The organism is Cupriavidus campinensis (assembly GCF_905397395.1).
In the GTDB taxonomy this organism is placed as follows: domain Bacteria; phylum Pseudomonadota; class Gammaproteobacteria; order Burkholderiales; family Burkholderiaceae; genus Cupriavidus; species Cupriavidus campinensis.
This window is the reverse complement of record NZ_CAJPVH010000014.1, coordinates 56,151-107,142: the sequence shown is the minus strand read 5'-3', so window position 1 is coordinate 107,142 and position 50,992 is coordinate 56,151. Positions and strand designations below refer to the sequence as shown.

General features: G+C 68.1%; 46 protein-coding genes (1 of these 46 running past the window's edge). 11 read left to right on the top strand and 35 right to left on the bottom strand.

Annotated elements, in window-relative coordinates; all coding sequences use genetic code 11:
- From KHO18_RS11215 to KHO18_RS11205, 3 genes are all read right to left on the bottom strand, one after another.
- Positions 1–1,272: MFS transporter (locus tag KHO18_RS11215; protein ID WP_211943188.1), on the bottom strand; the 1,272-nt coding region annotated here is incomplete at its 3' end.
- 149 nt (positions 1,273–1,421) lie between these two features.
- Positions 1,422–4,868: an ATP-binding protein gene (locus KHO18_RS11210; RefSeq protein ID WP_211943187.1), complete on the bottom strand. Its 3,447-nt coding sequence runs from the start codon at positions 4,866–4,868 to the stop codon at positions 1,422–1,424.
- Positions 4,869–4,874: 6 nt separating this feature from the next.
- Positions 4,875–5,519, bottom strand: a complete 645-nt coding sequence (locus KHO18_RS11205; protein WP_211943186.1) for a response regulator transcription factor — start codon at positions 5,517–5,519, stop codon at positions 4,875–4,877.
- Positions 5,520–6,074: 555 nt separating this feature from the next.
- Here KHO18_RS11205 and KHO18_RS11200 point away from each other — a divergent pair.
- Positions 6,075–6,326 (top strand): hypothetical protein, encoded by a 252-nt coding sequence (locus tag KHO18_RS11200; protein ID WP_144196401.1) that lies wholly within the window; start codon positions 6,075–6,077, stop codon positions 6,324–6,326.
- Positions 6,327–6,388: 62 nt separating this feature from the next.
- Here KHO18_RS11200 and KHO18_RS11195 read toward each other — a convergent pair whose 3' ends face one another.
- The 5 genes from KHO18_RS11195 to KHO18_RS11175 all read right to left on the bottom strand — a co-directional run bounded on the left by KHO18_RS11195 (position 6,389) and on the right by KHO18_RS11175 (position 11,994).
- On the bottom strand, positions 6,389–6,838 hold the full coding sequence (locus KHO18_RS11195) for a BLUF domain-containing protein (RefSeq protein ID WP_144196402.1): 450 nt from the start codon (positions 6,836–6,838) through the stop codon (positions 6,389–6,391).
- 10 nt (positions 6,839–6,848) lie between these two features.
- Entirely contained in the window at positions 6,849–7,574 is a 726-nt protein-coding gene (folE, locus tag KHO18_RS11190; protein ID WP_144196403.1) for a GTP cyclohydrolase I, read from the bottom strand.
- 99 nt (positions 7,575–7,673) lie between these two features.
- Positions 7,674–8,942 carry an arsenic transporter gene (locus KHO18_RS11185; RefSeq protein ID WP_211943185.1) on the bottom strand — a complete coding sequence of 423 codons (1,269 nt, stop codon included), beginning with the start codon at positions 8,940–8,942 and terminating at the stop codon, positions 7,674–7,676.
- Between the two features lie 21 nt (positions 8,943–8,963).
- Positions 8,964–11,057 carry a penicillin-binding protein 1A gene (locus tag KHO18_RS11180; protein WP_211943184.1) on the bottom strand — a complete coding sequence of 698 codons (2,094 nt, stop codon included), beginning with the start codon at positions 11,055–11,057 and terminating at the stop codon, positions 8,964–8,966.
- A 10-nt stretch (positions 11,058–11,067) separates the two neighbouring features.
- Positions 11,068–11,994 (bottom strand): alpha/beta hydrolase, encoded by a 927-nt coding sequence (locus KHO18_RS11175; RefSeq protein WP_144196406.1) that lies wholly within the window; start codon positions 11,992–11,994, stop codon positions 11,068–11,070.
- Between the two features lie 132 nt (positions 11,995–12,126).
- Here KHO18_RS11175 and KHO18_RS11170 point away from each other — a divergent pair, with 132 nt between their 5' ends.
- The gene (locus KHO18_RS11170; RefSeq protein WP_144196407.1) at positions 12,127–12,360 is read left to right on the top strand and encodes a hypothetical protein; all 234 of its coding nucleotides are present in this window, start codon (positions 12,127–12,129) and stop codon (positions 12,358–12,360) included.
- Between the two features lie 15 nt (positions 12,361–12,375).
- Here KHO18_RS11170 and bglX read toward each other — a convergent pair whose 3' ends face one another.
- Complete coding sequence (gene bglX / locus KHO18_RS11165) at positions 12,376–14,673, bottom strand: beta-glucosidase BglX (RefSeq protein ID WP_211943183.1); 2,298 nt, start codon at positions 14,671–14,673, stop codon at positions 12,376–12,378.
- Between the two features lie 274 nt (positions 14,674–14,947).
- On the opposite strand from bglX, the gene KHO18_RS11160 reads away from it, so the two are divergent.
- The gene (locus tag KHO18_RS11160) at positions 14,948–16,495 is read left to right on the top strand and encodes a glucan biosynthesis protein G (protein WP_186296770.1); all 1,548 of its coding nucleotides are present in this window, start codon (positions 14,948–14,950) and stop codon (positions 16,493–16,495) included.
- 53 nt (positions 16,496–16,548) lie between these two features.
- Here the strand turns inward: KHO18_RS11160 and KHO18_RS11155 are convergent, their stop codons facing one another.
- Positions 16,549–16,806, bottom strand: a complete 258-nt coding sequence (locus KHO18_RS11155) for a DUF3820 family protein (protein WP_144196409.1) — start codon at positions 16,804–16,806, stop codon at positions 16,549–16,551.
- 53 nt (positions 16,807–16,859) lie between these two features.
- Positions 16,860–17,597: a 2OG-Fe(II) oxygenase gene (locus tag KHO18_RS11150; RefSeq protein WP_144196410.1), complete on the bottom strand. Its 738-nt coding sequence runs from the start codon at positions 17,595–17,597 to the stop codon at positions 16,860–16,862.
- Positions 17,598–17,760: 163 nt separating this feature from the next.
- Here KHO18_RS11150 and KHO18_RS11145 point away from each other — a divergent pair, with 163 nt between their 5' ends.
- Positions 17,761–18,336, top strand: coding sequence for a cupin domain-containing protein (locus KHO18_RS11145; protein ID WP_244844705.1), 576 nt, complete (start codon positions 17,761–17,763; stop codon positions 18,334–18,336).
- On the opposite strand, the gene KHO18_RS11140 is transcribed toward KHO18_RS11145, so the two are convergent.
- The 13 genes from KHO18_RS11140 to KHO18_RS11080 form a co-directional block, all read right to left on the bottom strand.
- A complete protein-coding gene (locus KHO18_RS11140; protein WP_144196411.1) occupies positions 18,333–18,887 on the bottom strand; it encodes a MarR family winged helix-turn-helix transcriptional regulator in 555 nt (184 codons plus the stop codon). The two genes, KHO18_RS11145 and KHO18_RS11140, sit on opposite strands and share 4 nt — an antisense overlap.
- Before the next feature lie 2 nt (positions 18,888–18,889).
- Positions 18,890–19,375: a DUF3237 domain-containing protein gene (locus tag KHO18_RS11135; protein WP_211943182.1), complete on the bottom strand. Its 486-nt coding sequence runs from the start codon at positions 19,373–19,375 to the stop codon at positions 18,890–18,892.
- A complete protein-coding gene (locus KHO18_RS11130; protein WP_211943181.1) occupies positions 19,372–20,508 on the bottom strand; it encodes an ABC transporter substrate-binding protein in 1,137 nt (378 codons plus the stop codon). The genes KHO18_RS11135 and KHO18_RS11130 overlap by 4 nt, the downstream gene beginning before the upstream one ends.
- A 31-nt stretch (positions 20,509–20,539) precedes the next feature.
- Complete coding sequence (locus tag KHO18_RS11125; protein ID WP_144196414.1) at positions 20,540–21,820, bottom strand: flavin-dependent oxidoreductase; 1,281 nt, start codon at positions 21,818–21,820, stop codon at positions 20,540–20,542.
- Between the two features lie 131 nt (positions 21,821–21,951).
- Positions 21,952–22,998, bottom strand: coding sequence for a DUF2955 domain-containing protein (locus KHO18_RS11120; protein WP_211943180.1), 1,047 nt, complete (start codon positions 22,996–22,998; stop codon positions 21,952–21,954).
- Between the two features lie 16 nt (positions 22,999–23,014).
- Positions 23,015–24,166 carry an HlyD family secretion protein gene (locus KHO18_RS11115; protein ID WP_144196416.1) on the bottom strand — a complete coding sequence of 384 codons (1,152 nt, stop codon included), beginning with the start codon at positions 24,164–24,166 and terminating at the stop codon, positions 23,015–23,017.
- Complete coding sequence (locus KHO18_RS11110) at positions 24,163–25,692, bottom strand: efflux transporter outer membrane subunit (RefSeq protein ID WP_144196417.1); 1,530 nt, start codon at positions 25,690–25,692, stop codon at positions 24,163–24,165. The genes KHO18_RS11115 and KHO18_RS11110 overlap by 4 nt, the downstream gene beginning before the upstream one ends.
- Before the next feature lie 17 nt (positions 25,693–25,709).
- Positions 25,710–26,879: an AI-2E family transporter gene (locus tag KHO18_RS11105; RefSeq protein WP_144196418.1), complete on the bottom strand. Its 1,170-nt coding sequence runs from the start codon at positions 26,877–26,879 to the stop codon at positions 25,710–25,712.
- Between the two features lie 176 nt (positions 26,880–27,055).
- A complete protein-coding gene (locus tag KHO18_RS11100; protein WP_211943179.1) occupies positions 27,056–27,397 on the bottom strand; it encodes a hypothetical protein in 342 nt (113 codons plus the stop codon).
- A 201-nt stretch (positions 27,398–27,598) separates the two neighbouring features.
- Positions 27,599–28,555, bottom strand: coding sequence for a prolyl aminopeptidase (pip, locus tag KHO18_RS11095; RefSeq protein WP_144196420.1), 957 nt, complete (start codon positions 28,553–28,555; stop codon positions 27,599–27,601).
- A gap of 73 nt (positions 28,556–28,628) precedes the next feature.
- Positions 28,629–29,300 carry a DUF2076 family protein gene (locus tag KHO18_RS11090; RefSeq protein ID WP_211943178.1) on the bottom strand — a complete coding sequence of 224 codons (672 nt, stop codon included), beginning with the start codon at positions 29,298–29,300 and terminating at the stop codon, positions 28,629–28,631.
- A gap of 85 nt (positions 29,301–29,385) precedes the next feature.
- Positions 29,386–29,796 carry a VOC family protein gene (locus tag KHO18_RS11085; RefSeq protein ID WP_144196422.1) on the bottom strand — a complete coding sequence of 137 codons (411 nt, stop codon included), beginning with the start codon at positions 29,794–29,796 and terminating at the stop codon, positions 29,386–29,388.
- Positions 29,797–29,888: 92 nt separating this feature from the next.
- A complete protein-coding gene (locus KHO18_RS11080; protein ID WP_211943177.1) occupies positions 29,889–32,321 on the bottom strand; it encodes a DUF3772 domain-containing protein in 2,433 nt (810 codons plus the stop codon).
- A gap of 275 nt (positions 32,322–32,596) precedes the next feature.
- Here KHO18_RS11080 and KHO18_RS11075 point away from each other — a divergent pair, with 275 nt between their 5' ends.
- Positions 32,597–33,664, top strand: coding sequence for a zinc-binding metallopeptidase family protein (locus KHO18_RS11075; RefSeq protein WP_144196424.1), 1,068 nt, complete (start codon positions 32,597–32,599; stop codon positions 33,662–33,664).
- Here the strand turns inward: KHO18_RS11075 and KHO18_RS11070 are convergent.
- The 4 genes from KHO18_RS11070 to KHO18_RS11055 all read right to left on the bottom strand — a co-directional run bounded on the left by KHO18_RS11070 (position 33,648) and on the right by KHO18_RS11055 (position 38,458).
- Entirely contained in the window at positions 33,648–34,886 is a 1,239-nt protein-coding gene (locus KHO18_RS11070) for an MFS transporter (RefSeq protein WP_144196425.1), read from the bottom strand. The genes KHO18_RS11075 and KHO18_RS11070 overlap by 17 nt on opposite strands.
- Positions 34,887–35,027: 141 nt before the next feature.
- Positions 35,028–36,110: a tRNA 2-selenouridine(34) synthase MnmH gene (gene mnmH, locus KHO18_RS11065; protein ID WP_144196426.1), complete on the bottom strand. Its 1,083-nt coding sequence runs from the start codon at positions 36,108–36,110 to the stop codon at positions 35,028–35,030.
- Entirely contained in the window at positions 36,107–37,168 is a 1,062-nt protein-coding gene (gene selD, locus KHO18_RS11060; protein WP_144196427.1) for a selenide, water dikinase SelD, read from the bottom strand. Before selD ends, mnmH begins: the two co-directional genes overlap by 4 nt.
- Positions 37,169–37,237: 69 nt before the next feature.
- A complete protein-coding gene (locus KHO18_RS11055; protein WP_211943176.1) occupies positions 37,238–38,458 on the bottom strand; it encodes a cytochrome P450 in 1,221 nt (406 codons plus the stop codon).
- Between the two features lie 336 nt (positions 38,459–38,794).
- On the opposite strand from KHO18_RS11055, the gene KHO18_RS11050 reads away from it, so the two are divergent.
- Positions 38,795–40,069 (top strand): epoxide hydrolase family protein, encoded by a 1,275-nt coding sequence (locus KHO18_RS11050; RefSeq protein ID WP_144196429.1) that lies wholly within the window; start codon positions 38,795–38,797, stop codon positions 40,067–40,069.
- An 87-nt stretch (positions 40,070–40,156) separates the two neighbouring features.
- Here the strand turns inward: KHO18_RS11050 and KHO18_RS11045 are convergent, their stop codons facing one another.
- From KHO18_RS11045 to KHO18_RS11015, 7 genes are all read right to left on the bottom strand, one after another.
- A complete protein-coding gene (locus KHO18_RS11045) occupies positions 40,157–41,116 on the bottom strand; it encodes a quinone oxidoreductase family protein (RefSeq protein WP_144196430.1) in 960 nt (319 codons plus the stop codon).
- Between the two features lie 51 nt (positions 41,117–41,167).
- Positions 41,168–41,734 (bottom strand): TetR/AcrR family transcriptional regulator, encoded by a 567-nt coding sequence (locus tag KHO18_RS11040; protein WP_144196431.1) that lies wholly within the window; start codon positions 41,732–41,734, stop codon positions 41,168–41,170.
- Between the two features lie 51 nt (positions 41,735–41,785).
- Positions 41,786–43,522, bottom strand: coding sequence for a bifunctional protein-serine/threonine kinase/phosphatase (locus KHO18_RS11035; RefSeq protein WP_211943174.1), 1,737 nt, complete (start codon positions 43,520–43,522; stop codon positions 41,786–41,788).
- 29 nt (positions 43,523–43,551) lie between these two features.
- On the bottom strand, positions 43,552–44,364 hold the full coding sequence (locus tag KHO18_RS11030) for a formate/nitrite transporter family protein (protein ID WP_144196433.1): 813 nt from the start codon (positions 44,362–44,364) through the stop codon (positions 43,552–43,554).
- Positions 44,365–44,681: 317 nt separating this feature from the next.
- A complete protein-coding gene (locus KHO18_RS11025) occupies positions 44,682–46,010 on the bottom strand; it encodes a nitrate- and nitrite sensing domain-containing protein (RefSeq protein ID WP_211943173.1) in 1,329 nt (442 codons plus the stop codon).
- Positions 46,011–46,132: 122 nt separating this feature from the next.
- Entirely contained in the window at positions 46,133–47,605 is a 1,473-nt protein-coding gene (locus tag KHO18_RS11020) for a YncE family protein (RefSeq protein WP_211943172.1), read from the bottom strand.
- Positions 47,606–47,617: 12 nt separating this feature from the next.
- Positions 47,618–48,130 (bottom strand): DUF305 domain-containing protein, encoded by a 513-nt coding sequence (locus KHO18_RS11015; protein ID WP_211943171.1) that lies wholly within the window; start codon positions 48,128–48,130, stop codon positions 47,618–47,620.
- A gap of 122 nt (positions 48,131–48,252) precedes the next feature.
- On the opposite strand from KHO18_RS11015, the gene KHO18_RS11010 reads away from it, so the two are divergent.
- The 5 genes from KHO18_RS11010 to KHO18_RS10990 all read left to right on the top strand — a co-directional run.
- Positions 48,253–48,894, top strand: coding sequence for a DUF2239 family protein (locus tag KHO18_RS11010; RefSeq protein ID WP_144196437.1), 642 nt, complete (start codon positions 48,253–48,255; stop codon positions 48,892–48,894).
- A 91-nt stretch (positions 48,895–48,985) separates the two neighbouring features.
- Complete coding sequence (locus KHO18_RS11005; protein ID WP_144196438.1) at positions 48,986–49,288, top strand: ArsR/SmtB family transcription factor; 303 nt, start codon at positions 48,986–48,988, stop codon at positions 49,286–49,288.
- Between the two features lie 81 nt (positions 49,289–49,369).
- On the top strand, positions 49,370–50,359 hold the full coding sequence (locus KHO18_RS11000) for a zinc-dependent alcohol dehydrogenase family protein (protein WP_144196439.1): 990 nt from the start codon (positions 49,370–49,372) through the stop codon (positions 50,357–50,359).
- 17 nt (positions 50,360–50,376) lie between these two features.
- Positions 50,377–50,757, top strand: coding sequence for an antibiotic biosynthesis monooxygenase family protein (locus KHO18_RS10995; protein WP_211943170.1), 381 nt, complete (start codon positions 50,377–50,379; stop codon positions 50,755–50,757).
- Positions 50,744–50,992: the 5' portion of a RidA family protein gene (locus KHO18_RS10990; protein ID WP_144196441.1), read on the top strand. It continues 228 nt past the right edge of the window; 249 of the gene's 477 nt are visible here — the first part of the coding sequence; the start codon lies at positions 50,744–50,746; the stop codon falls past the right edge of the window. Before KHO18_RS10995 ends, KHO18_RS10990 begins: the two co-directional genes overlap by 14 nt.

Here is a 50,992-nt window from a genome sequence, read left to right as displayed (position 1 = left end):
CGCGGCGCCGGTCGGGTCGAGGCCGAACAGCAGCGCCACCACGGCCGTGCCGGTGGTCTGCCCCAGCAGGCGTGTCGTGGCCTGCGCCCCGCTGGCGCCGCCGCTGCGCTCGGGCGGCGTGGCGGTGATCATCGCGCGATTGTTTGGCGACTGGAAGAACCCGAAGCCGATGCCGCAGAGCGCCGTGCGCCAGGCGATGTCGAGGCTGGAGGCATCCTTGCCGAGCAGGGCCAGCCCGATCAGGCCGCCGGACAGGCAGATCAGGCCCGCGCCGGCCAGGATGGACGCCGGATACCGCTCGGAGAGGCGTCCCGACACCAGCGCCATTGCGGCCACCATCAGCGGCCAGGGCGTGATCAGCAGCCCGGTCTCCTGGAGACTGCGCGCAAGCTGGTATTCCAGATAGAAGGGCAGCGACACGAACGCCAGCATCTGGGTCATGAACGAGCAGAACGAGGTGCCCACCGCCAGCGTGAAGGCGCGGCTGGCGAACAGGTCTACCGGCACGAGCGGCGCGACGCGTCCGCGCTGGCGCCGCACCAGGAGCCAGCCGAGCCCGATCGCCGCCACCAGGCCCGCCGCGCCGGCCAGCCGCAGCGGGGCATGCCCGAGTGCGTCCACACCCAGCACGAACGACCCGAACACGATGGCCGACAGCACGGCGCTGGGATAGTCGAACTCGCGCGGTTGGGCGGGCGTCTCCGGCAGCGCGGTGCGCGAGATCGCCAGCGCGGCAAACGCCACGGGAATATTCACGGCGAACAGCCATGGCCAGCTACCCACGGCGAGGATCAGCGCGCCGAGCGACGGCCCGACCGCAATCGTCACCCCCACGACCAGCGCGTTGAGCCCGATGCCGCGCCCGAGCTTGGTCGGCGGGTAGATGAAGCGCACCAGCGCGGTGTTCACGCTCATGATGCCGGCGCCGCCGATGCCCTGCAGCACCCGCGCCGCCACCAGCATCGGCAGGTTGGTCGCCAGCGCGCAGAGCACCGAGCCGACCAGGAAGGTGGCCAGACCGACCCGGTACACGCGCTTGTAGCCGAGGATGTCGCCCAGCGACGACAGCGGCAGCAGGCAGACGGTGACCGTGAGCTGGTAGGCGTTTACGACCCAGATGGTCCGGGCGGGATCGGCGTCGAGCGCCCGCGAGATGGACGGCAGCGCGATATTGGCAATGGAGCCGTCCAGCACGGCCATGATCAGGCCGCAGAAAACCGTGAGGATGGCCCAGGTGCGCTGGGGCTGGGGAAGACCTTGATGGGGCGGCATGGAAGGGGACGGCTGGGGGCGGCTGGGGGCAGCTGGCATATTCTTGCCGCACCCCGGCTCCGGTGGAAGCCGGACCGGCGCGGCCGCGCCATTATCGTCCGGTGCCGCCGTCCCCGCAAATCTCGCTTTTGTGGTAGGCGCAGGTGGCCTCAGGCGTGCGGCGCCGTGTCGCCTTCGGCATAGTGCCGCACCACCGCATGGAGCTGGTCGGCGAGGCCGGCCATCTCGGGTGTCCACGCGGCAGTGGCATCGCACAGGTGTTCGACACCCCGGCACAGGCTGACGATATCGTAGGCCTGGACGATCTGGAACGCGCCCGCCGACCGGTGCGCCCAGTGCTGCAAGGCGGCCGGGTCGTGCGCGGCGATGGTCCGGGTGAGTTCGGGCAGATCGGTCTGCAGGTGTTCGCGCAGGAGCGACTGGTAGCGCGCGATGTCGGCGGCCTGCAGCACGGGCGGTGCCGGGGGGGCTGCCGGTGTCGAGGCAGGTGGCGCCGCCACTGTTCGCAGCACCTGTTCCAGCTCCCGCAGCGAGGCGGGTTTGCCGATATGGCCGGCAAAGCCCAGCGTTTCCCAATCCACGGCCTGGGCGGTCTGGGTCACGGCGCTGAAGGCGAGCACGGGCAGGTCGGGCCGGGTGCGTTGCAGGGCCTCGAGCAGCGCGTAGCCATCCATCACCGGCATGTGGATGTCGGTCAGCACGAGGTTGGGCGCGGCGGGCATCTGTTCCAGCATGGCCAGCGCCTGACGCCCGTCGCCGACGACCACCGGATGCCAGCCCAGCGTCTGCAGCTGTTCGGCAACCAGCGTCTGGTTCAGCGCGTTGTCCTCCACGACCAGGATCGTACGGCCCGGCGCGGTGTCCTCGTCGTTGGCGAGAGCGGCCGAGGCTTCGTCCTCGGGGCCGTCGGCATGGCCGATGTTTTCATCCTCATCCTCGCCGGAATCGCCCAGTGCCGCCTCGATGGCCGCGAAGATCGCGCCGTGGCTGTAAACCATCGCCTCATGCACGCCCGATGCGCGGCGTGCGGGACGATCGGGACCGTTGCGCGTAAGCCACGCCACGCCAGCGGGGCGGATCTCGCGCAGGGACGCGATTTCCGGCAGGCCATAGTCGCCAGTCGCCACCATCACATGGGGCCGGTTGCCACGGAGGTACGCCTGGGCGCCGCCCAGGGTGTGCACGACATGGGTCTGCCATCCCGCCGATTGCAGCCAGGCGTCGATGGCCTCGCCGGACTCGGCTTCCTGGCACAGGATCATGGCGCGGCCGCCCGGTGCGGGCGGGGACTGGGCAGCGGACGAACCGGCCGCCCGTTCGAGCGGAATCGCCACGGTGAACGCCGTACCAACGCCCTCCACGCTCTCCACGGTGATACGGCCGCCCATCAGTTCGCAAAGCCGGGCGCAGATGGAAAGCCCGAGGCCCGTCCCCCCATGCCGGCTGGTGGCCCCGGCGTCTCCTTGCACGAACGGCTGGAACACCCGCGCGACCAGTTCGGGCGGCATGCCGACGCCGGAATCCAGCACGCGGCACACCAGCGTGGTCTTGCCGCGCGGATCGGTGCTGACCTCGGCGGCCAGCGTGATCTTGCCGCAGGAGGTGAACTTGAACGCGTTGCTGAGCAGATTGTTGACGATCTGCGCCAGCCGGGTCCGGTCGCCCACCAGCAGGGTATCGAGCGACGGCATCAGGTTGGCATGGAAGCGGATCGGCCGGTCCGCCGCCAGCGGCGCGAAGGCCAGCGCCACGCTTTCCAGCTCGTCTATGGGCCGGAACGGCGCCGCGGCCAGCGTCATCTCGCCGGCGTCGATCTTGGAGAAATCCAGGATGTCGTTGACGATGCGCCGCAAGCCCTCCGACGCCGCGTTCAGCGCGCGCAGGCGCGGCGCGTGGGCCTCCAGGCCCTCGTCGCGCGCCAGCAGCTCCAGGTTGCCGAGCAGCGCATTCAGCGGCGTGCGGATCTCGTGGCTCATCGACGCAAAGAAGTTCGAACGGGCGCGCATCATCGCCTCGGAGGCGCGCTGCGCGGCGCGCAATTCGTGCTCGATCTGCTGCTGCGCCGTCACGTCCTGGATCGCGCAGAACAGCACGTCTTCCTCCTGATAGCGGGCGCGCGCATGCGTGATCTGGAGAAATTTCTGCGCTTCGTCGTGCGGCTGGGTGTCATCCTGCGGCTCCCGCGCGGGCACCACCACCTGCGCGACCGACACGATATCGCCCGGTGTGTCATGGCGTGCGTCTTGCCGCAGCGCCCGCACGACGTGCGCGGGCAGCCTGCCGCGCTTGCCGAGGCTCAAGAGGGAATCGGCGACCTGGTTCGATGTCAGTACCACGTCGTCCTGGAGCCGGACGATGCACAGCCCGATCGGCGTGGCGCTGACCAGGATATGGTTGATCGTCTCGCTCTCGAGCGCGCGGGTGGCTTCCGCGTGGCTGCGGCGTAGCAGGTGGACATCCCAGTATCGCGCCGTCAGGACAATGGCGGCGATCAGTAGCGCCCCGGTGAGGCCGATCAGCCCCAGTGCCTGCGCCACCGCGTTGAACAGGAGGCCGTACGAGAGCAGATAGACCAGCGCGCCGAAGCCGTGACCCAGCGGCTGGACGAGCACCATGCCGGCACGCGTGAAGCCAAAGGCGTCCGGGGAGCGATGACGGGCGTCTGTCACGATGCGCTGGACCAGTGCTGGCGGTGCAGGCTCGGATGGCGGCGATACATCGATCTGCGCCTGCGCCTGGTTCACCAGCATCACGGTGGCGGGGTCGCTGGGCCGTTGCAACTGGGCAAGGAAGGCATCTACCTGGACACTCGCGGCAACGAAGGCGATGGGCCGCTCGCCGTCGTGGACGGACATGAGGGCGGTCATCGCCGGCAACTGGAGCATCGGATCCACGGCCGGGCCGGTCCAGCGGGGCTCTCCCCTTGTGCCCGGCGCCGTGCCTGCGGGCAGCGCCCGCAGCGCCTGGGCAAAGCTGTCGCGCAAGGTCAACACAAGCCCCGGTTGCAGCGCGAGAGCCGTGGCCGAGGTGCTGCCCGGCGACAGGACGATCGCGTAGGCCGCGTCCGCATCGACGATATAGGCCGGGTGATGAAGATCGAGCGCCTGCTGGGTGGTCAGGGCGGCATTGGCCACCTGCTGAAGCTGCCAGAGACGATCGGGCAGCGCCGCGCCCCAGGCGGCGCGGGTATCCGGGGGAACCAGCAGGGTGTAGCGGCCATCGGGCGGCGAGGCAATCCCGCTGGCGTTGACTTGCTGGAGCAGCGTCCGGGGCAGGTCGGCATCGGCATGCCCGGGGTTGGGGGCCGGCCGGTAGCGCTGCACGTTCACCACGGTCAGGGCGGTCCGCCGCAGGAAGGTCGCCTCGCCCTGCAACTGCAGCGAAATCGCACCCACATACTGGGCCACATGCCCGCGACGGTAGTCAATCTCCCGTGCCGCCGCCAGCACGGCAAGCAGCACGGCGGAGACGACGACAATGGCAATCAGCAGGCCGATGGTGGCGTAGTAAAGATGCTGCTGCCGCCGGGCATTGCGCGCGAGCGAGGCGAAGGCCTGGGCGAGGGATTCCTGGGTACGGTCGAGAATCTGCTGCATGAAGGATCAGATCAACCCGTGCTCGTAGGCATACCGGATGAGGTCGGTGTTGGTCTGTATGCTCAGCTTGCGCATGGCCACGGTCTTCTGGCTCGAGACCGTGCTGACCGATCGACCGAGCTTGCCGGCAATCTCGTTGAGCTGCAGCCCCTGCGCATAGAGCCGCACGATCTCGAGTTCGCGCACGGTCAGTTCGGTGGACGGCGCGGCGGTGCTCGCGGCCTCCAGCACGGCGCGGATGGAGGGGGAGAAGAACTCGCCGCTGGTGGACGTGACCTGGATGCACGCGCGGATCACCTCGTGCGGATCGTCCTCCTTGCTCACGAAGGCACGCGCGCCGAGCTTCATCGAGCGATGGATGACGCCGGTATTGGTCTGGGCGCTGATCACGACCACCGGCGTCTTCGGGTGCAGGCGCACCAGCCGGCGCAGCAGGTTGAAGCCGTCCAGCGAGCGGTCGCCGTGGCCCATGCTGAAATCGGTCACGGCCACGTCCGCCGGGGTCTGGCTCAGGGCACTGGTCAGCTCGCTGCCGTTCGTGCATTCGCACGCGATGACAAAGCCAGGCGTGCGCTGGAAGCAGTCTCGCAGGGCTGCCACCACGAGTGGGTGATCATCGGCCAGTGCAACTCGAATGATTCTTCCGGACATGCCTCGATTTCCTCTCGCTGACTGGCAGCGCATTCGGTAATAAAACAGTGAAATGACGGCGCGTTGCGTGAAGTGTAGTGCTTTCGCAATGCTTAGGAAAATGCTTGCTGGATAGCAATGATGTCTATCTTGAATTTCCGACGAATTAGGACAAGTCTGAGATCGACGACGTATCTGCGAGGTCCGTGACAATTGCAACAGTGTTGTTGCAATTCGCTGTCATGGCAGCGACGATCGCCGCTTGGACCGCTCGTCAGCGGCGGCGATTGCAGATTCGGAAAGATAAGATATTTTCGCAATAAATTCGATACGAAGCGAATCGTAATTTGGCGAAAAATTGATTGCCATCATCGATTTCTTCTCGATGCTGTTCGAGGGGTGGCATGGAGCTGGGCTGATGCTGGCGCAGGACGCGCCGCGCGCTGGGGCCGGCCGGGAATACATCTACCGCCATTGGGGTCATTGGCCCGCCGTCACGTGTTGGCCAGATTGGTGGCATGCTGTGGCGGCGCTCGCGCAATCCTGGTGCGACGCTCTTCCACGGTGAGGTGTGCCATGGCAAACCGCCCATTCTCCGAGTTTCCCGCCCATGAACGGCAAGACGTCGAGGCCGTGTTCCGGCAAGTCGGTCTTGCATCACAAGAGTTCGAGATCTCAGACGTCAATGGCACGTCGGCCCGGCAGGTCACCGTGCGAAGGCAGCGCACCGGGGCCGAAAGCGTCTATGACGCCAGCCCCGGCAACGCGTGGGTCGAGGAGTTCGAGAGTGATCTCGAATGCGGCCTGTTCGGCCAGGTCTCGGTCTGACAGCGCAAACTGTGCGGGATCAGGCACCCAGGGGCGCCGGAACGCCAGCGGCCTGACCGACGCTAGGGCGTGTGCCGTCCGCGTTCCGGCGCGCGGCCGACGATGGCAGCGCCCGCGATCAACTCCTTCAGCAGCGCCAGCGAGGACGCGCCGGGCATCCGGCAGGGGTCCAGTTCGCCTTTCGCCGAGTAGCGCAGCAGCGTGGCGGCGTTGATCTTGCTCGCGTTGACGCGGCCCATCGACCACCCCGCGAACGCCCGTTCGGCGATTTCCTCGTAGTGCAGCAGCACCACGTCGCGGTGGCGCTTGTCCCGGCCGATGCTGAGGTACAGGCGCGAGACGGCCTCGCGGTCGCCTTCGAGCGCCTGCAGGAACACCCCATTGCCGTGGCAGAGCACGCCGGTAATGCCGTGGGACGGGTTCTGCGCGAGGCTGGTTTCGAGAATATCGTCCAGCATGGCCGGTTCCATCGGCGCGCTGGCGCGGCTGGCGTAGATCAGGCGAACTAGCATCGGCAAATCCTCAGCGGCGATTCAGGTTGAGCAGCGTCAGGAATTCACGGCGCAGCTTGTCGTCCTTGAGGAACGAGCCGCGCATGACGCTGTTGGTCATCTTGGCGTCGGTGTCGCGCACGCCGCGCCAGTGCATGCAGAAGTGCTCGGCCTCCATGACGATGGCCAGCCCGTCAGGGTTCATCTTCTCCTGGAGCAGGTCGGCGATCTGGGCCACCGCTTCCTCCTGGATCTGCGGACGGCACATGATCCATTCGGCCATGCGCGCGTACTTGGACAGGCCGATCAGGTTGGAATGGCGGTTCGGCATCACGCCGACCCAGAGACTGCCGATGATCGGGCACAGGTGGTGCGAGCACGCGCTGCGCACGCGGATCGGGCCCACGATCATCAGTTCATTGAGCTGCTCGACGTTGGGGAACTCGGTGACCTCCGGCGCCTTGGCGTAGCGGCCCGCGAAAATCTCCTTCAGGTACATCTTGGCCACCCGGCGCGCGGTTTCGCGCGTGTTGTGGTCCTGGTCCACGTCGATGACGAGCGTGCGCAGCACCTCTTCCATGCGCGCCTGGACTTCGGCCTGCAACGCCTCCAGCTCGCCGTGCTCGATGAAACGGGCGATGTTGTCGTTGGCATGGAACCGCTCGCCGGCGGCTTGCAGGCGCCCGCGGATGCGGTCCGAGACTGGGGTGGCGGCGGGAGCGGGGTGGGATTCCCCGGGATGATCCTTATGTGGCATGAGTGGTGCTGGCAGTGGTGCGGGCAGTGGTGCGCGGTGCCTCACTATATGGCAGATGGCAGGGCGCCACAACCGGCCCCGCCTGCGCCGCCAAACCGGCTAGCGCAGCACGGCCAGTGCCGGCAGCAGCGCCAGCGGCATGACCAGCGCGCCGGTCTTCAGGAACGTGCCGGCGCCCACGGCATGGCCCTCGCGCCGCAGCGCGGTCAGCCACAGCAGCGTGGCCAGCGAGCCGGTGACGGAGAGATTGGGGCCCAGGTCCACGCCGATCAGCACGGCGGCCGTCACGGTGTCCGAGGCGTGGCCAGCCGCCAGCGCCGAGGCCGACAGCAGCCCCGCCGGCAGGTTGTTCACGATATTGCTGACCACGCCCACCACCACCCCGGCCAGCCCGGCGCCGAGCAGGCCGGCCGGGCCACCCTGCGCGGACATCGCGGAAAGATCGCGCACCCAGTGCGCCAGCGTATCGACCAGCCCGGTGCGCTCGAGGCCCGCCACCAGCACGAACAGCCCCGCCACCAGCGGCAGCACACCCCAGGAGACTTCCTTGAGCGCCGGCGCCAGCAGGCGGGGCCGCGTGGCGCAGACGGCGGCCAGCGTGGCCAGCCCGCCGATGCAACTCGGCCAGCCCAGGTCCTGGCCGCGCAGCGAGGCCACCAGCAGCGCCACGCCGGTGCCGACGATGCCGAGCGTGGTTAGCCACGCCTGCGGCGTCAGCGGCGGTACGGGCACCTCCGGCTCGATGCGTTCGGCCAGCGCATGGCGCTGCGTCCAGTACAGGACCGCGAAGGTCATGACGATGGCGACTACGGACGGCAGCGTGAAGCGCGCCAGCCAGCCCGCCAGCGGCGGCATGCGTTCGCCGAACAGCACCAGATTGGCCGGATTCGAGATCGGCAGGACGAAGCTCGCCGCGTTGGCGATGAACGCGCAGGCGTAGAGGTGGGGCAGCGGATGCTTGACCCGCGCGGCGCGCGTGGCCGCCAGCACCGCCGGCGTCAGCACCACGGCGGTGGCGTCGTTGGACATGAAGACGGTGACAGCCGTGCCGAAGCCGTAGACCAACACGAACAGCCGGCGCGCCGAGCCCCGCGCGCCGCGTACGGCCAGCGCGGCCACATGGTCGAACAGGCCGGTCTTGCGGGCCAGTTCCGAGATCAGCATCATCCCGGCCAGGAACAGGTAGACGTCGTTGCCGCGCGCCACGGCGGCCAGCGCCTCGCGCCAGGGCAGCAGGCCCGCCACGCAGAGCAGCAGCGCACCCGCCATGGCCCAGAACGCCTCGGGCAGGCGGAACGGGCGCAGCAGCACGCCGGCGGTGGCCGCCGCGGCCACCGTCCAGATCATCGAAGCATGTTCAACGGGCATGGGAGGGTAGGGGTCGGCGGGTCAGAGCGGGGCGGGCGGGCTGGCCGGGCTGGCCGGGCCAGAGGGTGGCGCGTTGGTCGCGTTGGTCGCGTGGGTCGCGGCGGGCGTGGGGCCGGCCGGCCCCGGACTAACGGGCACACCGGCGTCGGCAGGCAGGTCCGCCACCGCCGGCGGGGGCGGGAAGCCCAGCGCGGCGATGCCGTGTGCACCATCGGCATTCTCGGCATAGGCCCAGTCGCCGTTGAACTTGGCGAGGTCGGCTGGCGGCGGGAACGCGGTCTCGGGCACGCCGGCCAGCCGGCCTTCCATATAGGCGGCCCAGATCGGCAGCGCCGTGGTGGCGCCGAATTCGTGCCGGCCCAGGCTGTGGTTGTCGTCGAAGCCCATCCACGTCACCGTGACCACGTCGGCCGCATAGCCGGCGAACCAGCCGTCCACGGCATCGTTGGTCGTGCCGGTCTTGCCGGCGATGTCGCCGCGCCGCAGGTAGCGCCGCACCCCGTTGCCGGTGCCGGCATCCACCACGCTTTGCAGCAGGCTGTCCATCACGAAGGCGTTGCGCGCGGAAATCACCTGCGGCGGTTCCGTGCCGCCATCGCCCGTGCCCGCGGTGAACAGCACGTTGCCTTCGCCGTCGGTGATCCTGTCGATCAGATACGGCTCCACGCGGTGGCCATGGTTGGCAAATACGCCATAGGCGGCGGCCAGCCGCAGCGGGGAGGTGCTGCCGGTACCCAGCGCCAGCGGCAGGTAGGGCGGCAGCCGCTTGGTGGCGAAGCCGAACTTGCCGGCATGCTCGATGGCGTACGGCACGCCCACGGCCTGCAAGGTGCGGATGGCCGGGAGGTTGCGCGACTCGGCCAGCGCCTGGCGCACCGTGATCGGGCCAACGAAGCGGTTGTCGTCGTTCGAGGGCTGCCAGCGCGGGTTGTCCAGCGGCGCGTCGTTGATCAGCGTGCCCGGCGAGATGCCGCGCTCCAGCGCCGCCGAATAGATAAAGGGCTTGAACGTCGAGCCGGGCTGGCGCTGGGCCTGCGTGGCATGGTTGAAGCGATTGGTGGCGAAGTCCGCGCCGCCGATCATGGCCTCGATGGCGCCGGTGCGGCTGTCCAGCGAGACCAGCGCGGCCTGGGGCAGGCCTGCGTTCGGGGCGTCGGCAGGCTTGGCGCCGTGGCGCTTGCCATAGCGTTCCAGGCCGGCCTGCACGGCGTCGTAGGCCAGTGTCTGCCGCATCGACGACACCGTGGTGTACACGTTCAGCCCGCGCGTATAGGCGTCGTCGCCAAAGCGGTCATGTGCCAGTTGCCGGGCGAGTTCGGCCACGTACTCGGCATGGCCCGCGAAGCGGCCATTGCCGGCGTTGCTCACCACCAGCCGGGCGGCGCGCGCCTCGCGGTATTCGTCCTGATGGATCATGCCGAGCGCCAGCATGCGGCCCAGCACGTACTCCTGCCGCCGCTTGGCGCGCGGGAAGTTGACCACCGGATTCATCGTGGAGGGCGCCTTGGGCAGCCCGGCCAGCATCGCGGACTCCGCCAGGGACAGCGCCGCGAGCGGCTTGCCGAAGTAGGTCTGTGCGGCACTGCCGAAGCCGTAGGCGTGCTCGCCCAGGTAGACCTGGTTCATATACAGCTCGAGGATGCGCGCCTTGGGCAGCGTGCGGTCGATCTGCCACGCCAGCAGGATCTCGTACCACTTGCGGGAGAGCGTTTTCTCGCGCGAGAGGTAGAAATTGCGCGCCACCTGCATGGTGATGGTGGAGGCGCCCTGCGCGTAGCCTTCGCCCAGATTGGCCAGCGCGGCGCGGAACAGGCCCGGTACGTCCACGCCCACGTGGTGGAAGAACTGGTCGTCCTCGGCGGCCAGCAGCGCATTGGACATGCGTTGTGGCATGCGCTCGATCGGGATGAACTCGCGGTGCTCGGTGCCGAACTCGCCAATCAGCACGTCGTCGCTGGTGTAGATGCGCAGCGGCACGTCGGGGCGATAGTCGCGCAGTGCATCGACATCGGGGAGCTGGCGCAGGCTGAGTACCGCGGCAAAACCGGCGAGCAACACGCCGCTCGCTGCCAGCGCCGCGGTGACGCCGGCAGCCTTGACTGCAAATCTTTTCATGGCGCGCATTCTACCGTGCTGCAGGTAGCGGCAACGCCACTCCGGTATCCGAATGATCGGTGGGTGGTGTCTTCTCCCCATGGACCGCGATCCGTTCGGGTGGATGATGCGGCACTTGTTGGGCAAAGTCGCACAGGGCCTGCCAGGTCTCGGGCCGTTCGACGATGGTGAAGTGGTCCACGCCGGGAATGGTCTGGAGCGAAACCGGCCCCGGCCAGGCCGCCATCAGCCGTTCCGAGCACTCGTGCGGGACCACGTCGTCCGTCTCGGCCAGCAGCACCTTGGTGCTCTGCACGACCTTCTTGCAGTGCGAAATCGAGTCGAAATGGTGGCGCATCAGCTGGCGCAGCGGCACCAGCGGGAAGCGCTTGCGCACGATTTCCAGCAGCGAGTCGTAGGGGGTGATCAGTTGCAGGCTCTCGAAATCCTGGAGATCGGCCAGCTGGATGGCCACCCCGGTACCGAGCGAGCGCCCCACCACGTGCACGCGCACGCCGGGAAAGGCGCGGCGGATATGGAGCAGGAACTGGCTGGCATCGGCCACGGCGGCGGCCTCGGAGGGCATGCCGTCCGAATGGCCCAGGCCGCGATAGTCGAATGTGGCGAAGCCCATGCCCGGCGCCAGCCACTTCACGTATTGCAGGGTTTCCAGCACGTCCTCGCCCCGGCCCGGCAGGTAGAACAGCAGGTCCCGCACGCCCTCGTGGTCCGCGTGGTAGACGTAGCCCCGGAACAGGCCGCCCGGCACGGTGTGGGAATAGGCGACGATGCCCTCCGGCAGGTCGCGCGGCGGGCGCCGGCGTGCATCGAACAGCAGCTTTTCCTGGTTCACGGCCAGGTAGGTCCAGTAGCAGACAAAGCCACCGGCAGTCAGCAGCGAGGCGGCGAACGAGCGGCGGAGCAGCGTGGTGAAGCGGGGGGCGTCAAGGTCAGGCATGGAGGATGGGGGCGGGGCAGGGCGGCGGGTGGCGATGAACCTACCTGATTTTGATGGATGAGGGGGTTCGACCGCCAGAGGCGCTGCCGAGTTCTTGTACGATACGCCTCACAAACATTGAGGAACCCTTGCATGAACGACGAACAGAAGCGCGCGGAAGAAGCCGAGGCGATGGAGCGCGTGGTCAACGCCACGCGCCAGGTGCAGGTGGCGTTTGCCGCATTGCAGAGCCAGTATCCGCCGCAGGGCAGCGGCAAGCCGTCGAAGATGGCGCTCCAGACCTTCGACGCCGCGCTCCAGGCGCTCGAAGACGCACAGGCCGGCTTCGACGATCTGCTGAACGAACTGCTCGACGGCAACCGCTGACCCCCTGGCAGTCATCTACGGTTGCAGCGTGAACCGCTGCTGCCGCACCGAGGCCGAATCCAGGCCGACCTGCACGTTGAAGTCGCCTGGCTCGGCCACGTACTCCAGCTTGCCGTTGTAGAAGCGCAGCTTGTCCTCGCCGATCGGGAAGCTCACCACGCGGGACTCGCCCGGCTTGAGCATCACCTTGCGGAAGTCCTTCAGCTCCTTCACCGGCCGCACCACCGAGGCGGTCACGTCCTGGATATAGAGCTGCACCACGGTTTCGCCCTCCCGCGTGCCGGTGTTCTTCACGGTCACGCTGGCGGTGATCTGGCCGTTGCGCGGCAGCGTCTGGCCCGAGAGCGCCACGTCGGACAGGCTGAACGTGGTGTAGCTCAGGCCATAGCCGAACGGATACAGCGGGCCGGACTCCTCCTCGAAGTACTGGGAGGTGTAGTTCGGCGGCTTGCCCGGCGTGAACGGCCGGCCAATGCGCAGGTGGTTGTAATACGTGGGAATCTGGCCGAGCGAGCGCGGGAATGAGATCGGCAGCTTGCCGGACGGGTTTTCGTCGCCAAACAGCACGTCGGCGATGGCGTGGCCGCCCTCGGTGCCCGGGTACCAGGCTTCCAGCAGCGCGTCGGCGTTGTCGCGTTCCCAGTTGATGGTCAGCGGGCGGCCGTTCATCAACACCACCACCAGCGGCTTGCCGGTGGTGCGCAGCGCCCGCAGCAGCGTCTGCTGGCTGCCCGGCAGGGACAGCGTGGTGCGGCTGGAGGCTTCGTGCGACATCCCGCGCGACTCGCCCACGGCTACCACGATGGTATCGGCCTGTCGCGCGGTCTCCACGGCCTCGGCAATCATCTCGCCGGGGGAGCGCTTGTCCTGCACCACCTCGGGGTTATCCCAGTTCAGGAAGTTCAGGTAGCCGACCACGCGTTCGTCGTCGGTCATGTTGGCGCCGCGCGCGTACCGCACCTGGCCGCGTCCGGCCAGCGCATCGCGCATGCCCTGCAGCAGCGTCACGGACTGGGTGGCCTTGCCCGCCGCCGACCAGCTGCCCATGATGTCGATGGGCGCGTCAGCGAGCGGGCCGATCACCGCCACGGTGCCGCCCTTCTTCAGCGGCAGCGTCTGGTTGCGATTTTCGAGCAGCACGAGCGACTTGCGCGCCGCGGCGCGGGCCTCGGCGCGGTGCAGGCGGCTCTCGGCGTTCACATCGGCCGGGTCCTGCGCCGCCGTGCCGATGCGGCGATACGGGTCCTGGAACAGGCCCATGTCGTACTTGGCGCCCAGCACCTCGCGCACGGCCTCGTCGATCAGCCGCACCGGCACCTCGCCCGACTTCACAAGATCCGGCAACTGCTCCAGGTAGCGCGAATCGGCCATGCTCATGTCCACACCGGCCTCGATGGCGAGGCGGGCGGCCTGGCGGCCGTTGTCGGCCACACCGTGGCGCAGCAGCTCGTCGATGGCGCCGTGGTCGCTCACCGTCACGCCCTTGAAGCCCCATTCCTTGCGGAGCAGGTCGCGCAGCAGCCATTTGTTCGATGTGGCCGGCACGCCGTTCACCGAGTTCAGCGCGATCATCACCCCGCCGGCCCCCGCATCCAGTCCGGCGCGGTAGGGCGGCAGGTAGTCCTGGTACATGCGCTGCGGGCTCATGTCCACGGTGTTGTAGTCGCGCCCGCCTTCCACGGCGCCGTACAGGGCGAAGTGCTTGACGAAGGCCATCACGCTGTCCGGGTTGGCCGGCGAGGCGCCCTGGAAGCCACGCACGCTGGCGCGCGCGCACTGCGAGACGAGGTGCGGGTCCTCGCCAAAGCCCTCGGAGGTGCGCCCCCAGCGCGGATCGCGCGAGATATCGACCATCGGCGCGAAGGTGGCGTCCAGGCCGTCGGCGCTGGCTTCCTTGCCGGAGATGCGCGCGGCCTGCTCGACCACGGCCATGTCCCAGCTCGACGCCAGGCCGAGGCTGATCGGGAACACGGTGCGATGGCCGTGCACCACGTCATAGGCGAAGAAAATGGGAATCTTCAGGCGGCTCTGCTGCGCGGCGGCGTCCTGGAGCGGGCGGTTGTCGGCCCGGGTCACCGAGTTGAAGGTGCCGCCCACGCGGCCGGCGGCGATTTCCTTGATCAACTGCGGCTGCGGCATGTCCTGGCCGATGCTGATGAGCCGCAGCTGGCCGATCTTCTCCTCCAGGGTCATCTTGCCGATCAGGTCGGCGATGAACGCGTTCTTGTCGCCGGCGGCGGCCGGAGCGGGACCGGCCAGCGCCGGCGTACAAACCAGACTGGCCGCCAGGGCCAGCGTCGAAAGCAATCGCATGTGGTGAGTCTTCCCCAATGAGCCAGGCCCGCAATCATGCCCCGAAAGTGCCCTGAAAGTGTGCATAAGGGTGCAGGAAGTGGCGCCGGCCGGCTGTCGTCCAACGTCTGATCGGCACGTCGGGCGAAATCGGTTATTTTTGTGGACTGCGTCGGCAGTTTACCCAAATAGGGCGGCAACTTTGCCTCCCGGGCGCTGTCAGCCTGTTTTCGATTCGATTTTTCTGGAGGGATTCGTGGTTCTTGCCGTCTTTGCCGCGTCATTACGTAACAAGATGCAACTTGCCTTGCCGGCCATCGCGCTCGCGGGCGTGTTCGCGGCCAGCGCGCCCGCCGCCGCCTTCTCGCTCGACGACGTGACCACCCGCGCCAGATCGATGGCGGACCAGCCCTATGTGGCCCCGGTCAGCAACCTGCCGCCGGCCTTCTCGAAGATGCAGTTTGCCGACTACATCAAGATCCAGCCGAAGCTGGATGCCGTGGAGTGGAAGGACCAGCCCACGCCGTACCGGCTGGGCTTCTACCACCAGGGCATGCACTTCAGCACGCCGGTCAAGATCAACGAGATCGTCGGCAGGAACGTGCAGGAGATCCGCTACTCGCCCAGCCGTTTTGACTTCGGCGACCTCAAGCTCGACAAGGCCGCCACCAACAACCTCGGCTACGCGGGTTTCCGCGTGCTGTACCCGGTGAACCGGCCGGACAAGCTCGACGAAGTGATGAGCATCCTCGGCGCGAGCTACTTCCGCGTGATCGGCAAGGGCCAGGTCTACGGGCTCTCCGCGCGCGGGCTGGCTATCGACACCGGCCTGCCGGTGGCCGAGGAGTTCCCGGCCTTCCGGGAATTCTGGATCGAGCGCCCCACGGCGCCGGGCAAGCCGCTGGTGTTCTTCGCGCTGATGGATTCCCAGCGTGCCACGGGCGCCTACCGCTTCGAGCTGATGCCGGGCACGGATGCGACGCTGAAGGTCCAGGCGCGCGTGTTCATGCGTGGCGCGGTGACCAAGCTCGGCATTGCGCCGCTGACCAGCATGTTCCTGTTCGGCCCGAACCAGCAGCGCGACGCCAACAACTTCCGCCCGGCGCTGCATGACTCGAACGGGCTCTCCATCCACACCGGCGACGGCGAATGGCTGTGGCGCCCGCTGAACAACCCCAGGCATCTGGCGATCAGCACCTTCCAGGTGAACAACCCGCGCGGGTTTGGCCTGATGCAGCGTGGCCGCGAGTTCTCCGCCTACGAGGACCTCAAGGACCGCTACGACCTGCGCCCGAGCGCGTGGATCGAGCCGCAGGGCGACTGGGGGCGCGGCAAGGTCGAGCTGGTGGAAATTCCCACGCCGGACGAGACCAACGACAACATCGTCGCGTTCTGGACACCCGACCAGCTGCCGCCCAAGGGCCAGCCGATCAGGGCCGACTACACCATGCACTGGACCATGGACGAGCGCGCGATGGTCGACAAGAACCTCGCCTGGGTCAAGCAGACGCTGCGCAGCGCGGGCGAGATCATGCAGGCCAACCTGATCCGCCACCTGGACGGCAGCCTGGGCTTCGTGATCGACTTCGAGGGCGGCGCGCTGGCCAAGCTGCCGCCGAATGCGCCGGTGCGTGCGTCGTTCAGCGTCAGCGACAACGCCGAGGTCATCGAGAACATCCTGCAGCCGAACCCGGTGACCAAGGGCTACCGGGTGACGCTGCGGATCAAGGTCAAGGACCCGAAGAAGGTGGTGGAGATGCGCGAGGCACTGGTCTCCGGCGACAAGGTGCTCAGCGAGACCTGGAGCTACCAGCTGCCGCCGGATTCGATGCCGGGCAACTGATTTAACGAATCTGGACTGATCGCCGGACGGGCGATCCACCCGAGCGGGCCGCCTTAGCGCGGCCCGTTTTTCTTGGGAAGGGGGGTGCGCCCGGCGCCCTCCCGCAGCGGCTTGAGCAGGTCCGCGAGCCCGTTGTGGTCGAGTTCGTGCATCAGCGCCAGCAGGCGGCCGATCTCGCCGGGCGGGAAGCCCTCGCGCGCGAACCAGTTCAGGTAGTTGCCGGGCAGGTCGGCAATCAGCGTGCCCTTGTGCTTGCCAAACGGCATGGTGCGTGTCACGAGCAGGCGCAGGGCTTCGGCGTCGGGAAGCATGGGCGGCGATCGGTCTGGGTCGGGGAAAGCCGGCATTGTAGCGCCGGCGCCGGTCACTCGGCGTCGTGGAAGATGATGCCGAGCGTGTGGCGCGTGCCCGAGCGCAGACGGCTCACGCCGTGACGCATGTTCACCCTGTAGGGGCCACGCGTGCCCTGCACCGGCCGCTGGCTGACCGCGAAGACCACCGCGTCGCCCTGCGCCAGGGCCACCACTTCCGCGCGCGACTGCATGCGCGGGCGCTGCGCCGTCATCACGAACTCGCCGCCGGTGAAGCTGGCGCCGGGCGCCGACAGCAGGATCGCCACCTGGAGCGGAAACACCTGTGTGCCGTACAGGTCCTGGTGCAGGCAGTTGTAGTCCCCCTCGCCATAGGCCAGCAGTAGCGGCGTGGGCCGGCGCTGGCCGGCGCGGTGGCATTCGTCAAGGAAGCTGGCGTGCTCGGGCGGGAACCGTCGTTCGATGCCCATGGCCGCATGCCAGCGGTTGGCCACGGGCACCAGATGCGGATAGAGCGCCGTGCGCAGCGCCTGGACCAGCGCCGGGAGCGGATAGCGGAAGTACTTGTACTCGCCGCGCCCGAAGCCGTGCTGGCCCATGACGATGCGCGACCGGTACAGGGCGTCGTCGCCGTAGCGCGCGGCCAGCGCGTCGCACTCGGCGGGTGTGAGCAGGCCGGGGATCGTCGCGCAGCCCTGCGCGTCGAGGTCGTGCGTGATGGCGTCCCAGTCGAGCGTGCCTACGCGCTGCGCCGGGTCGTGTTGGTTTTGCTGGGAGGAAGATGTCCGCATCCGCATACCTTAAGCCAGCGGCGGGCGCCGCGCTCGCCGGATTCGGACCCCCGTTCCAAACTGTTGTTCCAAATGTCACCGATGGTGCGGCCCCGCACGGAGCGCAGGTGTCACGCTGGCTTATCTTTCGTCGGTCAGCAACCTCAAACAGGAATGATTGCCGATGAAAGACGAGCATATGGCGGCCCACGGAGCTGACCAGGCACCTGCATCCATTCGCGAAACCGGGGCCTTCAGCAAGGCCAGTGCCCTCCCGATGAAACCCTGCGAGATCCAGCCCGGCTGGGTGCGCAGCGGCCAACCCGTGACGCACTACAGCGAGCATTCGACCGCGGCGGATGAACTTGCCTGGACCTCTGTGTGGGACTGCACACAAGGGACCTTCGAGTGGCACTACGCGCTCGACGAGATCGTCTACATCCTCGAAGGCGAGACCCGCGTGACGGATGCCCATGGGCGCACCCACACGCTGCGGGCCGGCTCGATTGGATACTTTCCGGCGCATACCACGTGGTACTGGGAGGTGGACCAGTATGTGCGCAAGGTGGCGATCTGCCGGCGCGAGGTGCCTGTCGGCCTGCGCCTGGCCACGCGCTTGCTGGCGCGGATCAACCTCGACGGGCGGCTGCTGCGCCGCCTGCGCGCCAAGGGTCAGGTCACCGGTGCCATCACGCGCAAGCGTGCGGCGGCGGTGATGCTGATGCTGGCGGCGGCTGTCGGGGCCATCGCGGCCAATTAAGACTGCCAGGGTTCTCCCGGCGCCAGCTTGTCCAGCAGGCGCAGCAGCGTCTGCCGCTCTGCTTCGGAGAGCTGCGCGCCGATGCGGGCGTCGTGGTCGCAGACCGCTTCGGTCACGGCGGCCAGCGTCTGGCGCCCCGTGGCCGTCAGCGCCAGCGCATAGGCGCGCCGGTCCGTGGGCGAGGGCTCGCGCGCAACCAGTTGCATGGCTTCGAGCGCATCGAACAGCATCACCGCCCCGGAGCGGGCGATGCCGAGGATGCGCGCGAGGTCCGTCAGCCGCACGCCGGGGTTCCGCGCGATGATCTGCAGCGCAGAGAAGCGCGGCGGCGTGATCTGCCACGCGGCGAGCGAGCGGACGAAATCCTCGTAGATGCGGATCTGCGCGCGCCGGATGGCATAGCCGGTCAGTGTGTCCAGCACGCCGTAGTCCACATCGGGCAGATGCGGGTTGAAGTGCCCCCCGCCGTCTCCGCCCTCGCCGAGGGCCGGGTCCGGCGCCAGCGGTTCGCGCGTCTTGCGGGCTTTGCTCGTGTTACGTGTGACCGCCATCGTCAGCGCACCACGAAATAGCGCAGCACCACCCGGTCCGGGTAGCGCGCCCCGGTAGCCACGAAGGTGTGGCGCATCAGCCAGAGGTAGGCAGGCGCGGCGGTCTCGAAGCGTGGTGCGGTGCGGAAATAGAGGCGGGACGGGTCCACCGTGCCGCCCGCGTTGAGCTGGGCGATATCGGCTTCCGTGCCGCTGCGCACGCCGGCGTTGACGATGTAGATCAGTGCGCCGTCGTCGGTTTCCAGCACATAGCGCGCTTCGATGTCGGCCGTGCTCCAGCCGTCGCCACTGCCGGGGCGGATCAGCTGGAAGTCCGCGCCGCCGGGCAGGATGCGGCCATTGAGCAACGGCCCGGACGCCGTGCCGGAGAGGATCGGGATCACCCGGCGCTGGCCGAGCGGCCCCGCGCCGAGGTCCGTGGCGGGTGCCACGGCGATCTCGAAGTCCGCCACCCGTTCCAGCGCCGGCGTGGGCAGGGCGAGCGTCATTTCAGCAGCTTCCAGTTGCCGTTGTCGATGGTCAGCATCACCCGGCCGCGATTGTCGAAGCCGAAATGGTCCTGCGCCGTGTAGTTCAGTACGCCGTGGGAGACGACGATGTCGCGCTCGCTTTCCAGGGCGTCGCGCAGCGCCTTGCGGAACTCGGGCGTGCCCGGCTTGGCGCGCTTGAGCGCCACCGGCACGATGCGCTGCAGCACCAGCCCCGCGTCATAAGGATGGGCGCCAAACTGCGTGCGGGTCTCCGGGCCGTACTGTTTCTCGTAGCGCGTGACGTAGTCGAGGCCCGGCTTGCGCGGCGCGCTGTCCGCCGGCAACTGCTCGGCCACGATCACCGGCCCCGCCGGCAGGATCGCCCCGTTCACCGCCTTGCCGCCGATGCGGATCAGGTCGCGCGTGGCCGCGCCGTGCGTGTGGTAGACCGGGCCGGTGTAGCCGCGCTCGCGCAGCGTGGTGTGTGGCAGCGCGGCGCCGGTGCCGGCGCCGGCAATCAGCATCGCATCGGGCTTGGCGGCCATCATCTTGAGCACCTGGGCGGTCACGCTGGTGTCGGAGCGCGCGTAGCGCTCGGTGGCCAGAATGCGGATGCCCTTCGCCAACGCGGCGCTGGTGAACTCCTTGAGCCACGTTTCGCCGTAGGCGTCGGCAAAGCCGATGAAGGCGATGCTCTTGACGCCATTGGCCTGTGCCCGGGTGGCCACCGCGTCGGCCATCAGCTTCACCGGCTGGGCCAGCCGATAGGTCCACGCGCCGCGCCCGGGCTTCAGTTCGATGGGCGAGAACGCCAGCTGCACGGTCTGGCTCTCGTCCGCGACTTCCGAGATGGCGATGGACGGCGCCACCGACGACGAGCCGAGGATGATGTCGACCTTGTCCTCGGTCACAAAGCGCCGCGCCACCTTGGTGCCCTGCGTGGGGTCCGAGGCGTCGTCCATCAGGATGTAGCGGATCTTCTCGCCGCCGATGGTCTCGGGCAGGAACGGCATGGTGTTCTTCTGCGGAATGCCGAGCGAGGCGGACGGGCCGGTGGAGGAAATGCTGACGCCGACGGTCACCTCGGCGTGGGCGAGGCCGGCGGCCAGCAGCAGGGCCGGCAGGGTGAGTCGAATGGATTGCGGCTTCATGTTGTCTCCCTATGGTCTTGTTATGAGATGTTCAGGCGCGCGGGGCGTCGGCCTGGAGTTGCTGCTGGCCGAAGCCGGCCAGGTTCTTGTATCGCTGGGCAATGGCCTCCAGTTCGGCGCGCGGAATCACCGCGTCGATCTGGGCAAAGCCCTGCGGCGCGCGCTCCTCGGCCATCTGCATGACCTGCTCGGGGCCGTTCATCCGGTTGCGCAGCACGATGCCGGCGGTGCGCGGCAGCCGTTCCGCCTCGTACTCGCGCAGCGCGTAGTCCAGGTCGGCGTGGCCGAGCAGGCAGTCGGTCAGGTAGCGGGCATCGACAATCGCCTGCGCGCTGCCGTTGGAGCCGATCGGGTACATCGGATGCGCCGCATCGCCCAGCAACGTCACGCGGCCGAAGGTCCAGCGCGGCAGGCAGTCCTTGTCCACCATCGGGAACTCGTAGATGGCCGGCGCGCCGTCGATCAGCGCGGGAATGTCGATCCAGTCCCAGCGCCAGCCGGCAAAGGCGTCGCGGAACACGGATTTGTCCACCTCACGGTTCCAGTCACTGCGCGGCGGCTCGTCCGGGTAGCTGTCCGGCACGCGCAGCTCGGCAATCCAGTTGATCAGCGAGCGGCCCTGCCGGTGCAGCGGCGCGGAGATCGGATAGGCGACGAACTTCTGGTCCTGATGGCCGGCCATGAACATCGAACGGCCGTCGAGGTAGGGCGCGGCCTCGGTGGTGGCGCGCCAGAGCAGGCGGCGGGAGAAGCGCGGCGCGTCGCCGGTGGGGTAGAAATGCCGGCGCACGGCCGAGTGGATGCCGTCGGCGCCCACCAGCACGTCCGCTTCGGCCTCGACGGTGGCGCCGTCGCTGCGGCGCCGCAGCACGAAGCGCGCAGGCTCGCCCGCCCTGCCGCCGCCCACCGAGGCGATGGATTCGATTGCATGGCCGGCATGAACGCGGTCCGCGCCCAGGCGCTGCACTGCCGTCTCGTACAGCAGCATCTGGAACTGCCCGCGATGCACCGAGAACTGCGGCCAGGCGTAGCCGGCGGCCACGCCGCGCGGCTCGTGCCAGATCTGTTGGCCAAACTTGTTGTAGTAGGAGAGGGAGGATGTCTCGATGGCGATCTCGGCCAGCGCGTCCTGCAGCCCCAGCGCGGCGAGTTCCCGCACCGCATGGGGCAGCAGGTTGATGCCGACGCCAAGCGGGCGGATCTGCTCGCTGGCTTCCCAGACTTCCACATCCATGCCGTGCCGGTGGCAGAGCAGGGCGAGCGTCAGCCCGCCAATGCCGCCGCCGGCGATGGCGATCTTCGGGGTCTTCATGGTCTCCTCCGCGGCCTTTTGTCCGGCCTTGTGCCCGGCGTGTTGCGCCGGCTGCCGTTATCTGCGATGCCGAAATTGTTATGGAGTATAACTAAATGGCTCGCGGGTCCGGGGTGCCAGATCGCCCGTGTTTACCCGGGTGGCGGAGGGGCGGTAGGGGGCGCCTCGGCCTGCGCCCAGCGGCTGCCCTCCAGCCAGTAGACCATCAGCCAGGCATAGAGCGTGATGCCGATGAACAGTGCCATCCGCACGGCGAAGGCCGTGTAGACGTCCTTGCCAGCGGCACTGTCCTGAATCGACTGGCCCAGCAGGATGATCAGCGTCACGAGGGTGTTCAGCCAGAACCCCGGCGCCAGCCGCGTGGGGCTGAGCCGGTAGAGCTTGCGCGCCAGCAGCAGCGCGAACAGCAACATCCACAGGAACAGCATCCACAGGTGCACGAACAGGCTCAGCGCGCACCAGAACAGCATGGCCAGCACGCCGCCCAGCAGCGTGGAGCCGAGCAGTTCGCGCCCCGCGTCGCGGGCGGTGGTGGTGCAGGTCTGCCGGCCCAGGCTGACCGCCTTCATCAGCACCGGGGTATAGCCGGCCGGGTCGGTCAGCGCCAGCAGGAACGCGGGCATCACCACCAGCGCGGCGCGCAGGGCGATCCACGTGGCCTGCAGCGCGGGCAGCGCGGCGGGCGTGGGCGCCGCCGCGCCGGCGGCCTCCGGAAACAGCCAGTGGCAGAGCGCCAGCACCGCCACCGCCATCAGCATGCCCTTGGCCAGCGCGCTGACCACCTCCAGCGCCAGGCTGAACTCGAACACGCCGGCGGCGGGAATCATGGTCAGGCCAACGGCGAGGAAGGTCGCCACGAGGTTGCTGCCGCCGCGCAGGCCATAGCGGAAGGTGACGAACAGCCCCAGCCCGACCACCAGCACGCCGCTGAACGGCGCGTACTGCAACACGGGAATCAGCAGCAGGCCCACGCCGGTGGTCAGCATGACCAGCACGGTCAGCGCCGCGCCGGCCTTCCACGACAGGGGCTGGTTGACCACCGCCAGCAGGAAGGCGCACAGCACAGGCGCGAGCATCGGCACGGGCAGCGCCAGCCCGAAGCTGACCGCCATGCACAGGGCCGTGCCCACCGCCAGCCGGAGTGGCCGTTGCTGGCGGGGTGGGCGGGCGATGGGCATGGCGGCGCGTGGGCGATTAATAGACGTAGGACAGCCAGCTCATCACATACAGGAACGCACGGCCCAAGGGATTGAGCGGATTGGCCTGCTTGGGAAACGCCATCACTTCGGCCTGGCCGCCGACGCGGATGCCGGTCAGCCCGCGCAGCTCGGCGGTGTCCAGTTCGATGACCACCGGGAAGCGCTGCGCCGGGCGCAGCCAGTCGCGGCTGTTCTGCACCGTGGGCAGGGCACCCGGCGGGGCGGGTTGCCCGACGCTGACGCCATACCCGACGCTGCGCACGCGGCCATCGAAGATGCGCCCCGGCAGCGCGTCGAGCACCACCGCCACCGGCGTGCCGGGCTGCACGTGGCCGAGGTTGTTCTCGGTCATCTCGGCCGTGACCCAGATGTCGTGGATCGTGATCAGCGTCATCACCGGGTTGCCAGCCGCCGCGAACTGGCCGGTATCGGTGCGCAGGTCCGTCACCAGCCCGGCGGACCGCGCGCGCACCTGGGTGTTGGACAGGTCGAGTTCGGCCTTCTCCACCGCGCCCGCCGCGCTGCGCAGCTTGGCGTTGTCTTCGGCGCTGCCGCCTTCCTGCTCAATCGCGCGTTGCACCTCGGCACGGGACGCCGCCACCTTGCTGGTCGCCTGTTCCAGATCGGCCCGGGCGATTTCGAGACGGCGCAGCGAGATGGTGCCGGCATCCTCCCGATACAGCCGCTCGAGCCGGTCGCTGTCCTGCCGCGCCTTGACCTCCAGCGCCTGCGCGGCGCGCAGCGATGCGCGCGCCGATTCGATGCCGGCGGTGCTCGCGCCGATCTGCCGGCGCGTGGCCTCCAGGTCCGCGCGGGCGCGGTCCACGGCAATCCGATATTGCCCCGGGTCCACCTCGAACAGCATGGCGCCGGCCTGCACGTCCTGGTTGTTGCGCACATGCACGCGCGTGACCCGGCCGGATACCTCGGAAGCCACCGGCACGACGAACGCCTGAATCCGCGCCTGCTGGGTATAGGGGGTGAGCCGGTCGGCAAGCAGGTACCAGACCAGGCTGATCACGATCAGCACCACGACCCAGCGGATGCCCTTGCGCGCCGGATCGGCGGGCGGCGGCGGGGGCGGCGGCGGCGTGGAAGAGGGGGGCGACTCCGACTTGGCGGCGGCAGGCTGCGTCGTATCTGTCATGGGGCGGCACCGGTGGGTATACGGCGCGGTTCGTCGAGCAGCACGCCCCAGTCGGTGCGCTGCTGCATCTGGGTGCGCGTGGCGGCGTCCACGAGCATCTGGTCGGTGTGCCAGCCGCCGCCGAGCGCCTTGTACAGCGCGATCAGGTTCGACACGGCGCTGCCGCGGTTGACCAGATAGGTGTCCTGCTGCGCCGACAGCGCGCGCTGCGCGTCCAGCACGCGCTGGAAATCGGAATAGCCCTCGCGGTACAGCGCGTTGGCCAGCGTCAGCGAGCGCCGCGCCGAGATGGCCGCATCGCGCAGGATGACGTCCCGCTCGAACGCCTTGATCAGCCCGCTCGCCGCGTCATCGGCCTCGCGCGCGGCCTGCCGCACGCTCTCCTGATAGGCGACGATCAACTGCTGGAGCCGCGCGTCCTGCATGCGCACGTTGTTGCGGATGCGCCCGTAGTCGAACACATTCCAGCGCAGGCTCGGGCCGCCCAGCAGCGTGAAGTTGTTGGGCGTGCCGCCGAGCGTGCTGGCGGACCAGCCGATGCTGCCGATCAGCGTCAGCGACGGATAGAGGTCCGCCAGCGCCACGCCAATCAGCGCGGACTGCGCGGCGATCTGCCATTCGGCGGCGCGCACGTCGGGCCGGCGCAGCAGCAGGTTGGCGGGTACGTCCTGCAGCACGGCGCGGCCGATCAGCGGCAGCTCGCCTTCGTGCGCGGCCAGCTCCGGCAGATTCGGCAGCGTGCCCGGCGGGCGGCCGATCAGCACGGCCAGCGCGTTGCGCGTGCGCAGGATCTGGCCTTCGAACTCGGGGATGGTGCTCAGGGTGCCGAGGTACTGGGTACGCGCCTGCTGCAGATCCAGCTCGTCGGTCTGGCCGCTGCGGAACAGCCGCTCGGTGATCTCGAAGCTGCGATGCTGCAGCGCCGCGTTGTCGCGCGCGATGCGCAGGCGCGCTTCGGCGGTGCGCAGCGCGTAGTAGGTCTCGGCCATCTGCGCGTGCAGCAGGACCAGCACATCGTCACGATTGGCCTGCGCCGCGAAGTAGGCGGCATCGGCGGACTCGATGGCCCGCGCGAAGCGCCCCCAGAAGTCGAGTTCCCAGCCGATATCGAAGTTGGCGCTGTACTGCCAGAAGCGGCTGTTGGCGGGATTGCGGCCCCCGGACTGGCGCCGGTCCGTGTAGAGCACGTCGGCGCCCACCTGCTGCACCTGCGGAAAGCGGCCGCTCTGGGCGATGCCGAGCTGGGCGCGCGCTTCCAGCACGCGCAGGCCGGCGATCTGGAGCCCGGCGTTGTGGGCATCGGCCTCGGCCATCAGCCGCTCGAGCGCCGGGTCGGCAAAGACCTGCCACCACTCGCGGAGGTCAGGCTGTGCGCGCGCCTCCGTCACCGCGTCGATGGCCTCGCTGCGCCAGCTTGCGGTCCAGTCCTCGCGCTGCGGCGCCATATCGGGGCCCAGCCGGGCGCAGCCGTGCAGGCAGCAGAGGGCAAGCCACAACAGATGCCTGGTGCGGAGCGGGATGGGCATGGACGCGCATGTCCGCGTCAGGCCCGCGGGATCTCGACGGGGGCCACCGCGGTTGCGCCGGGTGCGCCGGGCAGGGGCTCGCCGGACACCACCTCGATGGCCACGGGCTCGCTGGCCAGGGGCGGTTCTTCCACCCACAGCCAGAACAGCCGATAGCCCACGGACAGCATCACGGGGCCGATGAACAGGCCGATGACGCCTCCGGTGACCATGCCACCCAGGGCGCCGATCAGCACCACGGGCATCGGCACATCCACGCCCCGCCCGAGCATCAGCGGCTTGAGCACGTTGTCGGCCAGCCCGGCAATGAATTCATAGATCGCGAACGTAATGGTCGCCACGCTCGGCCCTTCCGTGTAGAGCACGTAGGCGATCACGGGCAGGGTGATCAGCGTGGCCGGCAGCTGCATGATGCCCAGGAGCAGTACCACCAGCGCCAGCACGCCGGCGCCCGGCACGCCCTTGAGCACGAAGCCGATGCCGATCAGCAGCATCTGGATGAAGGCGATGCCCACCACGCCCTGCGCCACGGCGCGGATGGTGGCGGTGCACAGCGCGGCGATGCGCGGCCCGCGGTCAAGCCCGAAGATGCGCGAGGCGATCTGCTCCGAGCTGCGGTGTCCTTTCTCGCCATAGGCCATGATCACGCCGGCAATGATCAGCGCGAAGATGAACACCAGCATGGCCACGCCCAGCCCGGCGAGCTTGCCCAGCAGCAGCAGGCTCATGTCGCGTAACTGGGGCAGGAACTTCTGTACCAGGCTGGTCATGTCGGTGGCGGCCTGCATCCACACATCGTGCAGGCGCTGGCCTATCAGCGGCCAGCTGGCCACGAAATCCGGCGGCTGCGGAATGCGCATGTTGCCGCCGCGCACGGCGTTCATGGCCTCCTCCGCCGACTGGAGCAGCGCGATCCCGAGCAGATAGGCCGGCACCATGATCAACGCCAGCGAGAGCAGGACGATGAGCGTGGCCGCGCGACCACTGCGGTTGCCGATGCGGTCGCGCAGCCGGACGTGCAAGGGGTAGATCGTGATGGCGAGGATGACCGACCACAGGACGAGGTCGAGGAAGGGGTAGAAGATCCGGAAGCAGAACACCGAGAGCACGGCGATCAGGCCGGCCCGGATCAGCACGTCGAGCATGCCGCGGGAGAGCATCCGTTCCGAGAGGGGGGTAGGCAGCATCGTGGTCTCCTGACAGGCCGCCAAGTGCAGTCTAGACCAGCGATCCGGCAGGTACAACCAGTGCGTCACCCGCCGCGAAAACAGTCACATCGGTGCGCCAAAGTATTCATTGGCTTTTTTCGGCACTTTGGCGGGGCGCCGCGTGCCGGCCCCCTCCCGGAGGGCGGCGGCGCCGCCTAGCAGACCGACCCCGGCACGGGCTTGCCCGAACTGGTCATGCCCTGGCAGGCCTCGCCGGCCGCGAGGCCGTTGTCGGTGCCGGGGGCCAGCTTGAGCTTGCCGGCCACGGTGCAGCACAGGCGCGGGGCCGTGGCGGCGGTGGGCGTGGGGGTGGCACGGGCGGCGGGCGGTTTGGGCGCGGGCTCGGCGGCCTCCTCGGCATCGGGGGAGACGCACTGCCCCATATGGCAGATCCGCTCCCCCTTGCACTGCATGTCGTACTGGCATCCGGCGGCCGGGGCGGGCGATGCCCAGGCGAGTCCGATGGAGGCGATGAACAACAGGCTACGCAGCGTCATGACCGCTCCCGCATTTGATGAATCCGGGCTGCCGCTGCATGGTGCACGGTGCAGGGTGGTGCCAGCGAGCGCCCGTGAGTTCAGGATAGGTTGCTGCCGTGGGGGACGAAAGCCTGCGCCGGGCACGCGCGCGGGGCGTTAGTGAGCTAGCCAACACGGGCGTGCGGACACGCCCTTGCAGTCATCGGAAACCGGCAGTCGTCAGGGCTGCACGGCGAACCGGTCGGTCGCGGCGATCAGCTGGTGCATGATGCCGGGCTCGGTCCAGGCATGCCCGGCACCCTCGACCAGATGGAACTCCGCCTCGGGCCACGCCGCGTGCAGCGCGAACGCGTAGCGCACCGGGCACGGCATGTCGTAGCGGCCATGCACGATCACCCCGGGGATGCCGGCCAGCCGATGCGCATCGCGCAACAGCTGGCCGTCCTCGAACCAGCAGCGGTGCGTGAAGTAATGATTCTCGAGCCGGGCGAAGGCCAGCGCGAAATGCGCGTCGGCGTGCTTGGCGCTGTTGTCCGGGCTGGGCAGCAGCGTGATGGTTTCCCCTTCCCAGACGCTCCACGCCTGCGCGGCCTCCAGCTGCTTGGCCTCGTCGGCACCGGTCAGCAGCTTGCGGTAGGCGGCCATCATGTTGCCGCGCTCGGCTTCCGGCACGGGCGCCTGGAAGCGCGCCCACTTGTCCGGGAACATCTCGGAAACCCCGTACTGGTAGTACCAGTCCAGCTCCGCCTGCGAGACCGTGTACACGCCGCGCAGCACCAGCGCGCTGGTCCGTTCGGGATGCGTCTCGGCATAGGCCAGCGCCAGCGAGGAACCCCACGAGCCGCCGAACACCAGCCAGCGCTCCACGCCGGCCAGCGCGCGCAGCCGTTCGATGTCGGCCACGAGGTGCCAGGTGGTATTGGCGTCCAGCCCGGCATGCGGGGTGGAGCGCCCGCAGCCGCGCTGGTCGAACAGCAGCACGTCGTAGCGCGCCGGGTCGAACAGGCGGCGATGGTCGGGCGAGATCCCGCCGCCGGGGCCGCCATGGAGGAACACGGCCGGCTTGGCGCCGGGCGTGCCCACGCGTTCGTAATACACCACGTGCCCGTCGCCCACATCGAGCATGCCGGTGGCGTAGGGTTCGATCGGGGGATAGAGCAGGCGCTGTTCGGACATGGGAGGGCTCGCGGAGGTGGGCGGTGGCGCCAGTGTAGCGCTGCCGGCCCAACTCAGCCGCCGTCAGCCCCGCTCAGACCTGCGACGAATCGTCGTCCAGGAAGTCGTCCAGCCCGGCATCGAGGTAGCCGCTGTCCGCCGAGCCGCTGCTGGGGGTTTGCCCATCGTCGAAGTAGTTGTTGACGATGGTTTCCGACGGCTGGCCCCCGAGGAAGCCGTTGCCGCTGTTTCCGCCCATTCCGCCCATGTTGCCGCCGCCGCCGTTAAACAGGTGTTCGATTCCCTGGAACAGGAACGCGCCGCCGGCCACGCCGGCCGCCGTGGTGGCGATGCTGCCCAGCGCGCTGCCGAACCCGCCACTGAGGAAACCGCCACGCGCGGGCGGGGCCGGCTGCATCGGGGCTGCGGGGGCGGGCTGCATCGGGGCGACCGGGGCCACGCCCCGCCCGACGCTGTTGCCCCAGGCCACGTCGCCATCGGCAAAGCCGCGCGCGCCGTAGCCCTGGGCCGCCTGCCCCTGCTGGAGTTGCTGGAGTTGTTGTTGCAGCCCGGCGATCTGCGCGCGGGCGTCGGCCAGCGCGTGGTCGAGCAGCATGGCGCGCTGTACCAGCAGGTAGGCGGCGTCGGGCTGCCGCGCCACGGCGTCGGCGATCATCGCAGCGGCCTGCGGGTCCTTGCCCTGCGCGCGGGCCTGCGTGAGCTGGGTCAGGAAGTTGTCGAGCGCCTGGGTATCTTGAGGGGTCATCGCGTCACCTGTGTGGTGGTGGGTGGGATGGCCCCACTGTAGGTACGGAAGCTTAAGACAGACTTAAAAGCCGGTCAGGCCGCAATCAGGTCGCAGCCGGATAGCTGGCCACTTCCACCAGATTGCCGTCCGGGTCGCGGCAATAGACCGAGGTCATCGGCCCGAGCGCGCCCGTGCGCTGCACCGGCCCCACCTCCACCGGCACCCGGTGGGCCAGGAAGTGGGCCATGACCTCGGCCGGCGGCATATGCGTGATGAAGCAGAGGTCGTCGCTGCCGGCGGTGGGGTGCACGCCGGTGAACCACGCCACGGTGTCTTCGCCCACCGGGCGCAGGTTGATCTTCTGCTGGCCGAACTTCACCGATACCCGCGTGCCCGTGCGCGACGCGAAATCCTCGCGCTGCATGCCGAGCACCTGCTCGTACCAGGCGGCGCTGGCTTCCACGTCTTTCACGTTGAGGACGAGATGGTCGAGGCGGTCGATGTGCAGCGTCATGTCGGTTCCTTGTCGAAGGGGGCGGGGTGAGGGGGGAGGCGGCCAGCCGGCGGCCTCCCGCACTCTACACCGGGTCCGACCCGGACCGTGGGCTAGGTGCCCAGCGCGGCGGCGGTGTTCTCCAGCCGCAGCGTCTGCGGCACCGACAGGGCGATATCGGCGGCCCGCAGCCGCTTGAGGATCTCGAACAGCAGGTCGCTCTTGGTATTGGCGGCGATGCGCGGGCTGTTCACGTAGCCCGTCACGCTCAGCGTGATGCCGTTCGGCGCCAGCTGGCTGAACGTGACCGAGGGGGCGGGAATGTCGAGGATGGCCTCGTTCTCGCGGTAGGCCTCCAGCAGCAGGTCACGCACCTCTTCCGGGTCGATATTCAGCGGGAAGGTCAGCTGGAGCGTGGCCACCCCCTGCGTGCTGTTGCTCATCGTCACGTTGCGCAGGTTCTGGGAGATCAGCTGCGAGTTGGGCACGATCACAGTCGAGCGGTCGCCCAGCTGGATCTCGGTGGCGCGCACGTTGATGCGGCGGATATCGCCCTCCACGCCGGCCAGGCTGACCATGTCGCCTACCTTCACCGGCCGCTCCGTCAGCAGGATCAGGCCCGAGACGAAGTTCTTCACGATCTCCTGCAGGCCGAAGCCGATACCCACCGACAGCGCGCTGACGATCCAGGCCAGGTTCTCCCACTTCACGCCCAGCAGCGACAGCATGAGCAGCACCAGCAGCACATAGCCGACGTTGCTGAACAGCGTGATCAACGACGCGCGCAGGCCGGGCTCGCCGCACACCTTGGGCAGCAGTTCCTGGTCCAGCCAGCGGCGCACGGCGCGCATCAGCCAGATCCCCACCACGAGCGCGATCACCGCGTTCAGGATGCGGTCCGGCATGATGTTCAGGCTGCGCAGCTTCTCGCCGCCGAGCACGGTCAGCAGTGTATTGAGCAGGTCGGCCGGTGTGCTGCCAAAGCCACCTGTGAGCAGCGCCAGCACGGCCATCAGCAACAGCAGGCTGGCGCCGATGCCGGAGAGCACCGTCGATACTTGGTCCAGATGGCTGTCGTCCACCCCGAACAGCTGCTTGATCACGCGCCCGCTGCGGTGCGCCGATGAGAACATCGTCTCGCAGACATCGCGCGTGAGCTGGGTGAGCAGGTAGAGCGTGCACAGGACGATGTCGAACCAGACCAGTTCGTAGGTCAGGAAGCGCGCCACGCTGATATAGCCGATCAGCAGCGCCACCATCGACACGATCACCACCACCGTCACGGCGGCATGGATCAGCCCGGCCAGCGTGGCGCGCGCCTCGGGGCGCTCCCCGGCGGCGGCCAGCTCCGTGCGCACGCGGTTGGCACGCAGCAGCGCGGCGCCGATGGTCAGCACCACCACCAGCGAGACCAGCCCCCGGCCCAGCAGCGTGACCTGCACGCTGGTATCGGCCAGGCGGCTCAGCAGTTCCAGCGTGCCCGCCAGCAGCAACAGGCCAGCCAGCACGGTCGGGAAGGGCTTCATGGCCAGCGCGACGGGGTCGGCCAGCGCCGGCAGGCGCCAGGACGGATGCTTGGTGCACAGCAGCGCCCGGCCCAGGCCGGCGATCAGCGCGCTGGTCATCATCAGCTTGCCCAGCTGGGCGATCAGTTCCTGGAATTCCGGCGTCAGTTCATAGCCGCGCGTGAAGGTGGAGAAGACGATCTGCGCCGCGAGGGCCGTCGTCAGCACCGTGGTCAGTGCCATGGCCAGCGCCAGCGCGCTGCGCCGCAGCCGGGTCTCGGGCAGTTGGGTCAGGCAGAACCACGCGGCGCCGCGCTCCAGCAGCCGGCGGCCCAGCGACCACACGGCCAGCGCGAACACCAGCCACAGCACCGTGCCCACCCGCTGCGCGGGCTGCCACGCCAGCGCCAGCAGCGGCACCACCTCATCCCGCAGCGCGCCCAGCCGCTCGCGGTCTTCGGCGGTGCGATGGATCAGCGGCGCCCAGAACTGCGGGTTGAGGATGCTGTCCGAGCGCAGCGCAAGCTGGTCGCGCAACTGGCTGCGGTGCAGCTTGGCCACCTGATCCTTCAGGTTGGCGATGTTTTCCTGGCTGTCGGCGGTCTGCTTGCGTTCCTCGTCCAGCTGCGCCTTGCGCGCGTTCAGTTCGGCGCGCTGCCGCGCCACGGCGGGGGCTTCCTTGGCGGTGCCCGCGTCAGGTGGCGGACCCAGCACATCGAGCTGGGCTTGCAGGGCGGCGCGCTGGGCGGTCAGCGTGGCGGTCAGCTTGTCCACATCGGCGGCCAGCTGGCGCAGGGCGTCGTCCAGGCCATCGAGCTTGGGGTTGTTCGAGCTGCCGGAGGCCTGCTGCTTGATCTCGTCCTGCGCAATCTGCAGGCGCTTCAGTTCGGCCATCGCCTCGACGTGGGTCAGGGTGACGGCTTCGGGTGCCTCGGCGGCCGAAGCCGATTCGGCGGCGAAGGCTGACGAGTACGAAAAAGGGAGTAGCTGGATCAGAGCAACCAGCACAAGGCTGAGGGCGAGCCTGGGAAGTTTGCGCATGTCGGGGGCACGAAGGGGAGCAACAAGGGGAACAACAAGAAGTGACGGCCGCTGGGGGCCGATTCACTTCCGCGAAGGTGGCGGCGCGGCGCGCCGACCGGTATGGAATGGCCCGGGGCCAGTCCGCGGCGCGTTGGCCACGGAAGCCCGGATTATACGCAAGCGGATGGATCACACGGCTTTTTCGGTCATCTTGCGTCGATCATGCCGCTCCGGCATGGCTCTTGCGATATGCTGACCCGAGGCCGGTCCGGACTGGCCAACACCCTCTGACCATGAAGACATTCCACTGCAATCGCTGCGGCAACCTCGTCTTTTTTGAAAACGTTACCTGCGAGCGCTGCAACGCCACGCTCGGCTTCCTGCCGGATATTTCCCAGATCGCCGCGTTCGAAGGCGATGACGACGCCGGCTGGCGCAGCCTGCAGCCCGACACCGCCGGCACGCTGTACCGGCGCTGCCATAACTATCGCGTGGAGGCGGTCTGCAACTGGATGGTACCGGCGGACGGCGAGGACACGCTGTGCCAGTCCTGCGTGCTGACCGATACCATCCCCAACCTGGACGTCCCGGACAACCGGCTCTACTGGTACCGGCTGGAGGTGGCCAAGCGGCGCCTGCTCTATACCCTGCTGGCCCTGAACCTGCCGATCGACTCGCGCGACGATGACCCTGACGGCGGCCTGCAGTTCGACTTCCTCCAGGACGCCGACGATCACAGCAGGGTGCTCACCGGCCACGACAACGGGCGCATCACGATCAACATCGCCGAGGCCGACGACGCCCACCGCGAGCTGACCCGCACTGCCATGCACGAGCCCTACCGCACGCTGCTGGGCCACTTCCGGCACGAGGTGGGGCACTACTACTTCACGCGGCTGGTGCTCGGCACGCGCTGGCTTGAGCCGTTCCGCGCGCGCTTTGGCGACGAGCGGGTGGACTACAACACCGCCCTGCAGCAGTACTACGAGGGCAACCTGCCGCCAGACTGGCAGGACGCGTTCATCAGCGCCTACGCCACCATGCACCCGTGGGAGGACTGGGCGGAAACCTGGGCCCACTACCTCCATATCGTCGATACGCTTGATACCGCCGTGTCCTGCGGGCTGGTGCTGCGGCCCGAGGGGGCGCAGGAGCCGACGCTGACCGATCAGACGCCGGTGGAGGATTCGTCCTTCCGCAGCCTGATGAACCGCTGGTTCCCGCTCACCTACGCGCTGAACAGCCTGAACCGGAGCCTGGGCGTGCCGGACAGCTACCCGTTCACGCTGTCCCCGCAGGTGGTGGCCAAGCTGGAGTTCGTCCACCGCGTGGTGGAAGACGCCGCTATGCAGCGGCCGTAACCTCGCGGCGCGGCGCGCTGCGCAGCGACCACCCGAAGACCAGCAGCCCGCCCAGCGCCAGCAGCAGGCCCACCCAGCCGGTGGAAGTCCAGCCAAGCCCGGCGGCAATTGTCACGCCCCCGAGCCAGGCGCCCAGCGCGTTGGCCAGGTTGAAGGCGGAGTGGTTGAGCGCGGCGGCCAGGGTTTGTGCATCCCCCGCCACATCCATCAGCCGGATCTGCAAGGCTGGCCCCAGCGCGACGCCCGTGCCGATCAGCAGCACGTTGAGCGAGGCGAGCCACGGATGTGGCGCGGTGAAGACAAAGGCCGCCAGCACCAGCGCGGACCAGACCAGCACGCCGCCGATGGTCGGCATCAGCGCCTTGTCCGCCAGCTTGGCACCGGCGAGGTTGCCCGCCACCATGCCCACGCCGAACAGCGCCAGCACCACCGGGATGCCGCTGGCCGGCAGATGGGCCACTTCGAGCATGGTCGGCTTGATATAGCTGAACACGGCGAACAGGCCGCCGAAGCCAATGGCGCCGATGCCGAGCGTCAGCCAGACCTGCTTGCGCGCCAGCGCGCCCAGCTCCCGCAACGGGCTGGCGTGGCGGTCCGCCGGCACGAAGGGCACCCAGGCCAGCACCAGCAACACCGTCAGCACGCCAATGGCGCCCACGATCACAAAGGCCGCGCGCCAGCCGAGCCATGTACCGATGGCGGCGGCAATCGGCACCCCGACCAGCGTGGCGATGGTCAGCCCCAGCATCACCAACCCCACGGCCTGGGCCCGTTTCTCGCGCGGGACCAGCCCGGCGGCCACCAGCGCGGCCACGCCGAAGTAGGTGCCATGCGGGAAACCGGTCACCAGCCGCGCGACGATCATCGACGCATAGGACGGCGCCAGCGCGCTGGCGAAGTTGCCGGCGGCGAAGAACGCCATCAGCGCGATCAGCAGGTTGCGGCGCGGCCAGCGCGCGCCGAGCACGGCCAGCAGCGGCGCGCCGACCACCACGCCCAGCGCGTAGGCGCTGATCAGGTGGCCGGCTTCGGGAATCGAGATGGCCAGGTCGCGGGCGGCGTCGGGCAGCAGGCCCATGATGACGAATTCGCCGGTGCCGATGCCGAAGCTGCCCACGCCCAATGCCAGCAGCGCGCGGCGGTCGGCCGAGCGGTTGCGGGGGGTGGAGGAGTCTGAGGAGAGGTCGGGTAGGGTGTCGAAGTTTCCGGAGGGCGCGGACATAAGGAGAGAGATCGCAAGCATTTATGGATCACCACGCACTGGCGGGCGGGATCTGTGTCCTGCATCGGGGCTGCCAGCGTGCTCCGGTGTGGCGTCAGGGCGCTATTGTGAAGGAAGTTCGCCCGGCTTGCTGGCGGTGGCTTATCCGCCCTGTTTTGCTCGCTTTGCCGCTTCTGTTCCCCCTTCCGTCGCCGCGATCTCCCGTGCCAGGGCTGTAATCCCTTCGGGGGACAGGTCGTCCGCCGGGATCACGGAGCGCTGGTCCCAGGCGTAGAAGTGCTTGCGCTGGGAGCGCGCGTAGGCGGGGTCGTAGTGCCGCGTCGCCAGTTCGGCGAAGAGTTGGGGCAGGTTGCCGGCATGGGCCATGGCCTGCCACGCGGTGATGGTGTCCTTGCCGTGCAGCGGCTTGAGGTGCGCGAGCTGGTCCGCCAGCCACTGCGGCCGCTCGCCGAGGTAGGCGTAGTCCCGCAGCAGGAAGTCCAGCCGCGCTGGCAGCGCCGCCTGGATCTCCACGCAGGGCGCGGCGCGCATGCGGGCGACCAGCGGCACCGGCAGGTTCAGCTGGCCGATCCGCGGGCCTTCGCCCTCTATATATAGAGGGCGCGAAAAATCCAGCCCTTCGACCCCCGCCGCGAGGGCGGTTTCGAAGGCGGTCTGCGAGGGCTGGGGGTGATCCGGCACGGCGCCGAGCAGCGATCCCTTGTGCCGCGCCAGCCCCTCCAGATCCAGGGTTTGCTCGCCCTGCGCGGCCAGCGCGTGCAGCAGCCGTGTCTTGGCGCTGCCCGTGGCGCCGCACACCACTACCAGCGGCAGCAGCGGGGCCTGCACGGCCAGGGTGTCGATCACATGCCGGCGCCAGGACTTGTAGCCGCCGGCCAGTTGCTGGGCGTCCCAGCCGACCATGCGCAGCCAGGTCGTCATCGACCCGCTGCGCAGCCCGCCGCGCCAGCAATAGACCAGCGGCTTCCAGCCCGCCGGGCGGTCTGCGAAGGATTCGCGCAGATGGCGGGCAAGGTTGGCCGCCACCATCGCGCCACCCACCCGCCGCGCCTCGAAGGCGCCAGCCTGCTTGTAGAGCGTGCCGACGATGCGGCGCTCCTCGTTGTCCAGCACCGGGCAGTTCACGGCCCCGGGAATGTGATCGATGGCGAACTCGGCGGGCGAACGGGCATCGATCAGCGTATCGAAGGCGTGCCGATCCTCCACGCGGACGACTGGCTTCATGCGCGCACCGCCAGGCCGGGCGCGCCGGCTTCCATGCGGCCGACCACAGCGGCCTCGCCGAAACCCTGTTCCCGGAAGATGCGCAGGACGGCATCGACCGCCTGTGGCGCGCAACTGACCAGCAGGCCGCCGCTGGTCTGCGGGTCGGTCAGCAGCGCCTGGGCGATGGCGGGCAGGCCGGCATCGATCTGCACCTCGCCGCCATAGCCCTCCCAGTTCCGGCGCGACGCCCCGGTGACATGGCCCTGCCCGGCCAGCGCGGCCACGCCGGGCAGCAGGGGCAGGGCGGACCAGTCCAGCACCGCGCGCAGGCCGGCGCCGCGCGCCAGCTCCAGCGTGTGGCCGGCGATGCCGAAGCCGGTCACATCGGTCAGCGCATGCACGCCGTCCAGCGCCGCGAGGGCCATGCCGGGGGTGTTCAGGCGCGTGGTGGTGTCGATCAGCCGCGCGTAGCCGTCATCGGCAAGCTGGCCTTTCTTCAGCGCGGCGGACAGCACGCCCACGCCGAGCGGCTTGCCGAGCACGAGCACGTCGCCGGCGCGGGCGTCGCGGTTGCGGCGGATCTTCGACGGATGCGCGAGGCCCATCACCACCAGCCCGTAGATCGGCTCGACCGAGTCGATGGTGTGCCCGCCCGCAATCGGGATACCAGCCGCGCGGCACACCGCCTGACCGCCTGCCATCACCTGGCCGATCACCTCCACCGGCAGCTGGTTGACCGGCATCGCCACCAGCGCCAGCGCCATGATCGGCCGTCCGCCCATGGCGTAGACGTCGCTGATGGCATTGGTGGCGGCAATGCGGCCGAAGTCGAACGGGTCGTCGACAATCGGCATGAAGAAATCCGTGGTCGCGATCAGCGCCTGATCGTCGTTCAGCTGGTAGACCGCCGCGTCATCGGCGGTCTCGATGCCGACCAGCAACTCCGGCGGCATCGGCAGCCCGCCACTGCTGCGCAGGATCTCGGACAGCACCCCCGGCGCGATCTTGCAGCCGCATCCGCCCCCGTGGGAAAAGCTGGTCAGGCGGATGTCGGGGGGAGTATTTGGCGTGGTCATGATGGCTGGGGATAGGTGCGCAAGGAACACGCAAGGATACCCCACAGCCCTGTGGGACCGCCCCCTCGCTTACCGCGCGCGAACCTTCAGCGTCTCCACGCCGCGCAGGTTATTGCGGCGGTGCCAGGAGAGTTGATCCAGGTCAACCGGATGCAAGGCCGGGAAGCGGGTGAGTACGCCCGCAATGGCCGATTCGAGTTCGAGCGTGGCCAGCCGGGTGCCGAGGCAGTAGTGAATGCCGCCGCCGAAGGCGAGCGAGGGCACGGCGTCGCGGGAGAGGTCGAGGCGGTCTGGGTCGCTGTACACGGCCGGATCGCGGTTGGCGGCGCCAATCAGCATGAAGACGATGCTGCCGCGCGGGACGGTCACGTCTGCCACGGCGACCTCCTCGAACGCCGTGCGCACCACCATCTGCACCGCGCCGTCATAGCGCAGGCATTCGGCCACGGCTTGCGAGACCGCTGCGGTGTCGGACAACTGCGCCTTCAGGCGCGCCAGTTCGGCGGGCGCCCGGAACAGCGCAATCATGCTGTTGCCGATCATGTTCGAGGTGGTTTCATGGCCGGCCACGAACAGCAGGATCACGTTGGAGATGATCTCGGCCTCGCTCAGGGTGGCGCCGTTGTCCTCCGCGCCGAGCAGGCTGGAGATCAGATCCTCGCCGGGATGCGCGCGCCGCTGCGCCACCACGCGCTGGAAATACGCCTCCAGCTCAAGCGCCGCCTCGTTCGCCGCCGCGAGTTGGGTGGCGTTGAGCGGTGCGAGGTCGAGCGCGGAGGCCAGCCGGCTGGCGGCCGTGCCGAGTGCCACGCCGTCAGCGGCCGGGATATTCAGCAGCCGGCAGATGATCTCCACCGGCAACGGCAAGGCGAAATCCGCAATCAGGTCGAATTCGGGGTTGTCGCCGAGTTTGTCGCCGATGCGGTCGAGCAGCCCCTGCGTGGTGGCTTCGACAATCTCGCGCAGCCCCTCCACCTGCTTGCGGTTGAACGCCTGCATGAGCAGCGCGCGCAGCCGGGTATGCGCCGGCGGATTCATCATCAGGAAGGTACGGCTCAGCGCCTGGAACACCGGGTCTTGCGTGGCGGCTTCGCCGTAGCGCGCCTGCACGCTCTGGAGGTAAGTCTTGCCCATGCGGCGGTCGCGCAGCAGGGCATCGATCACCGTGAACTGGCCGGTAACAAAGATGTTGGGCCCGAGCGGCAGCAGGGCGCCCGCGTTGCGGATCTGGTCGTACAGCGGGTATGGATTCTCGAAAAAGGCGGGGGAAGCGAATGATTCGAAGTTCATCACTTTTTTCTTGATCTTGAGGAGGAGGGACGAAGGAAAACCGGTGCCGATTTTCGGGTCTGTTATAGCAGCCGGCCGGCTCGCCATCCATCTGACTCTGTATCGCAATGTATCTGGCCGCGTGAGGATACATGGCGAGCCAAAACCGTGCATTGGCGACACGTTGAGCCGCTACTTGGCCGCCACACTGCGTGGGTTCGTGCAAGTTTCGTTGCAGTGGGCGAATCAACCAGGAGAATCTGTATGTCCCATGCCGTTACCCAATCTGTCACTCAATCCGTTACCCCATCCGTTCGGCAATTCGCATTGGCCCGCCGGGCCATTTCAGGCGCGGCAATGCTCGCGGCCATTGGTTTTGCCGGCGCCATGCAACCCGTATTTGCCGCCGACCCGGCGCCGAAGGCGGCTGCCGCGCAGCGCGCGAGCACCGACGAGAGTATTCGTCCGTTCAAGGTGCATGTGCCCCAGCGCCAGCTCGACGATTTGCGCAAGCGGATTGCCGCCACGCGCTGGCCTGACAAGGAAACCGTGAGCGACGAATCCCAGGGCATCCAGACCGCGCGGGTGCAGGAACTCGTCAAATATTGGGGATCCCAATATGACTGGCGCAAGGCCGAGAAAGAGCTGAATGCGCTGCCCCAATTCGTCACGACCATCGACGGGGTGGATATTCATTTCATCCACGTCCGCTCGCGCCACCCCAACGCGCTGCCGGTCATCCTGACGCACGGCTGGCCGGGCTCGATTTTCGAGTTCACCAAGACCATTGGCCCGCTGACCGACCCGACGGCCTATGGCGGCTCGCCGGATGACGCGTTCGATGTCGTGATTCCGTCGATTCCCGGCTATGGCTTTTCCGGCAAGCCCACCGAACTGGGCTGGGGGCCGGACCGCACCGCGCGCGCGTGGGATGTCCTGATGAAGCGGCTGGGTTATACGCACTATGTGTCACAGGGTGGCGACCATGGCTCGGTGATTTCCGACGCGCTCGCGCGGCAGGCGCCGAAAGGCTTGCTGGCCATCCATCTGAATATGCCCGCCACCGTGCCGGGTCCGCTGATGAAGTCGATTCTCAGCGGCGATCCGGCGCCTTCGGAACTGACCGCCCCGGAGCGCGATGCCTACCAGTCGCTGAGCACCTTCTTCGGCCGCAACGCCGCCTACGGCGCGATGATGGTGACGCGGCCGCAGACCATTGGCTACGCGCTCTCGGATTCTCCGCTGGGCCTGGCCGCCTGGACCTACGAGAAAATCGCGCAATGGAGCGACAGCGGCGGCGTGCCCGAGCGCGTGGTGTCCCGCGACGCCATCCTGAACGACATCACGCTGTACTGGCTGACCAATACGGGCGCGTCTTCCTCGCGTTTCTATTGGGAAAACAATAACAACAACTTCAGCGCCGACGCGCAGAAGACGCGCGAGATCAAGGTGCCGGTGGCGATCAGCGTATTTCCGCACGAGATTTACCGCGCGCCGGAAAGCTGGAGCAAGCAGGCCTACCCGTCGCTGATGTACTACCACCAGACCGCCAAGGGCGGGCATTTCGCCGCCTGGGAGCAGCCGCAACTGTTTGCCGAGGAACTCCGCGCGGCATTCAAATCCGTGCGCTAACCCGTGGGCTAACCGGTGCGTTAATGCTTTCGCCGTCCTTCCCGTGGAAGCGATTTCCCGCCCGGCCGCAAGGCCTGGCGGGTTTTTTTACGGAATCAGCAGCAATTTTCCCGCCGAAGCCCGGCTCTCCATCTGGGCGAGGGCCGTTGCAGCCTCCGCCAGCGGATAAACCTGCCCGATACTCGGGTGCAATTTCCCCTCGATCATCCACTGGAACAGCCGGGCCGCCCGCGCGCGCAGCAATTCGGGCGTGCGCACGTGATGGGCGAATACCGCGTAGCCCAGCTTGATGCTCTTCGGCAGGCTCATGATGTCCAGCGTGCCGGGGCCGCCGAGCACCGGCCCGTACCAGCAGAACGTGCCGGCAACCCGGAGCGCATCGAGCGAACCCTGGAAGGTGGCCGGGCCGGAGCCGTCATAGACCACGTGCACGCCTTCGCCGCCCGACAGCCGCACGGCCGCTTCGGCAAACTCCCCGGCGGTGTCCACGATGACATGGTCGGCGCCGGTACGCCGGGCGATCTCCGCCTTGCTCTCCGACGAGACGCGGCCAATGACCGTGCCGCCCCGCAGCTTGATGATCTGCGTCAAGAGCAGGCCAACCCCGCCGGCGGCCGCGTGCACGAGGGCGATGTCGCCCGGCTGCACCGGATAGAACTCGGTGGCGAAGTGGCTGGCGGTGAGCCCCGCCATCATCACGGAGGCGGCCGCGCGATCGTCGATGGCGTCGGGCAGCGGCACCAGCGAGGTGGCCGGCATGACCACCATCTCGGCATAGCTGCCGGGGCCATAGGCCCAGGCCACGCGCTGGCCGGGCCGGAAGTCCACGACGCCTTCGCCAACGGCCACGACCCGTCCGGCTCCTTCCACGCCCATCCCCTTCGGGTAAGGCATCTCCAGCCAGAATTGGCCGCGCCGGACGCCAATGTCCATGAAGTTCACGCCAGCCACGGCAACTTCGACCAGCACCTCGCCCTTGGCCGGCGTGGGGGTGGGTACGTCGCCATAGGCGAGCCCATCGGGGTGATGCAGCAGTACAGCTTTCATGTCGTTACCTTATTTATTGAACGATCGTTCCAAAATGGAGAAAAAAACGGCTCACGCCAGCACCCGCAGCGCGAGGTTGCCCAGCGCCTGCAAATCGCCTGCGCTGGCCCCGCTACGGGCCGCGATCCGGATACCGGCAATGTTCGCGCTCACGAACCCGGCCACGTGTTTCGGATCCAGATCCGGGGCGATGTCGCCGTCGGCCTGGGCTTCCTTGATCCGGGCGGTCAGGGCATCCTCCAGCACGCGCGCGGCATCGTGATGAATCTGCGTCAGGTCCGCGCGCCCGTGCCCGAACTCGCAGATCGAGCCAACGCCCAGGCACGGCGTGTGCGCGTCAGCCACCACGCGCGCGATCAGGCGCTGGATGCCATCGCGCGCCTTGGGCTGGCTGCGCAGCGTGGCGAGATGCGCGTGGATTTCCGTCTCGGCATAGCGCTGCACCGCCGCGCGGTAGAGGTCCCACTTGTCGTGGAAGGTGTCGTAGAGGCTCTGCCGGCCGATTTTCATCGCGTCCGTCAGCATGCCGGCCGACGTCCCCGCAAAGCCGTGTTCGCGGAACACGCCAATCGCGGCATCGAGCGCTTCGTCCTTGTTGAATGCTTTGGGTCGGGCCATGGAGGGAATGTAGTAATTCTGGAACGTTTAGTCAAGAATTACGATGCGACATCACATTCCTATTACCCGCAGCCCCAGCAGAACGACCACCGCCACCCCCAGCAGTGCCGCCAGCGTTTGCCAGAACCGCAGCGGGTTCCGTTCCAGCAGTGGCGGCGTTGCCCGTTGCCAGAGCGGCTCGCTGGGCGCCCGCAATGCCTGGACGAACTCCGACAGGGCTTCGTGCCGCTTCAGGGCGTTGGGGTGCAGGGCGCGCCGCAGGGCGTGGTCGACCCAGGCCGGGAGTTCCGGGCGCTGCTCGCGCAGGCTGGTGTAGCGCAGGCGCCGGACGTCGGCGCGGTCGCGGATGCGCGTGACGTGCAGGCCGTAGGGCAGCTTGCCGGTCAGCATCTGGTAGGCCAGGGTGGCCAGCGAGAACAGGTCGGACGCCGCCGTGCCGTCATCGCCGACAAAGTATTCCGGCGCGGTGTATTGCAGCGTACCGACCGGCATGGCCGAGTGGGGCGGGCGTGTGGCCTCGGCCAGCCCCGCCACGTGGACCGAGCCGAAATCGATGATCTTGACGGTGCCCGAGCGGTCGATCATGACGTTCTCGGGGCGGAGATCCTGGTGCAGCATCTCGCGCCGGTGGAACGCCTGCAGCCCGGTGGCCAGCTGGGCGATGATGCCGCGCACGGCGTCCAGGTCGGGCAGGGGATGATCGATCATCCATTGCGCGAGCGTCTGGCCCTCCAGGTACTCCATCGCCACGAACAGGTGCTTGCGGGGCCGGTCCGCCGCGTGGGGACGCAGGACGTGCTGGTTGTCGATGCGCCGGGCGACCCATTCCTCGAGCAGGAAGCCCTCCAGATGGGCCGGGTCGTCGCGTTGATCCACGGCGGGCGTTTTCAGCGCCACGTGTTGCCCGCTGTGGTCGTCGACTGCCAGATGTACGTGGCTGCGGGCGCTGCCGTGCAGGGCCCGGACGATGGTGTAGCCCTCGAACTGCATGCGGGGCGCCAGCGGCGGCGGCAGGGTCAGGTGCCCGGTCTGCGCCATCGCGTTGCGGGCGCCGGGTTCCGGCAGGGCGTCGACACGGGCCAGCAGCAGCGTGACGTTGTCCTGGCTGCCGCGCGCCAGGGCCAGCGCCGTGAGCGCCTGCGCGGCGCGGTCCAGATCGTCGCCGCTGGCGGTCAGGGCCTGGTGGATATCGGCGGCTTCCAGGTATTCATAGGCGCCATCGGTGGCCAGCAGGTAGACCTCGCCGGGCTCCACGCCCCACGTGCGGTAGTCGATCTCGACAGACGGGCTCGCGCCCAGCGCCCGGCCCAGATAGGCCTCGGAGGCCGATACGCAGATCCGGTGATCGACGGTAAGCTGCTCCAGCGTATGCCGATGCAGCCGATAGACGCGCGCGTCGCCCACGTGCAGCAGGTGGGCCTCCCGCGCCTTGAAGATCAGCGCGCTGAAGGTGCAGACGTAGCCGCGATCGCGGTCGAAGCGGGCCTCGCTGTGCCGGCTCTGGGCGTGGAGCCAGGAGTTGACGGCGGCCAGCACGCACTGCGCCGCCCGCCGCACGGTCCAGGCTTCGGACGTGCAGTAGTAGTCCTCGAGGAAGGTGCGGACGGCGGCAGCGCTGGCGATCTGGCTCACCGCGCTGCTGCTGATGCCGTCCGCCAGCGCCAGCGCGACGCCCTTGGTCACGCGGTGGTGGCCGACGGGGTGGGCCACGCCATGAAAGTCCTGGTTGACCGCCTTCCGGCCAGCGTCGGAATGTTGGCCAACGCTGACCTGGAGCCCGCCGGACATGGCGTGGTCGCCTCGATGCCGGATAACGATCAGCCCAGCGCGCGCTTGCTGGCCGTCTTGTAGTGCGTGCTGTAGAGCGTGGCGCCCACGAAGGTCAGGCCGCCTACCAGGTTGCCCAGCACGGTGGGGATTTCATTCCAGATCAGGTAGTCCATGATCGTGAAGTTGCCGCCCAGCATCAGGCCCGACGGGAACAGGAACATGTTCACGATGGAGTGCTCGAAGCCCATGTAGAAGAACACGAGGATGGGCATCCACATGCCGATGACCTTGCCGGACACCGAGGTCGACATCATGGCGGCCACCACGCCCGTGGAGACCATCCAGTTGCACATCACGGCGCGGATGAACAGCGTCAGCATGCCGGCGGCGCCGTGCGCGGCGTAGCCCACGGTACGGCCTTCGCCGATGTGGCCGATCTTCTGGCCGACGGCGTTGGGGGCCTCGGAGAACCCGAAGGTGAAGATGATGGCCATGAACAGCGCCACGGTGATGGCGCCGGCGAAGTTGCCGCAGAACACCAGGCCCCAGTTGCGCATGACGCCGCCCCAGGTGGCGCCCGGGCGGCGGTCCAGCACGGCCAGCGGCGCGAGCGTGAAGACGCCGGTCAGCAGGTCGAAGCCCATCAGGTACAGCATGCAGAAGCCGACCGGGAACAGCAGTGCGCCAACCAGCGCGTTGCCGGTGTTGACGGTGACGGTCACCGCGAAGGCCGCCGCCAGCGCCAGGATGGCGCCGGCCATATAGGACCGGATCAGCGTGTCCCGCGTGGACATCAGCAGCTTGGACTCTCCGGCATCGACCATCTTGGTGACGAACTCGGTGGGGGCGAGATAGGCCATTGTGTATTTCCTCTCCGTTTGCTTCGTTTGCTTCGTTTGCTTCGTTTGGCTCGGAAATGACAAACGGCGTCCGTCCGCCCGGCCTACGGCCGGCGCGTGACAGGACGCCGTCATCCTTGATGCTTTACAGGGGGGTGTACTTCCAGGCCGCCATCAGCCCGATGTCAGTGCAACGCAGGTTCCATGCCCGCCGCGGGGTGGGGCCGGGAAGGGGCCGGGAAGGGGCCGGGAAGGGGCCGGGTTGGGGTGAGTGACGATCCCGGGGGGCGTTGGTAGTGCATGGCCCGCCCGCTTTTGGTGCGCGTGGGTGGCCGGGTTCAATCCTGGTGCCGATCGTCGTCCTGTGGGGGCAGGGCGAGGCCGGTGAGGGACAGGGTGGCTTCGGCGATGTCCGCCAGCCGGCGATTGTTGTCCATCGACGCCTTCTGCAGGGCCCGGAAGGCGGCGTCCTCGCTGAGCCCCATACGGGCCATCAGCGCATTCTTGGCGCGCTCGATCACCTTGCGCTCCTTGAGCGCGCGCCGGGCCGCATCGAGTTCCACTTCGGTCTGGGCCAGCCGTGCCGACTGCTGGCGCAGCAGGCGCTCCAGCGACGTGACCGTGGTGGCGTGCACGTCGGCAGGCCCGTTCGCGGCATCGGGCATGCCCGGCAGCACCGGGGCGGCGGCGGGCTGCTCGGCCACATCGAAAAAGCGCTCGACGGCATGGGTATGGGGCGGCGGATTGTCCAGCAGCTGGCGCAGCAGCCCGGCCGAATCCTGGAGATCGGCCTGGGAACGCTGGATCTGCGCCTCGCAGGCCTTGCGCAGGTCCTGTACCACCTGCATCTCCAGCGTCCACATGCCGGTGATGACCTCGCTGCACACTTCGAACCATTTCTCGCTGTCATCGTGAACCAGCGCCGCGCCCGGCGGCGTGGTCAGCAGCGTGCGGCGCATGCCGTCCTGCGCGGCAACCGCGGCGCTGGCCTGCCGTTGCCGCCATGCCGCGAGCAGCGTCGGATCGGCAAAGCGCTCGAACATCTGGAAGCTGCGCTGCTGGGCTTCCACCAACTGCTGCACGCGCTGCTGCGCGGTGCCGGCGCAGGTGCCGGAGGCGAACATCTGCGCGCCGACGGCCCGCTCCTGCCCGGCGGCTTCCTTGCCCTGCACGAGGTAGACGAAGGCCACCAGCGGCCGGGCGATGCCCGGGTACATGGCCACATCGGCCAGATGGAAGATCAACTCCAGCAGCGCGGCAATCAGGCGGCTGAATGCCGCCACGGCGTCGTGCGCGGTGGTCTGGCATTGATCGATGGAGTGGCGCAGCGCCGGCAGCGTGGCCAGGTCGAGCTGCACCCAGGCCATCAACGACACCATCGACGCCGTGCCTGTCTGCCCTGTCTGGCCCGCTTCCAGCTGGTTGGCAAAGCGCTCGTCCAGCCGGGACGCGATGTGGACCGCTTCGCCCATCGCCGTCTGGCGCTCCTGCGCCAGCCGTTGCCCACCCGAGGCCAGGAAGATGCTGCTGGCCCCCCGTTCACGCTGCAAGGCGTGGATCAGCTGGCCGATCAGGTCGGCCAGCTCCACACGGCTTGCCATCAGGCGAACGGCCTCGATCTCGAGCTGCTTGGCCCGAAGGACGAGGGTTGAGGCGGAAAGGGGCATTGTTCTGGGAGTGTGGGGCGCGGCCGGGATGGGTACTACGCATTTGCTGGGTAGTACGCAAATGTCGTGCCATTTGTATCATCCGTGCCGCGCCTTCCCTGCCTCTCTGTCCCGCTGTCCGCCTACAGTGCCTGCACCTGCACAGGCGCGCCGGGTTTGCCATTTTCCGACGGGGCGATCACGAGATAGCGGCGCGCGCCGGCCCCGGCATCGTCCCGCACCACCTGCCGGATCGGGCCAATCGCGTTGACGATGGCCGAGCCGGCCGGATTCGTCATGAAGGCGGCGAGCGGCTCCAGCGGGCCGCCGCCGTCCGCGCGGCTGGCGAGCGCCAGCACATAGGCATGCTTCGGTTGCAGCCCGGTGGCCGATGCCTGCAGGACCTGGAGCAGCCCCTGGTCGAACAGCGTGACGCTGGTCGGCGCATGGTCGGTGGCCACCGGCTTGCCGCTCACGACGCCATGCAGCTTCAGCTGCGTGGTCTGCCCGGCTACCCCCAGCGGCTGGAGCCCCTGCGTGCCGTCGCCCTCGGGCACGGCGTTCGGCACATAGGCGATGGCCTGCGGCGCCTGCCCGACCGGCACGTTGGCCACCACCTGGTTGGTGGCGGTGTCGATGGCGGTCAGCTGGTCGGCGTTCTCCAGCCCCACGTAGATGCGGGTGCCGTCGCCCGAGGGCCAGATGCCGTGCGGCAGGCTCCCCACCGGAATCGTGGCCACCTGGGAGAAGTCGTCAGTCCGGAACACCTTGACCTGATTCAGCCCGCCCACCGTGATATAGGCGAAGTCGCCCGCCGCCGTGTGGGCGAAGTTGACGTGGTTGGTGATCGGGCCCGTCTCCAGCGTCTTGATCAGGCGGAAGGGCGGGCGGGCCTCGAACACCTGGGCCTTGCCGATGTCCTTGAGCGTGAACCAGACCTGCCTGCCGTCAGGCGTGGCGGCGATGTTCGGGCAGAACGGGCTCTCCTGCTTCACGCGCCCCACGATCTGGTGGTCGGCCACGCTGACCACCGCCGTTTCCGGGTTGAACGACGAGCAGATGTAGCCGTACTTGCCATCGGGCGAGAAGATCTGCATGCCCGGGCCGTCGGCCACGGTGATGCGGGTCTTTTCCTGGAACGTGGCGGCGTCGATCACCGAGATGTAGTTCTCCCCGCGCACGGTGACCCAGACCTCCTTGCCGTCCGGCGTGTAGAACGCCTCGTGCGGAGACCGTCCCACATAGGTGACGTGCTTGACGGCATTGGTGGCGGTGTCGATGAACGACACCGAGTTCGATCCGATCGACACAACGGCCAGGGTGCGGTGATCCGGCGAGAAGCCCATGCCGTGCACCAGCACCTGGCCGCGATACAGCGGGCTGAAGTTGCCGGGCGCGGGGTCGCCCAGGCGGATGACGCCCAGCAACCGGTTGTCCGCCGGGTCCGTCACGGAAACCGTATTCGAGAACTGCTCCGCGGCGTAGAGGCGGTCCCGGTGGCTGATAGGCACGTCTGGCGCCGCCGAAGACCCAGGCGCCTGACCGGCCAGGGCCGCGCCGGCCGCGCCGAGCAGCAGCATGAGGGAGAGGGTGTTCCTGAGGGCGTGTCTTGTCATGGTCGGGGCGATTCAGTGCGCGTGAGCGGAATGGTTGGGGGGAGTCGGTTGGGTCGCCGGTTGGGTCGTCGGTTGGGTCGTTGGTTGGACCGGATCGGGCCGGGTAGGCGCCGGCGTGGAAGGCGGGAGGGGCTGCCCCAGCGCCAGCCGCATCGCGGCAATCTCCTGCAACTGGTCGACGATGATTTCCTGCGCGATGCGCCGGAGCTGCTCGTTCTTGCCGTGGCGCAGTTCGGCCATGGCCATGTCGATGGCGCCCTGATGGTGGGGAATCATCATCGCGACGAAATCCTCGTCGACGTTGCCGCTGGGCTTGACCGCCATGTCGTCCATCATCTTCGTCATGGCGGCATCGCTCTCCGCCAGGAACGCGGCGCCGTCAGGGCCGGCGGGCGGCGCCGCGACGGCGGGCAGCGCAAGGGCGGCCAATAGCGGCAGGACAAACCGGAGGGTGGATCTTGGTGATCGTGGAAGACTGGGCACGGGGCTCCTCGCGAAGGGCGGCGGCCTCACGCGAGGCCACATGCCCGGTAAACGCAGGGCACCCGGCGGTTATTCCATGGCGGGGTGCGGCAAATTTATACCCGGGTAATATTGACTTTAATTTTATCCGGGTATAAATTGCGGCCATCACCAAGGGGCAAACCATGAATCCAACTGAAATCCTTCCGTCCCATATCGCCTTCGAGGGCCATCGACGCCTCGCCTCCGGCCCGCTCGGCGTGGTCGCACTGGCGGTCAGGCGCGCAATGGAAGGGAAAGCCAGCGGCCCGGTGCTGGTCTTCGACAACGCCACCGGGCGCACCATCGACATCGACACACGCGGCAGCGATGCGGAGATCGTCGCCCGGTTCCAGCCGGAGGGCGGGGATGCCGCCGCCGATCAGGACGACACCCCGGACACGCCGCGCGGCAGGGGCCGCCCGAAACTCGGCGTCGTGGCGCGCGAGGTCACGCTATTGCCGCGTCATTGGGACTGGCTGGCCCAGCAGCCGGGCGGGGCATCCGTGGCGCTGCGAAAGCTCGTGGAAGAGGCACGCCGCGCGAATGCGCATGGCGACAATCGCCGCGCGGCACGGGAGCGGGCGTATCACTTCATGTCGGCAATGGCCGGGGATCTCCCGGGTTTTGAGGAGGCGGCACGGGCGCTGTTTGCGGATGAGCGGGGCCGCTTGGGGGAGTTGATCGCCGGATGGCCCGAGGACGTGCGCGGGCATGTGGTTTGGTTGGGGTTTGGGGAGGGTGCGGAGGAGGGTGCGGAGGAGAACGGCGAGCAAGTTGAGGGCTGAGGGCGGGCCGCCCCAGCACGACGAATGCGGTGAAGCAGGCACCGGCTGCACCCTTCATTGACATATCGAGAAATGCCGATATAATGCCGTCATGGACCTGCTCGAAATTTTCAAAGCCCTCTCGAACCGGACTCGGCTCGAGATCCTGCGCGGCCTGAAAGACCCCGTGAAGCACTTCCCGCCCCAGGATGAGGGCGATGTTCACACGGTGGGCGTTTGCGTGAGCAGCATCCAGGAAGGGGTCGGGCTGTCGCAATCAACGGTGTCGGATTACCTTGCCACCCTGCAACGCGCGGGCCTGGTCGAGGTCCGGCGCATCGGACAGTGGACCTACTACAAGCGGAACGAAGCAGCCATCAGCGCTCTCACCCAGCTCATCGGGAAGGAGCTTTGATTTTTTGCCTGCCTGTTTTTTGCCTCTTTATATCGATATTTCCCGATATCCCTTTTTATCGAAACACACCGGAGAAACGCAATGAAAGCACTGGTACTGAAAACATTCGGCGGCCCTGACGCGTTCGCACTTTGGGACGTACCCAAGCCCGCGCCTCAGGCGGGACAAGTCCTGGTCCGGGTCGAGGCCACCTCGATCAATCCCCTGGACTATCAGGTCCGGCGCGGTGACTACGCCGACCTGGTGCCGCTGCCCGCCATTACCGGCCACGACGTCTCTGGCGTCGTCGAAGCCATCGGCCCCGGCGTGACGGCCTTCACCCCCGGCGACGAAGTCTGGTACACCCCGCAGATCTTCGACGGCCCCGGAAGCTATGCCGAATACCACGTTGCATCCGAGAACATCGTCGGGAAGAAGCCTGCGTCCCTGAGCCACCTCGAAGCGGCAAGCCTGAGCCTCGTTGGCGGAACGGTGTGGGAAGCGCTGGGCGCGCGTGCGGCGCTGCGCGTGGGAGAAAGCATCCTGATCCACGGCGGGGCGGGCGGCGTCGGCCATATCGCGATCCAGGTCGCGAAAGCGATGGGCGCCCGGGTATTCACGACCGTACGCGATGCCAACTTCGAGTTCGCAAGACGCCTGGGGGCCGACGTGGTCATCGACTATCGGAAAGAGGATTACGTCGACGCGATCCTGCGCGAGACAGGCGGCCAAGGCGTCGATGTCGTGCTCGACACCGTCGGCGGCAACACGCTGTCCCGCAGCCCCGACGCCCTCGCCCAGCTCGGCCGCGTTGTCTCGATCGTCGATACCGCGCAGCCGCAGAACGTGATACAGGCATGGGGCAAGAACGCGAGCTACCACTTCGTGTTCACACGACAGAACCGCGGCAAGCTCGATGAACTGAGCGCATTGGTCGAGCGCGGCCAACTGCGGCCGCACGTCGGCGCTGTCTATTCCCTCGCCGACATCCCCCTCGCCCACGCCCGACTCGAGCGTTCCGACAACGGCCTGCAGGGAAAGATCGCGATTGCGGTTGGGCCGCTGGCGCAGCGCGACCGTGCAAACGCCTGAGCCATTGAAGGAACAGCATGATCTACGAAATTGCCCTGCTGCCCGTCCGCAAGGAACACCTCGACACGTTTACCGATGCGTTCGCCAGGGTCGCGCCGCTGCTCGCCCGGGCGAAGGGCTATGGCGGCCATCTGCTTGCACAGGGCATTGAAACGCCCGAAGTCTTCAACCTCATCGTACGATGGTCCTCGCTCGAGGATCATCGGCTGGGTTTCGAACCGAGCGAAGACCATCAGACGTTCATGGCCGGGTTGGAGGCATACCTGGCGGGAGAGCCGACGGTCTATCACGTTGCAGAGAGGGGTGGGGACCAAGCGTCGTCTCAGACAAACGCAGCGCAATCGATTACGCTTTACCCTTTCGACAGCGTCGGTGAAGGTGCCTATGACAAGAGATGACAAGCTGCGGCAGATCGCGGCGGAATTCGGATTTGATCCGGACGAGGAAATCAAGATCGGTGGAAAGTACACACCTGTTTTGGTTGATGGCAACGTAGCCTACGTTGCTGGCCAAATCCCGCGAGTTGGAGAAACGGTGCGCTTCGTTGGCGTAGTGGGCGAATCCATTTCGCTCGACGAGGCGCGCCGTGCAGCAGGGACTTCGACGCTGCGTGCCCTGTCCCTCATCAAAAAA

Coding starts and splice junctions, on each gene's coding strand:
- bglX (WP_211943183.1), bottom strand. CDS start 14,673: ATGCGATTGCTTTCGACGCTGGCCCTGGCGGCCAGTCTGGTTTGTACG.
- selD (WP_144196427.1), bottom strand. CDS start 37,168: ATGACCACGCCAAATACTCCCCCCGACATCCGCCTGACCAGCTTTTCC.
- KHO18_RS11120 (WP_211943180.1), bottom strand. CDS start 22,998: ATGCCCATCGCCCGCCCACCCCGCCAGCAACGGCCACTCCGGCTGGCG.
- KHO18_RS11045 (WP_144196430.1), bottom strand. CDS start 41,116: ATGAAAGCTGTACTGCTGCATCACCCCGATGGGCTCGCCTATGGCGAC.
- KHO18_RS11185 (WP_211943185.1), bottom strand. CDS start 8,942: ATGCCCGTTGAACATGCTTCGATGATCTGGACGGTGGCCGCGGCGGCC.
- KHO18_RS11005 (WP_144196438.1), top strand. CDS start 48,986: ATGGACCTGCTCGAAATTTTCAAAGCCCTCTCGAACCGGACTCGGCTC.
- mnmH (WP_144196426.1), bottom strand. CDS start 36,110: ATGAAGCCAGTCGTCCGCGTGGAGGATCGGCACGCCTTCGATACGCTG.
- KHO18_RS11000 (WP_144196439.1), top strand. CDS start 49,370: ATGAAAGCACTGGTACTGAAAACATTCGGCGGCCCTGACGCGTTCGCA.
- KHO18_RS11115 (WP_144196416.1), bottom strand. CDS start 24,166: ATGACAGATACGACGCAGCCTGCCGCCGCCAAGTCGGAGTCGCCCCCC.
- KHO18_RS11030 (WP_144196433.1), bottom strand. CDS start 44,364: ATGGCCTATCTCGCCCCCACCGAGTTCGTCACCAAGATGGTCGATGCC.
- KHO18_RS11080 (WP_211943177.1), bottom strand. CDS start 32,321: ATGCGCAAACTTCCCAGGCTCGCCCTCAGCCTTGTGCTGGTTGCTCTG.
- KHO18_RS11150 (WP_144196410.1), bottom strand. CDS start 17,597: ATGCGGACATCTTCCTCCCAGCAAAACCAACACGACCCGGCGCAGCGC.
- KHO18_RS11135 (WP_211943182.1), bottom strand. CDS start 19,375: ATGACGCTCGCCCTGCCCACGCCGGCGCTGGAACGGGTGGCGGACTTC.
- KHO18_RS11195 (WP_144196402.1), bottom strand. CDS start 6,838: ATGCTAGTTCGCCTGATCTACGCCAGCCGCGCCAGCGCGCCGATGGAA.
- KHO18_RS11210 (WP_211943187.1), bottom strand. CDS start 4,868: ATGCAGCAGATTCTCGACCGTACCCAGGAATCCCTCGCCCAGGCCTTC.
- KHO18_RS11025 (WP_211943173.1), bottom strand. CDS start 46,010: ATGCCCCTTTCCGCCTCAACCCTCGTCCTTCGGGCCAAGCAGCTCGAG.
- KHO18_RS11010 (WP_144196437.1), top strand. CDS start 48,253: ATGAATCCAACTGAAATCCTTCCGTCCCATATCGCCTTCGAGGGCCAT.
- KHO18_RS11130 (WP_211943181.1), bottom strand. CDS start 20,508: ATGAAGCCGCAATCCATTCGACTCACCCTGCCGGCCCTGCTGCTGGCC.
- KHO18_RS11035 (WP_211943174.1), bottom strand. CDS start 43,522: ATGTCCGGCGGGCTCCAGGTCAGCGTTGGCCAACATTCCGACGCTGGC.
- KHO18_RS11160 (WP_186296770.1), top strand. CDS start 14,948: ATGCAACTTGCCTTGCCGGCCATCGCGCTCGCGGGCGTGTTCGCGGCC.
- KHO18_RS11055 (WP_211943176.1), bottom strand. CDS start 38,458: ATGAACTTCGAATCATTCGCTTCCCCCGCCTTTTTCGAGAATCCATAC.
- folE (WP_144196403.1), bottom strand. CDS start 7,574: ATGCCACATAAGGATCATCCCGGGGAATCCCACCCCGCTCCCGCCGCC.
- KHO18_RS11100 (WP_211943179.1), bottom strand. CDS start 27,397: ATGACGCTGCGTAGCCTGTTGTTCATCGCCTCCATCGGACTCGCCTGG.
- KHO18_RS11200 (WP_144196401.1), top strand. CDS start 6,075: ATGGCAAACCGCCCATTCTCCGAGTTTCCCGCCCATGAACGGCAAGAC.
- KHO18_RS11170 (WP_144196407.1), top strand. CDS start 12,127: ATGAACGACGAACAGAAGCGCGCGGAAGAAGCCGAGGCGATGGAGCGC.
- KHO18_RS11110 (WP_144196417.1), bottom strand. CDS start 25,692: ATGCCCATCCCGCTCCGCACCAGGCATCTGTTGTGGCTTGCCCTCTGC.
- KHO18_RS11125 (WP_144196414.1), bottom strand. CDS start 21,820: ATGAAGACCCCGAAGATCGCCATCGCCGGCGGCGGCATTGGCGGGCTG.
- KHO18_RS11075 (WP_144196424.1), top strand. CDS start 32,597: ATGAAGACATTCCACTGCAATCGCTGCGGCAACCTCGTCTTTTTTGAA.
- KHO18_RS11105 (WP_144196418.1), bottom strand. CDS start 26,879: ATGCTGCCTACCCCCCTCTCGGAACGGATGCTCTCCCGCGGCATGCTC.
- KHO18_RS11020 (WP_211943172.1), bottom strand. CDS start 47,605: ATGACAAGACACGCCCTCAGGAACACCCTCTCCCTCATGCTGCTGCTC.
- KHO18_RS10995 (WP_211943170.1), top strand. CDS start 50,377: ATGATCTACGAAATTGCCCTGCTGCCCGTCCGCAAGGAACACCTCGAC.
- KHO18_RS11180 (WP_211943184.1), bottom strand. CDS start 11,057: ATGAAAAGATTTGCAGTCAAGGCTGCCGGCGTCACCGCGGCGCTGGCA.
- KHO18_RS11050 (WP_144196429.1), top strand. CDS start 38,795: ATGCTCGCGGCCATTGGTTTTGCCGGCGCCATGCAACCCGTATTTGCC.
- KHO18_RS11085 (WP_144196422.1), bottom strand. CDS start 29,796: ATGACGCTGCACATCGACCGCCTCGACCATCTCGTCCTCAACGTGAAA.
- KHO18_RS11155 (WP_144196409.1), bottom strand. CDS start 16,806: ATGCTTCCCGACGCCGAAGCCCTGCGCCTGCTCGTGACACGCACCATG.
- KHO18_RS11090 (WP_211943178.1), bottom strand. CDS start 29,300: ATGACCCCTCAAGATACCCAGGCGCTCGACAACTTCCTGACCCAGCTC.
- KHO18_RS11070 (WP_144196425.1), bottom strand. CDS start 34,886: ATGTCCGCGCCCTCCGGAAACTTCGACACCCTACCCGACCTCTCCTCA.
- KHO18_RS11015 (WP_211943171.1), bottom strand. CDS start 48,130: ATGTGGCCTCGCGTGAGGCCGCCGCCCTTCGCGAGGAGCCCCGTGCCC.
- KHO18_RS11140 (WP_144196411.1), bottom strand. CDS start 18,887: ATGGCGGTCACACGTAACACGAGCAAAGCCCGCAAGACGCGCGAACCG.
- KHO18_RS11175 (WP_144196406.1), bottom strand. CDS start 11,994: ATGCCTGACCTTGACGCCCCCCGCTTCACCACGCTGCTCCGCCGCTCG.
- KHO18_RS11145 (WP_244844705.1), top strand. CDS start 17,761: ATGAAAGACGAGCATATGGCGGCCCACGGAGCTGACCAGGCACCTGCA.
- KHO18_RS11205 (WP_211943186.1), bottom strand. CDS start 5,519: ATGTCCGGAAGAATCATTCGAGTTGCACTGGCCGATGATCACCCACTC.
- pip (WP_144196420.1), bottom strand. CDS start 28,555: ATGTCCGAACAGCGCCTGCTCTATCCCCCGATCGAACCCTACGCCACC.
- KHO18_RS11040 (WP_144196431.1), bottom strand. CDS start 41,734: ATGGCCCGACCCAAAGCATTCAACAAGGACGAAGCGCTCGATGCCGCG.